Source organism: Klebsiella sp. Q11 (genome assembly GCF_964241505.1).
GTDB lineage: Bacteria > Pseudomonadota > Gammaproteobacteria > Enterobacterales > Enterobacteriaceae > Klebsiella > Klebsiella michiganensis.
Window position 1 is genome coordinate 57,672 of the sequence record NZ_CAXSXW010000007.1, and the last position, 55,766, is coordinate 113,437.

Here is a 55,766-nt window from a genome sequence, read left to right on the forward strand (position 1 = left end):
CTGGCCGAACGGGTGATCGCCTGCCGCCAGCCGGGGCAGAGCATGGAAATCGATCTGCAATGCAGCGGAGTCAACATCACCGGCTGGCTGCAGCAGGTACAATCCGACGGTTTGCTGCGCTGGCGGCCTTCGCTATTAAGCGTGGCGCAGGGGATGCAACTTTGGCTGGAGCATCTTGTCTATTGTGCTAGCGGCGGTACCGGCGAAAGTCGGCTGTTTGTGCGCAAAGAGGGCGAGTGGCGTTTTCCACCGCTGGCGCAGGAGCAGGCCCAGGGCTACCTCAACGATCTGGTTGACGGTTACCTGCAGGGAATGTCCAAACCGCTGCTGCTGCTGCCGGAAAGCGGCGGCGCATGGCTAAAAGTCTGTTATGACGCCGAAAAGGATGTCATGTTAATGGACGAAGAGACGCAGCAAAAAGCGCGCAGTAAATTTCTTCAGGCTTATGAAGGGAACATGGTGGTCAGCGGCGAAGGTGCCGATGTCTGGTATCAGCGCCTGTGGCGCACGCTGGAAGCGGAATACTATGAAGAGATCCTGACGCAAACGCAGCGTTATTTGCTACCGGTGTTTCGTTTCCATCAGTCCGAATAACATTGTAATAGTATAAAAATTGCGCACTGGATGGCAGTTCATTTATGATGCGCAACGAATCACGGACTGATGTTTATAAAGGCTGCCAATTATGCAGCGCCAGGTTTGTTAATGATGAGGTCCGTGAATGCCCCGCAGTTTATGGTTCAAGGTTATTGTTTTACTGGCCGCCCTCTGGGCGCCGTTAAGTCAGGCAGACACCGGATGGCAACCGATCCAGGAAACCATCCGTAAAAGCGAAAAAGATACCCGTCAATATCAGGCGATCCGCCTCGATAACGGCATGGTAGTGCTGCTGGTTTCCGATCCCCAGGCGGTAAAATCGCTGTCGGCGCTGGTCGTTCCCGTGGGATCGCTGCAGGATCCCGCCGAGCATCAGGGGCTGGCCCACTTCCTGGAGCATATGACGCTGATGGGCTCGAAAAAGTATCCCCAGCCTGACAGCCTCGCCGAGTATCTCAAAATGCACGGCGGCAGCCACAATGCCAGCACCGCCCCGTATCGCACCGCCTTCTATCTTGAAGTGGAAAACGATGCCCTGGACGGCGCGGTCGATCGCCTGGCCGACGCCATCGCCGCGCCGCTGCTGGATAAAAAATATGCCGACCGCGAGCGTAATGCGGTTAACGCCGAGCTCACGATGGCGCGTACCCGGGACGGGATGCGAATGGCACAGGTTAGCGCGGAAACCATTAACCCGGCGCACCCCGGCTCGCAGTTTTCCGGCGGTAACCTTGAAACGTTGAGCGACAAGCCCGGCAAACCGGTGCTTGATGCCCTGCACGCCTTTCGCGATAGCTGGTATTCCGCCAACCTGATGAAAGCGGTGATCTACAGCAACAAGCCTCTGCCGGAGCTGGCGAGCATCGCGGCGGCCACCTACGGTCGCGTGCCGAACCACGATATCAGCAAACCGGAGATTACCGTCCCGGTGGTGACCGATGCGCAAAAGGGCATCATCATTCACTACGTTCCGGCGATGCCGCGTAAAGTGCTGCGCGTAGAGTTCCGCATTGATAACAATAGCGACAAGTTCCGCAGCAAAACCGACGAGCTGGTGACCTATATGATCGGTAATCGCAGCCCCGGCACGCTCTCAGACTGGCTGCAAAAGCAGGGGCTGGTTGAAGGGATTCGCGCGGACTCCGACCCGGTGGTGAACGGCAACAGCGGGGTGCTGGCTATATCCGCGACCCTGACGGACAAAGGTCTGGCGCACCGCGATGAAGTTACCGCGGCCATCTTCAGCTACCTCAATCTGCTGCGCAGCCAGGGAATCGATAAGCGCTATTTTGATGAGCTGGCCCACGTGCTGGCGCTCGACTTCCGCTACCCGTCCATCAACCGCAATATGGATTACGTCGAATGGCTGGCGGACACCATGATCCGCGTGCCGGTCGAGCATACGCTGGACGTTGTCAACATTGCCGATCGCTACGATCCGCAGGCGATCGAAGACCGCCTGGCGATGATGACGCCGCAAAACGCCCGCATCTGGTACATCAGCCCGAAAGAGCCGCATAACAAGACCGCCTACTTCGTCAATGCGCCCTATCAGGTGGATAAGATCAGCGAGCAGACCTTTGCCGACTGGCAGCGGAAGTCCAGCGCCATCGACCTCAAGCTGCCGGTGCTGAACCCCTATATTCCGGATGATTTCAGCTTAATCAAAAGCGACAAGGCTTACCCGCATCCGCAGCTGATTGTAGATGAACCGACGCTGCGGGTGATTTACGCGCCGAGCCAGTACTTCGCCAGCGAACCGAAAGCGGATATTTCGCTGGTTCTGCGTAACCCGCAGGCAATGGACAGCGCCCGCCGGCAGGTGATGTTTGCACTCAATGATTATCTGGCGGGCATTGCGCTCGACCAGCTCAGCAACCAGGCGGCGGTCGGGGGGATAAGCTTCTCTACCGGCGCGAATAACGGCCTGATGGTTAACGCCAACGGCTATACGCAGCATCTACCTGAGCTGTTTAACGCCCTGCTCGACGGTTACTTCAGCTATACGCCAACCGAAGAGCAGCTGGAGCAGGCTAAATCCTGGTACGCCCAGATGATGGATTCGGCGGATAAAGGCAAAGCCTACGATCAGGCGATCATGCCGATTCAGATGGTTTCTCAGGTGCCGTACTTCCAGCGCGAAGAGCGTCGGGCGCTGCTGCCATCGATCACCCTGAAAGAGGTGCTGGAATACCGCGATAATCTCAAGGCGAAAGGGCGACCGGAGCTGATGGTCATCGGTAATCTTACCGCCGATCAATCCACCGCCATGGCGCGGCAGATTCAAAAACAGCTGGGCGCCGACGGCAACGAGTGGTGCCGTAACAAAGACGTTCTGGTCGATCGTAAACAGCTGGCGATTTTTGAAAAAGCGGGCAACAGTACCGATTCCGCGCTGGCCGCCGTCTTCGCGCCGCCGAACGTGGACGAATACGCCAGCTCTGCCGCCAGCTCGCTCCTCGGGCAAATCATACAGCCGTGGTTCTATAACCAGCTACGTACGGAAGAGCAGCTGGGCTACGCGGTCTTCGCCTTCTCGATGAACGTTGGCCGCCAGTGGGGAATGGGCTTCCTGCTGCAAAGCAGCGATAAGCAGCCGGCTTACCTCTGGCAGCGTTTCCAGGCCTTCTTCCCCACGGCGGAAGCCAAACTGCGGGCAATGAAGCCGGAAGAGTTTGCGCAGATTCAGCAGGCGGTGATCGGTCAGATGCTGGAAGCGCCGCAAACGCTGGGCGATGAAGCGTCGAAGCTGAGCAAAGATTTCGATCGCGGTAATATGCGCTTCGATTCACGTGATAAAGTAGTGGCTCAGATTAAACTGCTGACGCCGCAAAAGCTTGCCGACTTCTTCCATCAGACGGTGGTGGATCCGCAGGGCATGGCAATTCTCTCCCAGGTTTCCGGTAGCCAGAACGGCAAGGCGGAATATGCGCATCCGCAGGATGGCAAAGTCTGGGAGAACGTCAGCGCATTGCAGAAATCCTTACCCCTGATGCGAGAGAATGAATGACCGACACCGCCGAGTCTCTTGACCCCCTGCGCTTGCCCCTGACGGGCGAGCGCCTGATCGAAGCCTCTGCGGGCACAGGAAAAACCTTTACCATTGCCGCCCTCTATCTGCGGCTGCTGCTGGGGCTGGGCGGGGAATCCGCCTTTCCCCGCCAGGTCAGCGTGGAAGAGCTGCTGGTAGTGACCTTTACCGAAGCGGCGACCGAAGAGCTGCGCGGGCGTATTCGCAGCAATATCCACGAGCTGCGTATCGCCTGCCTGCGCGAAAGTACCGACAATCCTCTCTACGCCGGGCTGCTGGCGGAAATCGCCGATAAAACCCAGGCGGCGCAAACGCTGCTGCTGGCCGAACGGCAGATGGACGAAGCGGCGGTATTTACCATTCACGGCTTCTGCCAGCGGATGCTGAGCCTTAACGCCTTTGAATCCGGCATGCTGTTCGAACAGCAGCTGATTGAAGATGAATCCCGCCTGCGCTATCAGGCCTGCGCCGACTTCTGGCGTCGCCACTGTTATCCGCTGCCGCGTGACATCGCGGCGGTTATCCACGAAGCGTGGAAAGGGCCGCGCGATCTGCTGAAATCCATCGACCGCTGGCTACAGGGAGAGGCGCCGCAGCTCAAATCGCCGCCGCCGGCTGACGAAACGCTGGCCGAACGCCATCAGCAAATTATCGAACGCATCAACGCGCTGAAGCAGCAGTGGCTGGCACAGGTGGGCGAGGTTGAGGCGGTGCTGGAAAACTCGGGCCTCGACCGGCGCAAGTTTAATCGCGGCAATCAGGGGAAATGGCTGGAGAAAGTGACCGCCTGGGCCCAGGAAGAGACCCTCAGCTACCAGCTTCCGGATGCGCTGGAGAAGTTCTCCCAGGCCTTCTTGCTTGAGCGCACCAAAGCGGACGGCGCGCCGCCGGTACACCCGCTGTTCAGCGCGGTAGAAGCGCTGCTGGCGACACCGTTAACCTTGACCGACCTGGTGATTGCCAGGGCGATGGTTGAAATCCGTGAAGCGGTCGCGCGGGAGAAACGCCGCCGCGGCGAGCTGGGCTTTGACGATATGCTCAGTCGCCTGGATGACGCCCTGCGCGGGGAGAGCGGCGAAGCGCTGGCCAGCGCGATTCGCCAGCGCTTTCCGGTGGCGATGATCGACGAATTTCAGGATACCGACCCGCAGCAGTACCGAATCTTTCGCCGCATCTGGCGGCGCCAGGCAGACACCGCGCTGCTGCTGATTGGTGACCCCAAACAGGCCATTTACGCCTTTCGCGGCGCGGATATCTTTACCTACATGAAAGCGCGTGGGGACGTCACCGCCCACTATACGCTCGACACCAACTGGCGCTCCGCGCCGGGGATGGTTGATAGCGTCAATCGCCTGTTTAGCCTCAGCGATAACCCCTTTATGTTCCGCGAAATCCCGTTTATGCCGGTGAAGTCAGCGGAAAAAAACCAGGGGCTGCGCTTTACCGTCGATGATGCTGCGGTACCGGCGATGAATATCTGGCTGATGTCGGGCGAGGCCGTCGGGGCGGGGGATTACCAGGCGTTTATGGCCCAGCTGTGCGCGGCGCAAATTCGCGACTGGCTCAGCGCGGGCCAGCAGGGCAAGGCGCTGCTGTGGCGCGGTGAAAAAGCTGAACCCGTGCGGGCTTCGGACATCACGGTGCTGGTGCGCAATCGTCAGGAGGCGTCGTTAATTCGCGATGCCCTTCAGCTGCTGTCGATTCCCTCCGTCTATCTCTCCAACCGCGATAGCGTGTTTGAAACCCCCGAGGCGCAGGAGCTGCTGTGGGTGCTGCAGGCGGTGCTGGCCCCCGAGCGGGAAAATACCCTGCGCAGCGCGCTGGCAACCGCAATGTTCGGCCTCAACGCGCAGGACATCGAAAACCTCAACCAGAGCGAACGGGCGTGGGATGAGCTGGTAGAAGAGTTTAGCGGCTACCGGCAAGTCTGGCGGCAGCGCGGCGTGATGCCGATGCTGCGGGCGCTGATGACCGCGCGGCGTATTGCCGAAAACCTGCTGGCGACCAGCGGCGGCGAGCGGCGCCTGACCGATATCCTGCATATCAGCGAGCTGCTACAGGAGGCGGCGAATCAGCTGGAGAGCGAACATGCGCTGGTGCGCTGGCTGGCGCAGCATATCGCCGAGCCGGATAGCAACGCCTCCAGCCAGCAGATGCGCCTGGAGAGCGATAAGCACCTGGTGCAGATCGTCACCATCCATAAATCGAAAGGGCTGGAGTATCCGCTGGTCTGGCTGCCGTTTATTTCGCGTTTCCGTAAACAGGATCAGGCGTTTTATCACGACAGAACCTCCTTTGCCGCCGTTCTCGACCTGGGGCAGGCGGAGGGCAGCATGGAGCTGGCGGAGGCCGAACGCCTGGCCGAAGATCTGCGCCTGCTTTACGTCGCGCTGACCCGTGCGGTCTGGCACTGCAGCCTTGGCGTTGCGCCGCTCAGCACCCGGCGCAGCGACAAGCCCGGCGCCAGCGATTTTCACCACAGCGCGCTGGGCCGCCTGCTGCAGGGCGGGGAAGCGATGGATGCCGCAGGGCTGATGGCGCGCCTGCAGGCGTTCTGCAGCGGGGAGATCGCCCTGCGGCTCCCGGATACGGCTGCGCCAACTCCGTGGCAGGCTCCGCAGGCGGCGCTACCGCCGCTTTCAGCCCGTTTGCTCGCGCGTTCGGTGACCGATGACTGGCGGGTCACCAGCTACTCCGGCCTGCAGCCGAATGGACACAGCGCGGCGCAGGATCTTCTGCCGCGTCTGGATATCGATGCCGCCGGCGTCGGTGAGGTCGCGGAAGAGCCGCAGCTTACGCCGCACCAGTTCCCCCGCGGCGCGTCGCCGGGGACGTTTCTGCACAGTTTGTTCGAAGATCTCGATTTTACCCAGCCGGTTCCCGCCGACTGGATGGCGGCCAGGCTCCAGCTGAACGGCTTCGAGGAAAAGTGGACCCCGGTGCTGACCGCATGGCTCGATGGCGTGCTGCGTACCCCTCTGCCCGGCGCGGGCATCGCCCTTAATCAGCTGGGCGAAGGCGATAAACAGGTGGAGATGGCGTTTTATCTGCCCATCGAACAGCCGCTGGATCCCCTGCGTCTGGATGCGCTGATTCGTCAGTACGATCCGCTCTCCGTGGATACCCCAACGCTCGATTTCCGCCAGGTGCGGGGGATGCTGAAAGGCTTTATCGACCTGGTGTTTCGCCACAACGGTCGCTATTACCTGCTGGATTACAAATCCAACTGGCTGGGGGAAAATCGCGAGGCCTATACCCAGGACGCGATGCGGCAGGCAATGCGTTCGCACCGTTACGATTTGCAGTACCAGCTCTATAGCCTGGCGCTGCACCGATATTTACGCCACCGCATTGCCGATTATGATTACGAACGCCACTTCGGCGGCGTTATTTATCTCTTTTTACGCGGCATGGACGGGCAGGACGGCGGGCAGGGTATCTTCACCACCCGGCCGGCGCTGCCGCTGATTAACGGCCTCGATGCGCTGTTTGCCGGGGAAACCCAGGAGGTTGTGCTATGACCATGGATGAACTGTTACTGCAGGCGGTTGAACAGCACCTGCTGCGCCCGCTGGACGTCCAGTTTGCGCTCATGGTGGCGCAGGAGGCGCATCCGGCGGTGAAGCTCACCGCCGCCATTCTCAGCCGCGATGCCGGTGAAGGCCACGTCTGCCTGCCGATTTCGCGTCTCGCCGAGGATGAGCTGCTGAGCGCAAAAGCGGCAGGCCTGAGTGAGCAGATCCTTGAGCTGACCGGCGCCCCGGACGGCTGGCTGCCGCTGCTTAACGATGCTGAGGCGGTCAGCGGCGGTGAGCGCCCGACGCCGATGATCCTCTGCGGCGAACGGCTTTACCTCAACCGCATGTGGCGCAACGAATTAACCGTCGCGCGCTTTTTCAATGAGGCCAATCAGGTGCTGGAGGTGGATGAAGCCCGGCTGGCTTCGACGCTCGACGCGCTGTTTCCGCCCGCTGAGGAAACGGACTGGCAAAAAGTGGCGGCTGCGGTCGCCCTGACCCGACGGATTTCGGTGATTTCCGGCGGTCCGGGCACCGGTAAAACCACGACCGTCGCTAAACTGCTGGCCGCGCTGATCCAGACGTTCTCCAGCCCGCGCTGCCGTATTCGCCTGGCGGCGCCGACCGGTAAAGCCGCGGCGCGCCTGACCGAGTCCCTCGGCGCGGCGCTGCGCCGCCTCCCTCTCAGCGACCAACAAAAGGCGCTGGTGCCCACCGAAGCCAGCACCCTCCATCGCCTGCTGGGCGCGCAGCCCGGCAGCCAGCGGATGCGCTATCACGCCGGCAACCCGCTGCATCTTGACGTGCTGGTGGTGGATGAAGCCTCAATGATTGACCTGCCGATGATGTCGCGCCTGATCGACGCGCTGCCTGAGCACGGAAGGGTGATTTTCCTTGGCGACCGCGATCAGCTGGCGTCGGTAGAGGCCGGAGCGGTGCTGGGGGATATTTGCGCCTGGGTTAATGCAGGCTATACCCCGGCGCGGGCGGCACAGCTCGCCCGGTTGACCGGCCAGCCGGTGCCGGCGGGCGAGGGCAACGTTGCCGGTGCGCTGCGCGACAGCCTGTGCCTGTTGCAAAAAAGCTACCGTTTTGGTCGCCATTCCGGGATCGGCCATCTGGCGTGGGCGGTGAACAGCGGCGAGCGCAGCGCGGTACGCGCAACGCTGCGTCAGTCGTTCGACGATATCGCCCTGTATCCGCTGAGCGCCACCGAAGAGTATGAAGCGATGCTGAATCAGGCGCAGGCGGGCTATGGCCGCTTCCTGCAGCTGCTGCGCGAGCGGGCTGAGCCCGAAGAGATGATCGCCGCCTTTGGCGAATTCCAGCTGCTGTGCGCGCTGCGCGAGGGGCCGTATGGGGTCAGCGGCGTGAACGAACAGCTGGAGCAGATGCTGAACCGCAAGCGGGCGATCGCGTTACCGCGGCATTCGCGCTGGTATGAAGGACGTCCGGTGATGATCTCCCGCAACGACAGCGCGCTGGGGCTGTTTAACGGCGATATCGGCATCGCGCTGGAAAGAGGCGATGGCCTGCGCGTCTGGTTCCCGATGCCCGATGGCAGCATCAAGTCGGTACAGCCAAGTCGTCTGCCGGAGCACGATACCGCTTGGGCGATGACGGTGCATAAATCGCAGGGGTCGGAGTTCGATCACGCGGCGCTGATCCTGCCTTCGCGCAGCGTGCCGCTGGTAACCCGCGAGCTGGTTTATACCGCCATTACGCGTGCGAAACGGCAGTTGTCGATCTATGCCGATGAGCAGGTGCTGACTCAGGCGGTGGCTGCGCGTACCGAACGACGCAGCGGCCTGACGGATATCTTTTCCGCCCAGTAAGGTTTTCCCCGGTCGGCCGCGCGCTTTCCGGGGAGAAGGGATCAGGCCAGGTCTGCCATCAGCACCTTGGAGCGGCGCTGATAGTTGTACATCTCTTTTTTGCTCTCCGGCAGCAGGTCGACGTCGACCGGCGTAAATCCGCGCTCCTGGAACCAGTGAATGCTGCGGGTCGTAAGAACAAACAGCTTGCTGAGGCCCATTTGCTTCGCCTGCGCGGCAATGCGTTCGAGCAGCACTTCACCGCGCGATGAGCTGCGGTAATCCGGATGCACCGCCACGCAGGCAATTTCGCCGATCTTCTCTTCCGGGAAAGGATAGAGCGCGGCGCAGGCGATGGTGGTGTTGTCGCGCTGAATAATGGTGAATTTATCGATTTCCATCTCCAGCTGTTCGCGCGAACGCCTGACCAGAATGCCCTGCTGCTCCAGCGGGCTAATCAGCTCGAGGATGCCGCCGATATCGTTAATGGTGGCGCGGCGGATCTGCTCGGCGCTCTCCATCACTATCTGGGTACCGATACCGTCGCGTGAGAACAGCTCCTGCAGCAGGGTGCCGTTTTCCTGATAGCTGATCAGGTGGCAGCGGCGCACGCCGCTGCGGCAGGCTTTTACCGCGCCGCGCAGAAAGCGCACGGTGCCGGAGCTGTAGTCTTCGTCCGCTTCCATCTCTTCCACCCGCGCCTGGGCTTCGTTGGGGAACAGCTCGGGGACGATCTCGCCATCCTGATTGTGAACCCCCTGCGATGAGCAGAAGCCGATCATCTTTTCGGCCTTCAGCTTAATCGCCAGCTGGGTCGCAATCTCTTCGGAGGTCAGGTTAAAACTTTCGCCGGTGACCGACACCGCAACCGGGCCCATCAGCACAATCGCGCCGTTATCCAGCTGGCGGTGAATGGCTTCTTCATCGATGCGCCGGATGCGCCCGCTGTGACAGTAATCCACGCCGTCGTCCACGCCTAACGGCTGCGCGATAATGAAGTTGCCGCTGACCACGTTGATATGGGCGCCCTGCAGCGGCGTGTTGTTGAGGCTCATCGACAGGCGAGCGGTAATTTCCAGCTGCAGCATGCCCGCCGCCTGCTTAACCAGCTCGAGCGTTTTGGCGTCAGTCACTCGGGTTTGTTTATGATAAACCGGCTCGTGACGATGCTCCGCCAGGTTGGCATCGATCTGCGGGCGGGCGCCATAGACCACCACCAGACGAATCCCCAGGCTGTGAAGCAGGCCAATGTCATTGACTATACTAGAGAAATTATCATGCTCGATGGCTTCCCCGCCCAGCATGATGACAAACGTTTTACCCCGATGGGCATTAATATAGGGGACAGAATGGCGGAATCCCTCTACCAGTTCGGTGCGACGTTCCTTCACCATGACACAACCTCAATGCATGATTATTCGTAATTACTGTATTTTTATTCTGTTTCGCCGGCAAACGCAAGCCCCAATTTTTGGCTGAGCCGGGAAAACAGTGTGAGCCAAATCAGGGTGTCAAAGATTGTTTACCCTTTTATAGATGACAGGTTATGCGCCTTTCGTTAAAGTTTCCGGTCAATCTGTTTGTTTTAAATACGAATGATTTCTTACTGCTTGGGAGTGGCATGTCGGGATACAAGTCAGGATTAAGCCGCCGCCGATTTTTACAGGGGGCGGGCGCCATGTGGTTAATGAGTGTGAGTCCGGTTGGGTTGGCTGCCGCGGCGCAGGTGGTTGCCGTACGCGTCTGGCCATCATCGACCTACACGCGCGTCACCGTGGAGTCCAACCATATCCTGAAATATCGGCAGTTTGCGCTCAGCAATCCTGAACGTGTGGTGGTGGATCTGGAAGGGGTTAATCTCAACTCCGTACTGAAAGGTATGGGGAGTCAGATTCGCGGTGACGATCCCTATATTCAATCCGCTCGCGTGGGGCAGTTCGATCCGCAAACCGTGCGCATGGTGTTTGAGCTGAAACAGAACGTGAAACCGCAGCTGTTTGCGCTGGCTCCGGTCGCCGGGTTTAAAGAGCGTCTGGTCATGGACCTCTATCCCGCTAACGCCACCGACGTGCAGGATCCGCTGCTGGCGCTGCTCGAAGATTACAATAAAGGCGATCTTCAGCGGCAGGTTCCGCCTGCGGAGAGCGGGCCTAAACCGGGTAAAGCCGGGCGCGATCGGCCCATTGTTATCATGCTCGATCCCGGTCACGGCGGCGAAGACTCCGGCGCGGTGGGAAAATACCGCACCCGCGAGAAAGACGTGGTGCTGCAGATTGCCCGGCGGCTGCGCGCGCTGATCGAGAAAGAGGGCAATATGAAGGTCTATATGACCCGCAACGAGGATGTCTTTATCCCGCTGAAGGTCCGCGTCGCCAAAGCGCAGAAGCAGCGCGCCGACCTGTTTGTCTCTATTCACGCCGACGCGTTTACCAGCCGCCAGCCCAGCGGATCGTCGGTGTTTGCCCTGTCAACCAAAGGGGCTACCAGTACCGCGGCTAAATATCTGGCGCAGACCCAGAACGCCTCGGACCTGATCGGCGGCGTCAGCAAAAGCGGCGATCGCTACGTCGACCACACGATGTTCGACATGGTGCAGTCGCTGACCATCGCCGACAGCCTGAAGTTCGGCAAGGCGGTGCTGGAAAAGATGGGCAACATTAATAACCTGCACAAGAACCGGGTTGAGCAGGCGGGCTTCGCGGTGCTGAAGGCGCCGGATATTCCATCGATTCTGGTGGAAACCGCGTTTATCAGTAACGTCGAAGAAGAGCGTAAATTGAAAACGGCGAAATTCCAGCAGGAAGTTGCAGAGTCGATTCTGGCAGGGATTAAAGCCTACTTCGCCGACGGCGCGACGCTGGCAAGGCGAGGGTAACGCAACAGGAAAGGTAAATGGCTCTACTTAAGAGCGCGCACGGCGGCAATATTCGCGAGGCCGCCGCGCTGTTGGGCATCTCTGCGGCGCAGCTGCTGGATTTTAGCGCCAATATTAATCCGCTGGGGATGCCGGAAAGTTTAAAGCGCGCCATCCTCGACAATATGGCCTGCGCCGAACGCTACCCTGACGTTGAGTATCAGCAGCTGCACCTTGCGCTGGCGGAACACCATCAGATCCCCGCCTCGTGGATCCTCGCCGGAAACGGCGAAACCGAAGCGATCTTTACGCTGGTTCAGGGGCTGAAGCCGCGCCAGGCGATGATCGTCACCCCGGGCTTTGCCGAATACCGCCGGGCGCTGCAGTCGGTGGACTGCGCGGTGCGGGAATTTCTGCTGCGCGAGGAGGATGGCTGGCAGCTCACCGGGGCGATTCTTGATGCTCTGACGCCGGATCTGGACTGCTTATTTCTCTGCACGCCGAACAATCCTACCGGCCTGCTGCCCGAGCGCCGTCTGCTGGAGATGATTGCTGAACGCTGTCGGTCGCTGGGCATTGCCCTGATTCTCGATGAAGCGTTTATCGATTTTATCCCCGACGAGCCGGGATTTATTCCGCTGCTGGGCCACAACCCGCACGTGTGGGTGCTGCGTTCGCTGACCAAGTTTTATGCCATTCCCGGCCTGCGTCTGGGGTATCTGGTCAATGGCGATGCGCGGGCGGTGGCGAGAATGCGCGAGCGCCAGATGCCGTGGTCGATAAACGCGTTTGCCGCTCTGGCGGGGGAGATCATTCTCCAGGATAGCGCCTACCAGCAGCAAACCTGGCAGTGGCTGGCGGAGGAGGGGCAGCGCTTTTACCATCAGCTGCGCCATATTCCCGGCCTGACGGTCTATCTCGGGCGGGCAAACTATCTGTTTCTGCGCTGCGACGTGGCGGATCTGGATCTGCAATACGCGATGCTGCAACAGCACATCCTGATCCGCAGCTGCGCCAACTACCCGGGGCTCGACGGGCGCTACTTCCGCGTCGCGATCCGCAGCCAGCAGGAAAATACCCGGCTGCTGGCGGCCTTCAGGCGGGTATTTAACGAGTAGATGTCTGCCGCCATTGTTTGTCTGCGGTTCTTCCCGGTGGCGCTGCGCTGACCGGGCTACGGGTTTACAGCCGTCTGTGGGTCGGTAGCCCGTCTCCGGGGAAGGTGCACAGTATGAGGTTTTGTTGCGGTCTTCTCCCCGGCTCGCGCTGCGCTTAGCCGGGCTACGGATTTACAGCCGTCTGCGGACCGGTAGCCCGCCTCCGGGGAAGGAGCACAGCATGAGGTTTTGTTGCGGTCTTCTTCCCGGCTCGCGCTGCGCTTAGCCGGGCTACGGATTTACAGCCGTCTGCGGGCCGGTAGCCCGGGTAAGGCGCGCAGCGCCGCAACCCGGGGAATGCGCCGGGATTAATGCATCGGTGCGGATTATCCCCGGCTCGCGCTGCGCTTAGCCGGGCTACGGGTTCATAGCCGCCTGCGGGCCGGTAGCCCGGACAGGCGCGCAGCGCCGCCTCCGGGGAAGGTGCTCAGCATGAGGTTTTGTTGCGGTCTTCTCCCCCGGCTCGCGCTGCGCTTAGCCGGGCTACAGGTTCATAGCCGTCTGCGGGTCGGTAGCCCGGGTAAGGCGCGCAGCGCCGCAACCCGGGGCATGGCTGCGGAAGCGTTAGCGCAGCTCGACGCCGCCCTGCACCATGCGCAGCAGGTGCTGCCGGGGCCAGAGCTCGCTAAGCCGCGTCTCTCCCAGCCGTCGCTGCAAATACTCAATATCGTGACGCTGGCGGTCGAGCATCAGGCCGACCACGCTGCCGCTGTGCGCCACGTTAATACCGTATAAATCGCACTCTTCCACCAGCCCCCGCAGCGTATCAAACCCCGGCTTAGGCAGCAGATGCTGGCTGGCGACGGCGCTGAGCGTCGCGGCCTCTCCCATCCGCCGCGGATTATCCGTCTCGCAGGCCAGTTGAACTTTCTCCCAGGCTAGCTGCAGGGCGGCGGAGTGGGCGTGCAGCTTTTCAAGCCGGGGAAGTCGGTGGTAATCGGTGGTCAGCAGCGTGGCGGGGCTTTCCAGCACCAGCAGATCGAGCTGCGGCTGGCTGCCGCAGGCAATCTGCGTGGCGGCGGTGTTGTGGTCGAACAGGGTCAGCTGGCGGAACAGGGTGCTGTCGGTGGGCTCCAGGGAGACGCAGAGCCGGGCGAGGGTGGTTTCATCCAGCGGATGGCCGAGATGATGCGCGGTGGCCACCGCTGTCGCGGCGATATCCGCGGTGCTGCTGGCCATCCCCTTGGCGACCGGAATCGTGGAGCAAATATCGATCCGAATCTCTTTGCCGAGCTCCGCCGGATAGCGCCAGTAGCTCAGCAGCCGGTCGACCATCGCCCGCGCCAGCGGACGTTCATCCGCGCGAGGCGAACCGTAGTCCACCTCGACGGTGCTGTACCAGTCAACGGGGCAGGAGACCAGCTTCTCGCTGCCGAGGATCCAGCCCTGGATGAGTTCACCGCAGGAGGCGGGGCATTGTGCTACGGCCACGTATTCACCTATTGCTCAGGTTTCCAGGGCGCATAGTGTCATGCCGATCCCGCTATTACCATGATTCACCGCAACTTGCCGGGCGGCGAGCTCAGGCTGAAACGGTTAACGTCTGCGCTTCGGGAAGCGCCAGGCGCATCACATCGCGGGCAATCATCAGCTCTTCATTGGTATTGATGACCGCCACTTTAACCATCGCATTCTCGGCCTGGATAAAGGTGGCGTTGTGCTGGTTTTTCTCTTCATCGACCGACAGCCCGAGGAAATTCAGGTTATGGCAGATGGCGCTCCTGGCGCGGGCGGAGTTTTCGCCGATGCCGCCGGTAAAGATCAGCGCGTCCAGGCCGCCCATCTGCATAATATAGCTGCCGATGGTGGCGCGGATGCGCTCGGCAAACAGCGAGAGCGCCAGGGCCGCCCGACGATTGCCGCTGTCCGCCGCCTGCTCGACATCGCGATAATCGTGCGACACGCCGGAAACCCCCAGCAGGCCGGATTCGTTATTCAGCAACTGATTAAGCTGCTCCGGCGTTTGCCCCTTATGCAGCGCCAGCCACGGTAGAATCGACGGATCGATATCGCCGCTGCGGGTGCCCATCATCACGCCGGACTGCGGCGTAAAGCCCATTGAGGTGTTAACCGAGCGCCCGCCTTTGATTGCGCATACGCTGCTGCCGTTGCCGAGATGGCAGCTCACCACGCGCAGGGCGCTCAGCGGCACGCCCAGCTTTTCCGCCAGCGTCGCGCTGACGTACTTATGGCTAGTGCCGTGGAAGCCGTAGCGGCGAATGCCCAGCTCGCTGTAGTAGCGCCACGGCAGCGGATAGATAAAGGCGCGCTCGTCCAGCGTCTGGTGAAAAGCGGTATCAAATACCGCCACCGACGGCGTTTCGGGCAGCAGCTGGCGGAAAACGTTAATGCCCAGCGCGTTGACCGGGTTGTGCAGCGGGGCCAGCTCCGCCAGGCGCTCGATTTCCGCTAAGGTATCATCGGTGACCGGCGTCGAATCTTTAAAGCGCTCTCCGCCGTGCGCCACGCGGTGGCCGACGCCGTCAATATCCTGCAAACTCTGGATAATCCGGTGGTCGAGGAGCTTTTCCAGCAGCAGGGTGACGGCTTCGCGGTGATCGGCAATCGGCGCCGTCTCCTGCCATTTTTGCGCCGGCGTTTTGAGGGTCACCTGGGCGTTTGCCATGCCGATACGTTCAATCAATCCCTGGCAGATCATATCGCCCTGAGGCATCTCCAGCAGCTGGAATTTTAACGATGAGCTGCCGGCATTAATGGCCATTATTTTGTAAGACATAGAGGTTCCTTCGAATTCAGAAAATCCAGCACGGCATCAAGACCCAGATTATTCAGCGCGCTGGTGACAAAAATCTGCTGCGCCCCTGCCTGCCTGAGCCACTCCTCGATGAGCGATAACCGCTGCGGGTCGGCCAGGTCGGCTTTGGTGATCAGGCCAATCGTCAGGCGGTTCATCGGGGCGGTAAAACCCGGAGAAAACGGCGACCACTGGGCGTCGGCGTTCAGCACCAGAGCGATAACGTCGGCCTCGCAGGCGCTGGTCAGCAGAGCGCTATAAAGACAGCGGTTCTCCAGATATTCGCCCGGCGTATCGATGGCCATCGGCGACCATTCAATCGCCTGGGTTTTCTTGTAATGGAGCGCTTCGCCGCGCAGGCCCTGGATCAGCGAGGTTTTGCCGCACTGGCTGGGGCCGATAAACATCAGACGTTTCATCGCGCTACGTCCGGGTTATTGAGCAGGTAGTAAACTGCATCATCTCGCCCAGGGTGCGCGTCACCTGCTTGAGGGCGTACTCGACGGCGGAAACGTCGCCGGTTAGCACCACGGCGCCGGTAAAGCGGTCAAGAAAACCGATCTCCACCGCGCCGGATTTGGTGGCGATATCGCAGGCGATAATCGACGCCTCGCTGGGCGTAATGGTGAGGATGCCGATGGCGGAAACCGCATCCTGCAGGCCGAGCTTCTTAAAGAGATCTTTCCCGGGGTTGGCAATCAGGTGCGCGAGGGTCACCTGTTTCCCGGGAACGTATTCCTGAATCATGCGATCCGTGGTCGGCTGTCTTTCCATTATCCCTCCACCATCTGTCGCCACATGGCTTCATGCGGGCGCGGGATCACCGAACGGTAAACCAGCAGCCCTTTTTCGCCCGCGCTTTCGCTGGCTACCGTGACCGCGTTGTTGACGTCGGAAACGTCGCCCGCCACCACCATGTAGCATTTACCGCCGATGCCGAAGGCCATATGCACCCGCACCAGCGTGACGTTTGAGCCTTTTACCGCCCGATCGGCGGCGCTGATGCAGGCCGCAACGCTCCAGGTTTCAACGATGCCGACCGCCTGGCGCTTGTCCACGCTGTTCAGGCCGCTGATGGCCGGAAGGACGCTGGGGTGAATATTCGCCAGCACCAGGCTGTCGACGAGCATTTCGCCGGCCTGCGAGGCACCGGTTTCAATAGCCTGCTGGATAGCGCCGATATCCCCGCCGAGCATCAGTAAAAACTTACCCGGGCAGATAGTCTTGCTGATCAGCAGATTGACGTTGGCGCTTTTCAGCATCGCATCGCCGAGTTCCATTCCTTTGGCAATGCTGGTGAGTTCTAAAATTCCTATAGCCTGAGACATGGTTAACCTCTTACCACCGTGATGGCCTGTTCGCTGATGGCCGCAACCACGCCGTCGATGCTGGCGTGAATCGGCGCGCCTAATGCGCCCGCCGGGATATCGGCAACGCATTGCCCGCACGTAACGCGCGCTCCCACCGCAACGTTCGCTACCGCGCTGGCGCCGATATGCTGGCGCAGCGGCAACGTCACGGTTTCTACTGCCGGTTCGTCCTCCACCAGCGGCGCCTCCTGATACCAGGGGCTCAGCCCCAGTTTGGCGATCAGCCGCTTCACCGGCACCAGGCGATATTTCGCCATTTCATCGGCCGGATAGAGCGGCCCTTCGTAGCGCTGGTTTTGTGCCCGCAGCTCGCGTTTGAGCATGCGGTTGATGCGCATCGGCGAGATCCCCACCGGGCAGGCCACGCTTTCGCAGACGTTGCACTCCGAGCAGGTGAGGGCGCTCAGCAGCAGCTGCGGCGTGGCGGCCTGATGAAAGTTCACCGCCCGCACCAGCAGGTGCGGAGAGAGTTCGTGGCCGATCAGATGCCGCGGGCAGAGATCGGTACACAGTCGGCACTGCTCGCAGACGGTACGGGCCACGGAAAGCACCGTGCGCTCGTCCTGCATCCGCCGCTGGATAAGCGGATGGCTTTTCGGCAGCACCAGCAGGCCGCCGGTGGTTTTGGTTACCGGGCTATCGAGGGAGGTAATCAGGCCGCCCATCATCGGGCCGCCGTTAATAAAACCGGGGTCGTCGACCGTCGCGCCGCCCGCCAGCGCCAGCACTTCGCGCAGCGACATGCCGATGGGGACGGTGACGGTCAGCGGCCGGGCGACCGCGCCGTTAACGGTCAGCGTACGGCGGGTCACCGCAAACTGCTGCTCAACCGCGCGGGCAATATTGAGCACCGTTTGCACGTTATTCACCACGACCCCGACGCTGGCCGGCAGCGCGGCGGGCGCGACCCGGCGACCGGTAGCCAGCCAGATAGTCAGCACCTCATCGCCTGCGGGATAGACATCGGGCAGAATATGCAGGCGAATACCGGCAGGCAGCAGCGGGGTGAGCGCATCGATAGCCCGGCGGTACTTCTCTTTCAGGGCAATCACCCCTTCGCGCGCGCCGGTTGCCGTCATCGCGTACTGCACGCCGCGGACAAGACGCGCAGCCTGCTGCCACATCAGCTGCTGGTCGACCTTGAGCATCGGTTCGCACTCGGCGGCGTTCACCAGAAAAATCTCTACCTGCGCCTGCAGCTTCACGTGGGCGGGAAACCCCGCGCCCCCCGCGCCGACCACGCCCGCCGCGCGCACGCGCTCGCGGATCTCCTCGGCGCTCCAGGCCATTTCAGCAGCGTTGACGGCGGTACTCATAGCAGCTCCTCCAGCAGTTCCTGAATCTCCCCGGCGCTGGCCGGGCGAGGATTGGTGCGTAGCGTCACGTCAGCCAGCGCGGCCTGCACCATCGCCGGAATACGCGCTGAGTACTGGGATCGTCCCTCTTTCAGCGCGACCGCCATTGACGGCAGCGCGCAGCGCTGCTTGAGCCGTTCGATTTGCTGGATCAGCGCATTGATCGCCGTCATATCGCTGGCGTCTGCCGGACAAAAGCCGCAGGCTTTGGCCAGCCGCGTGTAGCGTTTTCCGGCGCGCGGATGACCGGCGTTAAAGCGGATAACCGCGGTTAACAGCAGCGCGTTGGCCAGCCCGTGCGGCAGATGGAACTGCCCGCCAAGCTGGTGGGCGATGGCGTGGTTAAGCCCCAGCCCCGCCTGGCTGAACGCCATCCCGGCAAGCGTTGAGGCATTGTGCATTTTCCCGCGCGTCGCCACGCAGTCGCCTTTTTCCACCGCCGTGGGCAGATATTGAAACACCAGCCTGGCGGCTTTTTCCGCCAGCGCGTCGGTAAAGTCGCTGGCGTGCGGAGAGACCCACGCCTCCAGCGCGTGGGTCAGCACGTCCATGCCGGTGTTGGCCGTAATCTGCGGCGGCACGCTGACCACCAGATCCGGGTCAAGGATCGCCATATCGGGATAGAGCGCATTGTCGAACAGCGGATACTTGATGCCTTTATCCGGGTCGCTAATCACGCAGGCGCTGGTCACTTCCGAACCGGTACCGCTGGTGGTTGGTATCGCCACGCAGGTTTCGATATTGATGCCGCTCTGCTGGCTAAACCAGACGATGGCTTTCGCCGCGTCCATCGCCGAGCCGCCGCCGAAGCCGATGACCACCTGCGGCTGCAGGGCCTGCATTTGCGCAATGCCCTGCACCACGGTATGGATAGTGGGGTCCGGGGTTATCTCGCTAAAGACGCTGATGCGGTTATCTGCGGGCAACGCCTGGCGCAGGGTTTCCAGCAGCGGCGAGCGCGCAAGAAAGCCATCGCAGATGATCCAGATGTGCTTGTGGGTAAAGCGCCTGAGCACCGCCAGGCTACCCTGACCGCTGTACAACCGCGTTTGTAGTGAGAAAGTCTTCATCGCGACCTCGGTTAGCGAATGGAAAAGCCGTTGGTCAGCACGCAGCGACGGGAACGGGCAAACGTGCGCGCCGAGGTTGTCCCTTCACCGGTCGGCGTGGCGATAGTAAAGGTGGTAAAGCCTTCGCCGCCGACGCCAATCCCGGCATAAGAGGGGCCGTTCTTGACGAATATCGAGGTTTGCAGAGTGCGGGCCGCGAGGTTCAGGCGCGAGACATTTTGCGAGTGCATAATGGCGGTATGATGCAGCCCCTCTTCAACCTTCAGCGCCAGCGCCAGCGCGCTATCGAAATCGCTGACTTTCACCACCGGCAGCATCGGCATCAGCTGCTCGCTGGTGACCCACGGATCGTCGGCGTTAACCAGCGCTATCAGCAGACGCGGCGCTTTCGCCGGAACGGCGATGCCGGCCGCTTCCAGCATGGCCGATGGGCTTTTGCCGACCAGTTTCTTATTCGCCTGGCCCTCTGGCAGGCAGGCGGCGCGGAGTTTGTCGGTATCGGCAGGGCTCAGCAGCAGCGCGCCGAAGGTTTGCATTTGCTGCACCAGACGTTCGGCGACGCTCTCCACCACAATCAGGCTCTTCTCGGCAATGCAGGGCAGGTTGTAATCGAACGAGGCGCCGTTGATGATATCTTCCGCCGCTTTGACCAGATCCGCCGTTTCATCGACGATGCAGGGCGGGTTGCCCGCGCCGGCGCCGATCACTTTCTTACCGCTCTTCATGCCCATCGCCACAATGCCGGGGCCGCCGGTAATAGCGAGGACCGCAATGCGCGGATGGGCCATCATCTGCTGGGTGGCTTCAAACGTCGGTTCCGCCACGGTGACCACCAGATTGCGGATGCCGCAGCAGCGGAAGGCAATCTCTTCAATCATGCTAATCAGCTTCAGAGAGACCTTTTTTGCTCCCGGGTGCGGGCTGAAATAGACGCTGTTGCCCGCCGCCAGCATGCTGATGCTGTTGTTGATGATGGTCTCCGTCGGGTTGGTGCTCGGCGCGACCGACCCGATAACGCCAAACGGCGAATACTCAAACAGCACCATGCCGCCGTCGCCGGTCAGCGCGGTGGTGGTGAGATCTTCCACGCCCGGCGTGTTGTCCAGCGCAGCCTTGTTTTTCAGTAGCTTATCTTCTTTGTTGCCCATCCCCGTTTCATTGGCGCTCTCTTCCGCCAGCGCGGCCAGGTGCGGCGTCAGCTCCTGACGCATTGCGCTGATGATGGCGCTGCGGGTTTTCAGCGGGCACTGCTGATAACGTAAGAACGCCTGGTGCGCGGCGTCGATAGCCTCGCTGACGGACTGAAAAATCCCTTTGCCCTGCGGCTGCTCCGGCGTTTGCCCCGGGGTTAACTGTTCGCTAAGAATGGTGCGAATAAGGGTTTCGAGTTCGGAAGTATTCATTGATGAGTTCCCACGTTAATGGCCGCGATGGCGGCCAGTGCTATGTCCATGTCCTGCTCAACGCTGCCGCCGCTGATGCCAAGACCCCCGATTAATAAGCCGTCGCGCCACAGGGCGTAACCGCCGCCAAAGGTGACCACTTTTCCCTGTAAATGCGTTTCGAGGCCATAAAGCGCGGCGCCCGGCTGAACGGCGTCGCTCAGCTCATGGGTCGCCGTTTTCATCGCCACCGCGGTCCAGGCCTTTTTCGGCGCCAGCTCGCTGCTGACCAGCAGAGCGTCCGGCATCCGCCAGGTCACGGTTTCGGTGCCGTGCGCGTCAACGATGCTGATCACCACCGGCACCTGTAGCTGCTGCGCGCGCTCAACGGCGGCGCGGGTGAGCTGGTGCAGATCGTGGAAGGAGAGGGCCACGGGCGTCGTCTTCTTGCTGCGGCTCGGCTGGCTGGCGGCCAGATAGCGCCGGCTCACTTCGCGGATGATGTTGTTCTGGTGCGCATCGCTATCTTCCGCGCGCGCCAGGGCGTACAGGCAGTCTGATAAGCGATTGATGTAGCGCATCAGCACCTGGCGCACGGTGACTTCCGCCGCCAGCTCAACCAGCCGGCGTTCGGCCCGGCGGGCCAGCGTGCGGGCAAAATGCAGGCGGCTCGCGGCTTCGCAGCGGCCGGGTAAAATAAAGCTGTGCAGCGGTTCGACGCGGGCCATGGCCCGATCGATAGCGGCTTCCAGAGCGGAAATCTCTTCGCTGCTGATGTAGCGCTGTTTCGGCGACGGCCGTTCGCTGTCGCTGGCCAGTTCTGCGCTAAACCAGAAAATTTGCTGCTGGATAGCTTCGAGCAGGGCGCGGTGGTGTTCATCCGCGGCGGCGCAGGCGCACAGGCTCAGCGCGGCGTTGAGCTCATCCAGCGTGCCGTAGGCTTCAACCCGCGGGTGGGTTTTGCTCACCCGCTGGCCGGTAAAGAGTGAGGTGGTGCCAGCGTCGCCCGTTCGGGTATAAATCGCCATAGTCGCTCCTTAACGTGAAAGCGTATCGACAATGCCGACAACGGCGAGGTCGATGGCCTCGTTTGGCCCGGAAAAAACGTGCCTGGCGCTGGAGCCGCCGCTGAGCAGCACCAGCTCGCCAACCCCCGCGCCGACGGAATCCACGGCGACTTCATCGCCGGAGGTCGGCGAGGCGGGGAGCTCGCCATCGGCGCTGACCCGCCGCACCAGCAGCAGCTTTTTGCCGACCAGGGAAGGCGATTTTTGCGTGGAGACAACCGCGCCCGTGACTCGTGCCAGATGCATGATTTACTCCTGCTTAATGAGTTCAATATTCCGCGCCTGCGCCGCGTCGCGCGCCAGCGCGGTTACGAGGCATTTGCGGTGGATAACCAGGCGCCCCTGGCCCAGCGGCGCGACGTCGCGATAGCTCAGCACCGGACCCGCGTGCAGGGTCAGCGGCACTCCGCGCTCGTCGGTGAAGTTCACCGGCAGGCGGGCCAGTTTTTTAACCGGGATAACCGGCAGCAGCTGGCGGTGCAGGGTGAGCTGTACGCGGAGGCCAAAAGCCAGCGCGTCGTGAATGTTGCGGGCCGCGGGATCGTCGGTTTCCGCTTCCGTCAGCTGGCCCAGCAGCGGCAGGTCGACGAGCAGAATGCGCAGCGACGCGTGCTGGCAGAACAGGCTCCGGCAGTCGGCATCGCGCAATTGCGCCACGCTCAGCGTCGCCGTGCTATGGGCGCGACGCTGCAGCCGGGAGACAATCTCCTCCACGATGCGCTGCAGAACTTCGCCGTTCATCGCGGGCCTACCAGCCGGGCAAAGACCTGCGGGTTATCGGCGCCGGCGGCGTTGGCTTCATCGGTATCAATGTGCATTTCGAGGCGCATATCCGGCGAAACGCGAACCGCCACGTTGTTGAAGAGCAGCCCGCGCGCGTCGCCTTCAATAGCCACCGAAACTCTGTCGCCGTGGGCGACCCGCAGGATCAGCGCATCGAGCGGCGACATATGAATATGCCGCTGCGCGACGATAACCCCTGACGCCAGCTCCAGCTCGCCAAAAGGGCTGACCAGGCGGATGCCCGGCGTCCCTTTCAGATCGCCGGACATCCTCAGCGGCGCCGCAACCCCCAGGGTTCGGGCATCGGTACGCGAGATTTCCACCTGGCTTACCGAGCGCAGCGGACCGAGCAGGCGCACATTTTTAAGCTGCCCCTTCGGCCCCACCAGGGTGACGGTTTGCTCCGCGGCGTACTGTCCCGGCTGCAGCAGCGCCTTTTTCTCGCTGATGGGATGGCCGGGGAACAGGCGTTCGTAATCCGCCGCCGACAGGTGGATATGACAATTTGAAACCCCCAGCGGGATGGGCCGTAGCCGCATCTCGTCGAGAACTTTGCTGACCGTTGATTCCAGAAGCTGTTTATCCATTACGCTTCACCTCGCTTGCCGGGATGAATGCAAAGCGAGCGCGGCTCACCCTTCTGGCGTGGACATTTTGGATCGAGGCACAGGTTGCAGCTGACCACGCCGTGTTGCTGGGGAAGCTCTTCTGCTGGCGCTGGCGAAACGACATCAGCCGTCCCTGACGCTTCAGGTTCAGGTTGCATGACGGAGGGCGGGGGCGCCTCCGCGCGCAGGATCCCTTCTCCGGGCCTGGCGATGACTTTGTGGGCCACCAGGCCGTTTCGCTGCCCGGCAAACTGTGCGCCGGTGGTGATGGCCGCCTGCACGGAGGCCACATCACCGGTAATTTTAATCACCGTCCAGCCTGAACCATTGGTCTTTTCGAGGGCGACCAGCGTGATAGAAGCGGATTTCGCCATGATATCGGCGCAGCTGATAGCCAGTGCCAGACCACAAACTTCAAGTAATCCCAGTGATTGCTTCACGCGGTGCTCCTTATTCGCCATCAATCAGGCTGATTTCGGTAAAATGGCCTCAACGTCGCTGTGCGGACGCGGGATCACGTGGCAGGATTTCACTTCGCCCACCGCGCTCGCCGCCGCGCTGCCCGCGTCTACCGCCGCTTTGACCGCGCCGACGTCGCCGCGCACCATTACGGTGACGAGGCCCGAGCCAATTTTTTCGTAGCCGACCAGCTGCACGTTGGCGGATTTCACCATCGCATCGGCGGCCTCAATGGCGCCCACTAACCCTTTTGTTTCAACCAGTCCCAGTGCGTTATTCATCCTGCTGTTCTCCTGTTGCTTCGCTATTCAGATCCCGGAAAGGGATCCCTTTGACCAGCCGTGCCGCGTTATTACCGGTGTTGCGTTGGGCCTGACTGTCCTGATGATGCATCAGCGTAAAAAGCGGCGCCGATGCGGGTAAATTCTTGTAGTGCACGACCAGCGTATGGCGGTCGCAGGCGATGCCCACCAGCAGCGGCGAGCTGCGCGCCGCCTGCCAGGCGCTGTCCACGACCTCTCCGGCCGGGTGATGCTGGAGCCGGAAAGGGATACCTTCCTCTTCGATACCCAGCAGCACTTCGCGCCACATGCCGTCGCAGCCGTCGATGACGGCGATCGCGATGGCCGGGGCGCTGTGATTACCGTTCATGCGCAAACTCCTTATGCCAGGAGAGAATCAGGCCGGTGGCCACCGCGTTTCGGGGGCCCTCGCTGCCGCGAATATTTCCCCGTCCGGCAACCAGGCGGTAGTGCGCCAGCGCATCGGTGACCAGCTGCGGGACTTCGAAATCCAGCGACGAACCGCCGACCAGCACCACGAACGGAATATCGCGAATGTTGCCGGTGGGGCTGACCTGACGCAGCGCGCGCAGGGCGTTGGTGACAAAGACCCGCTCTTTGGCGCTGCGGCGAATGGCGCGCACTTTTTCCAGCGCTAAATCGCCGGGCAGCGGCACCAGTTCGTCCGCTTTCACCACGCAGACGCGGGCGAACACGGCGGGCGGCAGCGGCGTGGAGAAGAACTGCACGCTGCCGTCCTCGTGGCGTAAATGGAACAGGCTTTCCACCTTGGCCAGCGGGTACTTCTTGATCTCTTCCGCCAGATAGCGGTCTTCCAGCCCCAGCTCGCGGGCAATAATCATCGTCACCATGTCGCCTGCGCCGGCGAGGTGGGTGGCGATGATGTCGCCTTTGGGGTTGATGATGGAGGCATCGGTGGAGCCCGCGCCGAGGTCGAGGATCGCCAGCGGTCGGGTGGTGCCCGGCGTGGTCAGCGCCCCCAGGATGGCGGCTTCGGCCTCTGCGCCGCCGATCTGCACGTCGATATTGAGCTTCTGCTCGATTTCGCGGGCGATCATTGCCATCTGCAGGCGATCCGATTTCACCATCGAGGCGATGCCCACGGCCTGCTCCAGCGAGAACTCCCCGGCCAGACCGCCGGTGACACTCACCGGTACCGAGGTATCAACGGCCAGCAGGTCCTGAATAAATATTTCGCTGCTCGGCTTGTTGGTCAGCTCGGCCATGGTCTGGCGCACGTGTTCCAGCATGCCGCCGATATTGGTGCCGGACTCGCCGGTGACGTTATCGAGCCTGCCGCAGCCGTCGACCGCTTTCATGATGGCTTCGGCGCCGGCGGCCACATCCACGCGCACGCTACGGCCCTGGGCCAGCAGCTCAAGATTACCGGCGGGTATCGCCCGCGCTTTGACGTCGCCGGATGGCGTTTTGACCACCACGGCGGAACGGTTGCCAATCAGCGCCCGGGCCATCGGGACGATGTTTTTCGTCTCCTCGGGGCTGAGGTTAAAGACGGTGGCGATGCCGTAAGGGTTAGAGAGGGTTTCGATGACCTTCCCCGGCACGGCGACCTCAATCGCCGCCAGCATCCCCAGCGGAATGCGGTCGATGTACAGCACTTCGTCAACGATCGGCAGCGGTTTTTCCAGCCGGTTGCTGACCAGTACGCCATCGTCGCGCTGCAAAATGACGCCGGTAATCTGATACCCGGCGCGCAGGGAAGCGTTAATCACGCTGGCGATATCGGCAAAATCGAACGCCGACGACACCACCAGGATATAGGGCGCGTCCGCCGGGCGGGTTAGCAGCTCCTGCGGCGTAATGGTGATGCCTGTGCCAAGCCCCGCGCCGCCGGGCGTTTTCGGGTTATGGCCGATCATGGTCGATTCGGTGATGATGGTTTCGGTAATGGTTTCCATCGCCACATCGCCAATCACCGGCGTCGCTTCGTTGATGCGGATGAGCGAAATATCGCTGACGGCGATCCCGGCGCCTCTGGCGACGAGGGCGAGCGCCTCCTGAATCCCGAACACGTTACGCAACGTGCCTTTGATTCCGGTGGTTTCCGCCAGCGCGCTGTGGGTTATCGTCAGCGCGCCAGCCTCATCCAGGGTCGCCAGGGCGACTTCCGTCGATGAGTTGCCGATATCAATGCCAGCTATATATCGCATCACATACCCCTTTTCTCGTCGTACTTCAAACTGCCTTTTTGTTGGCTGCGTTCTTTCACCCGAATCACTTACTACAGTAAGCTCATCGGGGTTATGAGGGACATCCCTGTCCCTCACTAAAGCCAGCCTATGGCTGTTCAAATTCGTTCCAGACGAATTTGTCACTCACTTGCCGCCTCAATGCATCTCGAATTACTTAGAGAAGTTAATCGTCGCCTTTGAGTTTTTTACGCTCGACGTACAGCGTGGCCGCTTCGCGAACGAAAGCGGCGCAAATCTTCGCCTGATAGCGGCTTTCGAGATCGTCGGCGATCGCCAGCAGCTCCTCTTTCGTCGAGCGATAGGGGCGGAGGGCGTTGTAGATTTCAAGAATGCGATCGTCCGGTACCGCGGTCAGCTCGGCGGCGCGCTCGAAGTTCATCGCCAGCCGGTCGCGGCCCGCGTCTTTGGCAATAGAGGCCTGTAAGCGCAGGGTTTCCGGGGTAATACGCATATCCTGGGCGGTGACTTTATTGCTCAGCACGTTTTCCAGCGTAAAGTCGTCCAGCGTTTTATTGGTGGCGGTTTTCACCCATTCCGGGTGCTTGTTCGCCAGCGGGTAGTCGCTGACCCTGGCGCTACGGGACGCGCCGCCAGCCGCGGGAGCCGCCGCAGGCGCCTCGCCCTGCAGGCTGTTCATGCGGCTCAATACGTCGCGTACCATCGATTCAATTGCGTCGGTATTCATGGAGTTATCCTTTATCAAAGCGCCACGCGCAGTTCCTGCGGGTTTTTGCCCGTCACCACGTACTTGGTCTCTTTAATGTGCAAAATGGCCGATTTCGCCTGGTACTTCGGCCGCGCCATCTGGTCATTCAGCGTCGGGACCGGCTGCGGCGATTCGCGTTTCGCATAGCGGGCGGCGTTTTTGCCGATCTGGCGATAGGTTTCCAGGGTCAGCAGCGGCGCCTGCGGGAACAGCTCCAGGTTAGAGAGCGGCGGCAGCCCCTGCTGGTGGATCACCGTGGTGCCTTTCGACTGGATGCCGATAGAGATGCCGGAGCCGCTCAGGCGATTGCCTTCAACGGCGACGAAGGCCACGTCGGAGGATTTAAAGCAGCGAATCACGCGCGCCTTAATGCCCTCTTCTTCAATACCGGCAATGACTTCGCGCAAAATGCTCTTATGCGGGATGCCGACGATATTGACGGTCTGCGCCAGGCCGAAAGCCGGGCCGACGGCGATAATCACTTCGTCCTGCTGGGTGCCCTGACGCGCTTCGCCCACTTCCGTCAGGAAGCCGTCGCCGGCGGGCGGCGTGGCCTGGGGCGCCGCGGAGGCCGCCGGCGCATTAAACGAGACCGGTTTATCGCTGCCCTTCATCTCGCTGAGCACGTCTTCTATTATCTGGCGCAGCAATTTTTCATTAATTTCCATTTCTCACCCCTTAATCAATCTCGTTGGGATCAAGAGCGCCAGGGATGTTTTTAATCTCTTCCCAGCGTTCGCCCTGCAGGCGATAGCCCGTTGCCGGACCGGCATAGTCGTTGACATCGTTGACGGCCGACAGTACCTGCCCGTCGCCGACGATAATCGCGGAGGTATGCAGGTAGTCCCCGGTCAGCTTGGCTTTCTGGATGTTGAGCATGTCCTGGGCCACGTCGGTGAATCCGCCCTGCGCCAGCGCTTTCACCACTTCCAGACCGTTGCGGTTTTTATTGATGATTTCCTGGGCGAACTTGATGTCTTCGACGATGTTGCGCTCCGGCATATCTTTCGAACCGTGGGCGTAGGTCGCGGCTTCAACTTCTTCATCGGTAATCGGCGGCAGCCCCATTCCGGCAAACACGGCCTGCAGCGCGCGGGCGGCTTTGTTACGGATGGCGATGACGTCCTCTTCGCGAACCGGACGCAAACCGCCGTCCACCTTCAGGTCGCGCTGGATGACGTTGTAGTCGTCAAAGTCTTCGGCATCTTCGTTGGAGCCGGCGAACATGTTGTCGTAGTTCGGCACCGCGGAATAACCGGAGGAGATAAAGTCGGTGCCCGGCAGGAACTGCATCAGCAGGCGCGCGGTACGACGCATATCGGAGTGGGTGAAGGTCTGGTCGTTGCTGGAGGCGCACTCCAGATCCAGCGACGAACAGATCAGGTTTTCCGCCAGCACCGCGCGAATGCCGGAAGGCACCGCAGACGGCACGCCGATGCAGCTGACGGAACCGTTTTGCAGACCCTGTACGCCCGCGGCTTTGGTGATGTAGATGCAGCGCGCTTCCAGATAAAGCATGGATTTGCCTTCGGCGTAGCCCATCTGCACTTCCGAGCCGGAGCCGGAGGTAAAGCGCATTTTCAGCCCGCGAGAGGCGTAGGACGAGGCGAGGAAGCCCTTCGACCACGGCGTGTCGTCGCCGTCGGTAAAGACCGGCTCGGTGCCGTAGACGGAGATGGTTTCGGCGTAGCAGGTGTGGCCCAGCATGCCGAGCTTCAGCTCGGTGGCTTCTTCCAGCGAGCACTGCGTCAGCACGCCCGGACGGCCTACCTGCGAGCCCACCAGCAGCGCGATGGCGTTGAACGGCGCATAGCGCGCTACCGCAACGGTGGTTTCCTGTTCGTCAAATCCGCGCCATGCCCCTTCGGCGGCGTCGGCGGCAATCTGTACCGGGTTATCTTTGACGTTGGTGACGTGCGCCTGCTGGGACGGGGTGCGGCGGGCGCGCATTTTCTGCATCGCCATCATCATCTCGACGACGTTCATATGCGAAACCACTTCGACAATTTTCGCCGGCGTCATCGCGGTGGTCAGCGGGACGATTTCGCTGCGTTTAACGTTCGGATCGCACAGCATGTTGGCCAGCTTGACCGAATCCATCGCCATCACTTCTTCGGCGCGGTTCAGGTTGATACCGTAGCGGGCGATAAAGTGGTCGATCAGGTCAAAATCGCTTACCGGTTTCCCGTCCAGCTCGGTCACCGCGCCGTTAACGATTTTAATCGACGGTTTCGGGTCGTTCGGGCTTTCCATCGCGATAAAGCCTTCTTCGATCCACTCCTTAACGAAGCCGTCCTGATTCACAGGGCGTTTCGCCAGTGCTTCAAATCTTTTCGATCTCATGAATCAGCCTCGTGGGTATCAGATGTAGGACGGGCGATCGTTTTTCGGTTCAGCACCGAGGGTCGCAAGGACGGTTTTGCCGATTTCGCGCGCGGAGGTGACCGCCTGGCGGACCGCGCCGGAGTCGCCGGAAATCACCAGAATGGCTTCGTTACTGAAGCTGGTGCCGTGCGCCGGAGAGCTATAGGCCACGACTTCCACGTTGGCTGACTTCAGGGCGGTATCGGCCATCAGCACGCCCACGGAGGCCGGTGCGCCGACGATGATGCCGCAGGCCCGGCCAATCGGCGCGCCGAAGGCTTTTTCCAGCGCGTAGCTGGCGCGAGCGGTGTACTGTAGCTCGATATGCCCGGCTTCGTTGCCGTAAACATCGCCAAAGGTGCGGTCGAGCTCTTTCAGCGCGACTTCGATACCGCGCTTAACGTCGGAAACGTCGTTACCGCCCAAAATAATCAGCGAACCGTGGCCCGCTCCGCCTTTGGTATCGCGCGGCAGCTCAATGCTGACCACTTCGGTATTGGTGGCTTTCACCGCTTCGTCCGCCGCCATAATGTGCGGGCCTGCGCCGGTGCGGGCGCCGAGAATGCCGATGGAGCGATAGCGCTTTTCAAGCTTCATCGCATCCAGCAGGGCGGTATCGACGTTGGCGATAACCAGACCCAGGGTGTCGCCAATGGCGGTCCCGACAAATTCCGTTAAACTGCAGCTTTTTTCTGCCATAGCCGTCTCTCGTATTGGATGGTTTTCAGTAGGGATGGCCTGCTGTTCCGGCGTTGCCACGCGGGCAATCACCTGAGCCATGATCTGTTCCACCAGCTCATTGCTGCTCATTGGCTAATTCCCTTCGGTAAGATTTTTTCTACATCGGTGTGGGGGCGTGGGATGACGTGTACGGCTTTCACTTCACCCACGTTACGTGCGGCGGCGGCCCCCGCATCGGTGGCCGCTTTTACCGCGCCAACGTCGCCGCGTACGATGACGGTCACCAGTCCGGAGCCAATCTTTTCATAGCCCACTAACATCACATTGGCTGACTTAACCATTGCATCAGCGGCCTCTATGGCTGCGGTTAAGCCTTTGGTTTCTACCATTCCTAGTGCTTCTTGTTGCATAAAGACCTCGCATGGAGTGTTCCGATAGTTGGGACTATAAGAAGATGCGAGGAAAAAGAATGGCTGACTTGAATTTGATGGTGAAAAAATAGTGGGTATTGAATAATATAAAATTGCTACATGTAAATTTAATCTATTGATTTTAATTGTTATTTTTATTTATTGTTATGTGATTATCTTGTTTTGTATATTCCATATTTACAAATTTGTTCATGACGAATTTAATTTTATCTGCTATGCGAGAAAAACTGATTTGTGATGTTTGTTGGAAAACGATGAGTTGGTTTTAGCAATATTTTTGCATGTCATGGCGATGGCGTAATTGCGAAATCCGCGCGTGAGCAATGCTATTTTGAGTTATTCAATGACAATAATTTGTTATTGATGCCCGAATTTTCCGGGGCCGCCGTCAGCAGGTTGCCAACAATTTGCGGAGCGGAGTTCATATAGTGGTGCCCGTTGTACTCTACTGCCAGCAGGAGGTTGGCTGGTCAGGACACGAACTCTGCTAAGAAGGTGTCACCATGAATGATTCGTTAAAAGCGCAATGTACCGCCGAGTTTCTGGGCACCGGGCTGTTTTTGTTTTTCGGCATCGGCTGCCTGAGCGCGTTAAAGGTGGCGGGAGCCAGCCTCGGACTGTGGGAGATATGCATTATCTGGGGTCTGGGGATCTCGCTTGCCGTCTATCTGACGTCGGGAATATCCGGCGGCCATCTCAACCCGGCGGTGACCGTTGCGTTATGGCTATTTGCCTGTTTTCCCGGGCGCAAAGTCTTCCCCTATATTGTCTCCCAGGTCGCGGGCGCCTTCGGCGGCGCGGTGCTGGCCTATGTGCTGTACAGCACTATGTTTACCGAGTTTGAATCCGCCCACCATATCGCTCGCGGCAGCGTTGAGAGCCTGCAGCTGGCGAGTATTTTCAGCACCTACCCGGCGGCCTCGCTGAGCATCTGGCATGCGGCGCTGGTCGAAGTGGTGATCACCTCCATGCTGATGGGGATGATTATGGCGCTGACCGACGACGGCAACGGGGTGCCGAAAGGGCCGCTGGCCCCGCTGCTGATTGGCCTGCTGGTGGCGGTGATTGGCGCGTCAACCGGGCCGCTGACCGGCTTTGCGATGAATCCGGCGCGTGATTTTGGGCCGAAGCTGTTTACGTGGATGGCGGGCTGGGACGATATCGCGATGACCGGCGGAAGGGATATTCCGTACTTTATTGTGCCGATTATTGCGCCGCTGATCGGCGCCTGCCTCGGCGCGGCCATCTATCGTTATCTGATAGGAAATAACTTACCGTGTAATACCTGTAAATTAGAGGATTAATGCATCCGCTGAAATAGCGAAAAATTTTCATGAACCGGTATCACGAACTGGCCAAAAACGTCTCCCACGGATGGGAGACTTTTGCTATCGTAATATTCTTTTATCGTTGGCGGTAAATGATGATGAAAGGAAGTGAATATTAAAGAAATGTTTTATTTATAACAAAAAATTAACTGAGAGGTTTTATCATGATTTCTGCGAGCACACTGAACTCAGAACTCATTAATAAAATCGCACAGGATTTTGCGCAGGCCACCAGTCTGGCGGTTGTGGTTGTCAATATTCACGGTGATGAAATATCTGAACTGTTTAACTTCACTCCTTTCTGCCAGCTGATGCGCCAGCACCCTCAGCACAGCACCCGCTGCCGGATGAGCGACCGCTGCGGCGGCCTCGAGGCGTCAAAAACCGATCAGCTCTGTATCTACCGCTGCCACGCCGGGTTAACCGATTTTTCCATTCCTCTGGTTATCGCAGGGCACCTTGTGGGCTTCGTGCTATGCGGGCAGGTGCGCTTAAGCAACGATGTAGAACTGGTGGATATCCTCAACGTGGACGACGGCTGGCAGGCGGACCCCGAGCTGCTCAACGCGTTCCGCGACGTGCCGGAGATGGACTACTCCAGAGTGATTGCCTCCGCGGATTTACTGAAGCTGATCGTCGAGAACTGCCTGAAAAAGCAGCTCAACTTTGTGGTGATTAAAGATAATCCCCAGCAGCCGGAACCCGCGCGCGCCAGCCGGGTCGCCAGCCCTCACGACAGCAAAATGAAGAAAGCGCTGCGCTACATTGACGCCCATTTATCCGACGAGCTTCGCCTGGAAGACGTCGCCGCCCACGTTTATCTCAGCCCCTATTACTTCAGTAAGTTATTTAAAAAATATCAGGGTATCGGTTTTAACGCGTGGGTGAACCATCAGCGGATGGTGAGCGCCAAAGAGCTGCTTTGCCACAGCGACTGGAGCATCGCCAGCATTGCGCGGAATTTAGGATTTTCGCAAACCAGCTATTTTTGCAAAGTTTTTCGCCAGGCTTATCAGGTCACTCCGCAGGCCTATCGCCAGCAAATTAACGCCAGATCACAAACTGAGTCATTTTAAATGACAATATTTTGTTATTGCCGATTTTTGATATGCCCTTGTATCTGGCTCATTCTAAAATGAAAATATCTCATTCAGAGCAATAAATTGTCATAGCGCAACAAAATAATAATGAGAGAACGATAAGCTGCACCAGTTTTTATTTATTTGATGGGATAGAGTGATATCCGAAATGGCTTTCAGCGCGCCATCGGCGTAATGAAACGGCCTTGGTAATTAAAAATTAAACACGACGGGAGCCATCCAGCTTCCGTAAGATATTCCGGAAATCATGCGAGCCGGGCAGTCCCGCTCGAATCATGACGGACTAAACCGACAGGCGCCAGGGAAGGGGGTGTGAATCCCCCGCAGCCCCCGCTGCTGTGATGCTGACGAACCCATATTTAGCCACTGATCTGCTTAGCGGATTGGGAAGGATGGGAGAGGACGACGCTAAGCCAGAAGACCTGCCTGTCGGTAACAATCAACAACTTCGGTGGGAAGTGGGTTGCTCAGATGCGTACAGTCGAAAGACTGGGAATGCACGCAGCCCTACCACCCGGCACAGGATCGGGGTATGGCAGCCAGGCAGCACGCATTTATTCTCGCAGGTACCGGCAGCGGTTGTGGTAAAACCACCGTTACGCTTGGTCTGCTCAGCCTGTTGAAGCAGCGCGGTATGCGGGTTCAGCCCTGCAAAGTCGGCCCGGACTACCTCGATACCGGCTGGCACACCGCCGTCAGCGGCGTCGCTTCCCGCAACCTCGACAGCTTTATGCTCCCGGAACCGGTGCTCAATGCGCTGTTTTGCGAACGGATGCAGCGGGCGGATATCGCGGTCATTGAGGGCGTGATGGGACTGTATGACGGCTTCGGTACCGACCCTGGCTACTGCAGCACCGCCGCGATGGCTAAACAGCTCGGCTGTCCGGTCATTTTGCTGGTAGATGGCAAAGCGGTTTCCACCTCCATCGCCGCCACGGTGATGGGATTTCAACACTTCGACCCCAGCCTGAATATCGCCGGCGTTATCGTTAATCGCGTCAACAGCGAATCCCATTATCAGCTTCTCAAAGGCGCCATTGAACGCTATTGCGGGCTGCCGGTGCTCGGCTACGTACCGCGCGTGGAAGGGGTGGCGTTACCCGAACGCCATCTGGGGCTGGTCACCGCCCGCGAGTCGCTGGTCAATCAGCAGCCGTGGCGCGATTTTGCCCAAACGCTGACGCAAACGCTGGATATTGAACGGCTCCTGGCTCTTAGCCAGCTCACCGCCCTACCCGCCGGGGAGTGGCCCCCGCTGCCGTCGCCCGACGCCGGCGCGGGCCTGACGCTGGCGCTGGCCGACGACGAAGCCTTCAACTTTTACTACCCGGATAACCTTACGCTGCTTGAGCGCTGCGGGGTGAATATCGTGCGCTTCAGCCCGCTGCGCGATAGCGAGCTTCCGCCGTGCCAGATGATTTGGCTCGGCGGCGGCTATCCGGAAATTCATGCCGCCGGGCTGGCGGCCAATACGTCGATGCTGGCGCAGCTGCGGGAGGCGCACCGGCGCGGGGTGGCGATTTACGCCGAGTGCGGCGGTTTGATGTATCTCGGCAGCACCCTTGAAGACGCCAGCGGCGACATCTATCCGATGGCCAATCTGATTCCCGGCCACAGCAAGATGGGCAAACGGCTTACCCGCTTTGGCTACTGCGAGGCGCGGGCGATGCGGCAAACGCTGCTGGCGGCGCCCGGCGAAACCCTGCGCGGGCATGAGTTTCACTACTCGGATTTTACCCCTGAGATCCCGGCGGTCCTGGCCTGCCGTAAAGTCCGCGACGGTATGACCCTTCAGCAGTGGTCGGGCGGCTGGCAGGTGGGCAACACGTTCGCCAGCTATCTGCACCTGCACTTTGCGCAGCGTCCCATCATGCTCAACCACTGGCTGGCTGCGGCAAGGAGCGCGCTATGACGCTGCTGGCATGGGGCGTTGCCTGGCTCCTCGATTTTATCATCGGCGATCCGCAGAGCTGGCCGCATCCGGTGCGCTGGATAGGCAACCTGATCGCCGCCGTTCAGCGCGGCGTGCGCCGCTATTGCCGCAGCGATGTCGCCCTGCGCGTCGGCGGCGCCGTGATGTGGCTGGTGGTGGTCGGGCTAACGTGGAGCGTCTGCTGGGGCGTGCTGGCGCTGGCGCGGACGATTCATCCGTGGCTTGGCTGGCTGGTTGAGGTATGGATGATTTTCACCGTGCTGGCCGGACGCTGCCTGGCGCAGTCGGCGCGGGACGTCGAGCGCCCGCTGCGCGCGGGGGATCTGGCGGAGAGCCGTATCAAGCTGTCGTGGATCGTCGGGCGCGACACGTCGCAGCTTGCGCCGCAGCAGATTAATCGCGCGGTGGTGGAAACCGTCGCGGAGAACACCGTCGACGGCATTATCGCGCCGCTCTTCTTTCTGCTGCTGGGCGGCGCGCCGCTGGCGATGGCCTATAAAGCGGTCAACACCCTGGATTCGATGGTCGGCTATAAGCACGAAAAATATCGGGCCATCGGCATGGTCAGCGCCCGCCTCGATGATGTCGCCAACTTTATCCCCGCCCGCCTGAGCTGGCTGCTTATCAGCCTCGCCGCTCTCCTCTGCGGTGAAGCGGGCGGCCGCGCGCTGCGCATCGGCTGGCGCGACCGCTACAACCACAGCAGCCCGAACTGCGGCTGGTCGGAAGCGGCGGTCGCCGGGTCGCTCGGCATCCGGCTTGGCGGCCCTAACGATTACTTTGGACAGCGCGTGGAGAAACCGTGGATCGGCGACGCGACGCGCGATATTTCCGTAGACGATATTTCCCGAACGATTCGACTGATGTGGGTGTCTTCGACCCTGGCGCTGGCGCTGTTTATGGCGGTCCGGTACTGGCTGGTCGGCGCTGCCTGAGGACAAATGAATGCACTATATCCAGCAACCGCAGGCGATTGAGGCGAAAAGCTTCGACATTATTGGCGACATTATTGCGCAGACCCGCCCGGACTACCGCTTTGCCAGCCCGCTGCACGAAGCCATTATCAAGCGGGTAATCCACACCACCGCTGATTTTGACTGGCTGGATATCCTGTGGTTTTCGCCCGACGTGCTTCCGCGCTTGAGCGCCGCCCTGAGCCAGCCCTGCACGCTTTATACCGATACCACCATGGCCCTGTCCGGGATCAATAAAACCCTGCTGGCGAAATTCGGCGGCGAGTGCCGCTGCTATATCAGCGATCCGCGGGTGGTGGCGGAGGCCAAAGCGCAGGGGATGACCCGCTCGATGGCGGCGGTTGATATCGCGGTCGCCGAAGAGGGCGAGAAGGTGTTTGTTTTCGGCAATGCGCCCACCGCGCTGTTTCGTCTGCTGGAGCATGACGTCGCGGCCAACGGCGTGATTGGCGTGCCGGTCGGTTTCGTCGGCGCGGCGGAGTCGAAAGAGGCCCTGACGCAGAGCGGCCTGCCGGGCATCGCCGCGCTGGGTCGTAAAGGCGGCAGCAACGTCGCCGCCGCCATCGTCAACGCCATTTTGTACCACTTACAGGGGGCGCGATGAGCGAGCAATCCTTTGACGCCCCGGTATGGCACAACGGCAAGGCGCTGCGCAAAGGCTATACCACCGGATCCTGCGCCACCGCGGCAGCAAAGGTCGCGGCGCTGATGGTGATGCGTCAGCATCTGATTCATCAGGTCTCCATTGTCACCCCTTCCGGCGTCACCCTGTGCCTTAACGTCGAGTCGCCGCACGTTGAAGGGCAGCAGGCGATCGCCGCCATCCGTAAAGACGGCGGCGATGACGTTGACGCCACCCACGGGATGCTGATTTTCGCCCGCGTGACGCTCGACGATTCCGGCGAGATTACCCTGCGCGGCGGCGAAGGCGTCGGCACGGTCACTCGTAAAGGGATCGGCCTGCCCATCGGCAGCCCGGCGATTAACCGCACCCCGCGCCACACCATCGAGTCGGCGGTGCGCGAGGCGATTGGCCCGTCGCGCGGGGCGACGGTAGAGATTTTCGCCCCGGAAGGCGAGGCGCGGGCGCAGAAAACCTATAACTCGCGGCTGGGGATCCTGGGCGGCATCTCGATTATCGGCACCACCGGTATCGTGACGCCGATGTCGGAGGAGAGCTGGAAGCGTTCGCTGTCGCTGGAGCTGGAAATTAAGCGCGCGGCGGGGCTGGAGCGGGTGGTGCTGGTGCCGGGCAACCACGGCGAGCGCTTCGTACGCGAGCAGATGGGCATCGACTCGCAGGTGGTGGTCACCATGAGCAACTTCGTCGGCTACATGATTGAAGAGGCCGTGCGCCTCGGGTTCCGCCAGATCGTGCTGATTGGCCATCCCGGCAAGCTGATTAAAGTCGCCGCCGGGATCTTCCACACCCACAGCCATATCGCCGATGCGCGGATGGAAACCCTGGTCGCGCATCTGGCGCTGCTGGGCGCGCCGCTGGCGCTGCTGCAGCTGGTGAGCGAATGCGATACCACCGAAGCGGCGATGGAGCACATCGACGCGTACGGTTTTCAGCATATCTATCGCCATCTTGCCGAACGCATCTGCCTGCGGGTGATGCAGATGCTGCGCTTTACCAAAACGCCGCCCGTCTGCGACGCCATCATGTTCTCCTTTGATAACAAGGTCCTCGGCAGCAATCGGCCGATCGCCGACATTGCGCGGGAGATGTCATGTTAACGGTGGTCGGCATGGGTCCGTCAGGCCTGCATCTGATGACGCCGGCGGCGCGGGACGCGGTCGCCAGCGCGGACGCGCTGGTGGGCGGCAAGCGCCATTTACAGCAGTTCCCTGAGTTTGACGGCGAACGGTTTGCGCTGGGCGCCAATATTGCCGAACTGCTGGTATGGCTCGGCGAACGCGAAGCGCAGAAGGTGGTGGTGCTGGCCTCCGGCGACCCGCTGTTTTACGGCATCGGTACGCGGCTGATAGCCCACTTTGGCATCGAGCGCGTGCGCATTATCCCCGGCATCAGCGCGGTGCAGTATCTCTGCGCGAAGGCCGGTATCGATATGAACGATATCTGGCTGACCAGCAGCCACGGGCGGGACGTCTGTTTTGATGAGCTGGCTCGCCAGCGCAAGGTGGCGATGGTGACCGACGGGCGCTGCGGGCCGCGGGAAATCGCCGCCCAGCTGGCGGCGCGGGGTAAAGGGTATCGCTGGATGGTGATTGGCGAAAATCTGGCGATGGATAACGAGCGGATCCGCTGGCTACCGGTCAGTGAGGTCGACGGCGAATATGAGATGAACGCGGTGGTGATCCTCGATGAAAGATGAGCTTTTTCTGCGCGGCGAGAAGGTGCCGATGACCAAAGAGGCGGTTCGCGCGCTGGCGCTGGCCAAACTTGAGCTACACCGGGCAAGCCACCTGATTGATATCGGCGCCGGTACCGGCAGCGTGTCGATTGAGGCGGCGCTGCAGTACCCCTCGCTGCAGGTAACGGCGGTCGAACGCAATCCCGCGGCCCTGCAGCTACTGGACGAAAACCGCCAGCATTTCGCCTGCGGCAACATTGAGATCCTGCCCGGCGAAGCGCCGATGGTGATCACCGAGCGGGCCGACGCCATTTTTATGGGCGGCAGCGGCGGCCGCCTCGACGAGCTCATTGACTGGTCGTGGCAGCAGCTCTACCCCGGCGGTCGCCTGGTGATGACCTTTATCCTCCAGGAGAACCTGAACGCCGCTCTCGACTATCTGCGGCTGAAGGGAATCGAACAGGTTGATTGCCTGCAGCTGAACGTTTCATCGCTGACCGCGCTGGGCAGCGGCCACTATTTCAAACCGAATAATCCCGTTTTTGTTATCGCCTGTCAGAAGGAAGAAAACCATGGCTGAGACATTTGACCCCCGTTGTGTGTGGTTCGTTGGAGCAGGGCCGGGCGACCGTGAGCTGATTACCCTCAAAGGCTACCGCTTGCTCCAGCAGGCCCAGGTGGTGATCTACGCCGGGTCGCTGATAAACACCGCGCTGCTGGAGTACTGTCCGCCCGGCGCCGAGTGTCACGACAGCGCCGAACTGCATCTAGCGCAAATTCTCGACCTGATGGAAGCCGGCGTTAAAGCCGGGAAAACGGTGGTGCGTTTACAGACCGGGGACGTGTCGCTGTACGGCTCGGTCCGCGAGCAGGGCGAAGAGCTGACCAAACGCGGCATCGACTGGCAGGTGGTGCCGGGCGTCAGCGCGTTTCTGGGCGCCGCGGCGGAGCTGGGCGTCGAATACACCGTCCCGGAAGTCTCCCAGAGCCTGATTATTACCCGCCTCGAAGGGCGCACGCCGGTGCCGGAGCGCGAGCAGCTTGAGTCGTTTGCCAGCCACCAGACCTCGATGGCGATTTACCTTTCCGTACAGCGCATTCACCGGGTGGCGGAGCGCCTGATGGAAGGCGGCTACCCGGCAACCACGCCGGTGGCGGTGATCTACAAAGCGACCTGGCCGGAAAGCCAGACCGTACGCGGTACCCTGGCGGATATTGGCGACAAGGTACGCGAGGCGGGGATCCGCAAAACGGCGCTCATTCTGGTCGGGAATTTCCTGGGCTCTGAGTATCACTACTCAAAACTCTACGCGGCGGACTTTAGCCATGAATACCGTAAAGCCTGAATCAATCGCGCTTTTCTGCCTGACCCCTGGCGGCGTGCGGCTGGCGAAACGGCTGGCGGCGATGCTGCCGTTAACCTGCTTTACCAGCGAGAAGCTGCTGGAAGAGGGGTTTCTCCCCTTTGAAAACGGTTTTGCCAGCGCCGCGCGCGAGGCCTTCAGCAGCTATTCGGCGCTGATTTTCATCGGCGCCACCGGGATCGCGGTACGCGTGCTGGCCCCGCTGGTGAATGACAAGTTCAGCGACCCGGCGGTAGTGGTGATTGACGAGCGCGGCCAGCACGTTATTAGCCTGCTTTCCGGCCACGCGGGGGGCGCGAATGCCCTCAGCCGCTATCTGGCCGGGATGCTCGGCGCCGACCCGGTGATCACCACCGCCACCGACGTCAACGAGATGGCGGCGCTGGATACCCTGGCATTCCAGCTTAATGCCCGGATGAGCGACTTCCGCGCGGCGGTGAAAACCGTCAACCAGATGCTGGTCAGCCAGCAGCGCGTCGGTCTGTGGTGGGACGACGAGCTGGATGAAGACGTCAGCCGCTGCGACCGGCGGGGATTTATCACCGTGACCGATCTGCACCAGCTTCCCGAGCTGGACGCGCTGGTCTGCGTCACGCTGCGCAACGAGCTGCCGGCCATCGCCGTGCCGCACTGGAAGCTGGTGCCGCAGCGGGTGGTCGCCGGAATTGGCTGCCGTCGCGATACGCCATTCCCGCTGTTAGCAGCGCTGCTGGCGCGCCAGCTTGAGGCGCAGCGTCTGGATCCGCTGGCGCTGAAAGCCATCGGCAGCGTCACGCTGAAGAAGCACGAGCAGGGGCTGATTCAGCTGGCCTCCTGCTGTCGCGTACCGTTCGAAACCTTTCCCGCTGATGCGCTACGCGAGCATGAGCACCATTTTCCCGCCTCATCGTTCGTCAGAAAAACCGTCGGCGTGGGGAGCGTATCCGGCCCGGCGGCCTGGCTGCTGAGCCATGGGCAACTGTTGGGCGAAACCCTGCGCGAACAGGGCGTCACTATCACTTTGGGAGTTTCACACTGATGTTAAGCGTAATCGGAATCGGCCCTGGCTCGCAGTCCATGATGACCATGGAGGCCATTGAAGCGCTGCAGGCGGCGGAAATCGTCGTTGGCTATAAAACCTACACGCACCTGGTGAAAGCCTTTACCGGCGATAAGCAGGTGATCAAAACCGGGATGTGCAAAGAGATTGAGCGCTGCCAGGCGGCGATTGAGCTGGCGCAGGCCGGGCATAACGTGGCGCTGATCAGCAGCGGCGACGCCGGTATTTACGGCATGGCCGGACTGGTGCTTGAGCTGGTCAGCAAGCAGAAGCTGGATGTGGAAGTCCGCCTGATCCCGGGGATGACCGCCAGCATCGCCGCCGCTTCGCTGCTGGGCGCGCCGCTGATGCACGACTTCTGCCATATCAGCCTCAGCGACCTGCTGACACCTTGGCCGGTGATTGAAAAACGTATTGTCGCCGCCGGGGAAGCCGACTTCGTGATCTGTTTTTACAACCCGCGCAGCCGCGGCCGCGAGGGCCATCTGGCGCGCGCCTTTGAGCTGCTGTCGGCCAGCAAAAGCGCGCAGACTCCGGTGGGGGTCGTGAAGTCCGCCGGACGTAAAAAACAGGAGAAATGGCTGACCACCCTGGGGGAGATGGATTTTGCACCGGTCGATATGACCAGCCTGGTGATCGTTGGCAACAAAGCGACGTATATCCAGGATGGCCTGATGATCACCCCGCGAGGCTACGTGCTGTGAGCCACGGCGAGGTGCTGGTGATGGGCGGAACCAGCGACGCGCGGGCGCTGTGCCAGCAGCTTGACGCGGCGCAGGTTAAATACACCCTGTCGGTGGCGACGCCCACCGGCCAGCAGCTGGCGGGAGACATTCGCGGCCAGGTGCGCTGCGGGCGTCTCGAGCTGGAGGAGATGATCGCCTGGCTGAAGGCTAACCGGACCCGCTGGGTGATCGATGCTTCCCACCCCTACGCCGAAGCGGTGAGCCGCAATATCGTCCGGGCCTGCGAAACCGCCGGCGTACTGCTGAGCCGCTATCAGCGCCCTGAACAGCTGAGCGGCCTGACGCATCCGCTGCTCTATACCGTGGAGAGCATTGAACAGGCCTGCGAGGTCGCGCGGCGCTTCGGTCCTCGCGTGCTGCTCACTACCGGAAGCAAAGATCTGGCGCGCTGGCGGGCGGGATTAGGCGAAAAAACGCTGCTGGCCCGGGTGTTGCCGGTCGCCGATGTCATCGCCCAGTGCGCCGGGCTGGGGTTCGGCGTTGGCGAGATTTTCGCCCTGTGCGGGCCGTTCAGCGCCGAGTTCAACGCCGCTTTCTACCGCCAGTGCCGGGCCGATGTGGTGATCACCAAGGCCTCCGGCGCCGAAGGCGGCTATCAGGAAAAAGTACAACCCTGTCTGGATGCCGGTATCCCCTGCATCGTGATTACGCGCCCGGCACCGCTGGTGACCGGTGAAGAATTACTGGAAAGTCAGGCTGCCTTTGCCCGGCGCTTAGCGCGCTGGCTGGCCGCTGCTTAAGGAGTCCGAAATGAAAAAAGCGCTTCTGGTGGTCAGTTTTGGCACCAGCTATCCCGACACCTGTGAAAAGAATATCGTCGCCTGCGAGCGCGAGCTGGCGGCCAGCTGCCCGGACCGCGACACCTTTCGCGCCTTCACCTCCGGGATGATTATCCGCAAGCTCAAGCAGCGCGACGGTATCGAGATTGATACGCCGCTGCAGGCGTTGCAGAAGCTGGCCGAGCAGGGCTACCAGGATGTGGCGATTCAGTCGCTGCACATTATCAACGGCGATGAATATGAAAAGATCGTCCGTGAAGTGCAAAGCCTGCGCCCGCTGTTCCTCCGCCTGACGCTGGGGGCGCCGCTGCTGAGCAGCCATAATGATTATGTCCAGCTGATGCAGGCGCTGCGCCAGCAGATGCCGCCGCTTGCCGCCGATGAAACGGTGGTCTTTATGGGCCACGGCGCCAGCCATCACGCTTTCGCCGCCTACGCCTGTCTGGACCATATGATGACGGCGAAGGGGTTTCCGGCGCGGGTCGGCGCGGTCGAGAGCTATCCGGAAGTCGATATTCTTATCGACAGCCTGCGCCGGCAGGGGGTGAAGGGCGTGCACCTGATGCCGCTGATGCTGGTGGCCGGCGATCACGCCATTAACGATATGGCCTCGGACGAAGAGGACTCCTGGAAAACGCTGTTCAACGCCGCCGGTATCACGGCGACGCCGTGGCTGAACGGGCTGGGAGAGAATCCGGCGGTGCGCGCAATGTTCGTCGCTCACCTGCAGCAGGCGCTGAGCCTGGCAATGGAGGAGGCGGCATGAGCGGCAAACTGTATGCCCTGAGTACCGGCCCTGGCGCCGCCGACCTGATCACCGTGCGCGCGGCGCGGGTACTGGGCAAGCTGGACATTCTCTACGCCCCCGCCGGACGTAAAGGCGGCGACAGCCTCGCGCTCTCCATCGTGCGGGAGTATATCGGCGAACGGACCGAAGTGCGCTGCTGCCATTTCCCGATGAGCGCCGACAGCGCGGAAAAAGAGGCGGTATGGGATGAGGTCGCCGCGGCGCTGGTGCAGGAAGTGGAGGCGGGCAAGCAGGTCGGGTTTATTACCCTCGGTGACGCCATGCTGTTCAGCACCTGGGTGTTCTTACTCCAGCGTATCGGCAGCCCGGAGTGGCTGGAGATTGTTCCCGGCGTCACCTCTTTCGCCGCCATTGCCGCGCGTTCAAAAACGCCGCTGGCCATGGAGCAGCAGTCGCTGGCGGTGATCTCCTGCACCGCGCCGGAAACGGAAATCGAGCAGGCGCTGCGCCAGCATGAAAGCCTGGTGCTGATGAAAGTGTACGGGCGGTTTCCCCGCATCAAAGCGCTGCTGGCGAAAAACGGTCTGCTGGATGCCGCGCTGATGATGTCCGAAGCCACGCTGCCGGGCGAGCAGTGCTGGCGCCATCTCCGTGACGTCAGCGACGACCAGCCGCTGCCCTATTTCTCGACCATTCTGGTCAATAAACAGTGGGAGTATGCAGAATGAAACTTGAACAACAGCTAAAACAGCTGTCTTTCAGCGGGTTAGCTGCGGCGCTATTGCTGATAGTGGTACCCGAAAAGGCTTTCGCGATGCACATTATGGAGGGATTTTTACCGCCGATGTGGGCCCTGGCATGGTGGCTGCTGTTTTTACCCTGCCTGTGGTACGGGCTGGTGCGCCTGCGCCGCATCGTGCAGGAAGATAACAACCAGAAGGTGCTGCTGGCGCTGTGCGGGGCGTTTATTTTTGTCCTCTCGGCGCTGAAAATTCCTTCCGTGACCGGTAGCTGTTCGCACCCGACCGGCGTCGGCCTGGCGGTGATTCTCTTCGGGCCTGGCGTGGTGGCGATCCTTGGCGCCATCGTGCTGCTGTTCCAGGCGCTGCTGCTGGCGCACGGCGGGCTGACGACGCTCGGCGCGAACGGGATGTCGATGGCGGTAATCGGGCCGGTGGTCGGCTATATGGTGTGGAAAATGGCCTGCCGCGCAGGCCTTCGCCGCGATGTCGGGGTGTTTCTCTGCGCGATGCTGGCGGATCTGGTGACCTACTTTGTCACCTCCGTACAGCTCGGCGTGGCCTTCCCGGATCCGACCGCCGGCGCGACCGGATCGATCGTCAAGTTTATGGGGATCTTCTGCCTGACCCAGATCCCGATCGCCATTGCTGAAGGACTGTTAACCGTCATGATCTACGACCAGTTGACCAAACGTCAGCTGATTACCGCACAGGGGCATTAACATGAAAAAGACGCTGATATTGTTAGCCATGGTGGTGGCGCTGGTGATCCTGCCGTTCTTTGTCGATCACGGCGGCGAGTTTGGCGGTTCGGATGGCGAGGCGGAGAGCCAGATTCAGGTGGTCGCGCCGCACTATGAGCCGTGGTTCCAGCCGCTGTACGAACCGGCGAGTGGAGAAATTGAGAGCCTGCTGTTTACGCTCCAGGGCTCCCTCGGCGCGGCGGTGATTTTCTATATTCTGGGCTACAGCAAAGGCAGACAGCGCCGTGATGACCGGGTTTGACCGACTCAGCTATCAGAGCCGCTGGTTTCACGTCGCGCCGGAGCGCAAGTTCCTGTTCTGGCTGCTGCTGATGGTGCTGGCCTTTACCCTGCCTCCGCTGGGGCAGGGTATCGAAATGGCGCTGATTGCCGCCTTAACCTGCTGGCTGCTGCGGGTCTCGCCGTGGCGCTGGTGCCGCTGGATGGCGCTGCCGTTTGGCTTCCTGCTGATCGGCGTGCTGACCATTCTGTTTAGCGTCAGCCGCAATCCGCAGGATCTGCTGCTGAGCCTGCCGCTGGGCAGCGTCTGGCTGGGCATCACGTCGGAGGGGCTGACGACCGCCAATCAGACCTTCTGGCGCAGCCTGGCGGCGCTGGCGTCCACCTTCTGGCTGGTGCTGAATCTGCCGTTCCCGCAGCTTATTGTGCTGCTCAAGCGCGGGCGGGTGCCGCGGCTGCTGACCGAGCAAATCCTGCTAACCTGGCGCTTTATTTTTATTCTGTTAGACGAAGCGCTGGCGATTCATCGTGCGCAAACATTACGTTTTGGCTACCGTAGCGTGCCGAAGGGCTATCGTTCGCTGGCGATGCTGGTAGGGCTGCTGTTTACCCGGGTGATGATCCGCTACCAGCAGATGAGCACCACGCTGGATATCAAACTGTATCAGGGTGACTTTCACCTCTAAGGATAAGTATGCTTGCCACGACCGATCTCTGGTTTCGCTATCAGGACGAGCCGGTGCTGAAGGGGCTGACGCTGGATTTTTCCCGTCACGCGGTGACCGGACTGGTGGGGGCGAACGGCTGCGGAAAATCCACGCTGTTTATGAACCTGAGCGGTCTGCTGCGCCCGCAGAGCGGGGCGGTGCTGTGGCAGGGAAAACCGCTGGACTACAGCAAGCGCGGCCTGCTGGCGCTGCGTCAGCAGGTGGCGACCGTTTTCCAGGACCCGGACCAGCAGATTTTCTATACCGATATCGACAGCGATATCGCCTTTAGCCTGCGTAACCTGGGGGTTGCGGAAGAGGAAATTGCCCGCCGGGTGGACGATGCCCTGACTCTCGTCGATGCCCAGGGGTTTCGTCACCAGCCGATTCAGTGCCTGAGCCACGGGCAGAAAAAGCGCGTGGCGATAGCCGGCGCGCTGGTGCTGCAGGCGCGCTATTTACTGCTCGACGAGCCGACGGCGGGGCTCGATCCCTCGGGGCGCGCGCAGATGATCGACATCATTAAGCGCATTGCCGATCGGGGCAACCACGTGGCGATCTCCAGCCACGACATCGATCTGATCTATGAAATCAGCGATGCGGTTTACGTGTTACGCCGCGGCGAAGTGCTGGCGCACGGCGAACCCGGCGAGGTGTTTGCCCGCAGCGAACTGATGGCCCAGGCCGGGCTAACCCAGCCGTGGCTGGTGAAACTGCACGCGCAGCTCGGGCTGCCGCTGTGTAAAACCGAAGAAGAATTTTTTACGCGGATGCGAAGCAACGCGATGAAGGAGGCGTCATGACGCTGGCAATTATGTTACAGGGCACCGCTTCCGACGTCGGCAAAAGCGTGCTGGTCGCGGGGCTGTGCCGCATCTTTTATCAGGACGGGCAGCGCACCGCGCCGTTTAAATCGCAGAATATGGCGCTTAATTCCGGTATCACGCCGGATGGCAAAGAGATGGGCCGCGCGCAGATTTTCCAGGCCGAAGCGGCGGGCATTACCCCGGATGTGCGCATGAACCCGGTGCTGCTTAAGCCAACCAGCGACCGTAAAGCGCAGGTGGTGCTGATGGGCAAAGTGGCGACCGATATGGACGCGGTGAGCTATCACGAATACAAGCCGCGCCTGCGGGAACAGATCCTCGCGGTTTATAACAGCCTGGCCGCCGAACATGATGTACTGGTGCTGGAAGGGGCGGGCAGTCCGGCGGAGATCAACCTGCGCGATCGCGACATCGTCAATATGGGCATGGCCGAGATGGCCCAGTGCCCGGTGATCCTCGTGGCGGATATCGATCGCGGCGGCGTATTCGCCTCCATCTACGGCACGCTCGCGCTGCTGCACGATCGCGAGCGCGCGCGGGTCAAAGGGGTGATTATCAATAAATTTCGCGGCGACGTGGCGCTGCTGTATTCCGGGATCGAGCAGATAGAAGCGCTCACCGGCGTCCCGGTGCTCGGCGTCATGCCGTGGCTGGAGGTCGATCTTGAAGATGAGGACGGCGTCGCGCTGCAAAAAGGGAAATATCTGCGTACCGACAGGCGCGATATTGAGATTGCCGTGATTCAGGTGCCGCACATTTCTAATTTTACCGATTTCAACGCGCTGGCGGCGCAGCCGGACGTCCGCGTTCGCTATGTTCGCCAGCCCCAGGAGCTGGCGGGCGTGGATATGATTATCCTGCCGGGCAGTAAAAATACGCTCGGCGACTTGGGCTGGCTGCGCGAGAGCGGCATGGCGCACGCGGTACTGCAGGCCCGGCGTCAGGGCGTACCGGTGCTGGGGATCTGCGGCGGCTACCAGATGCTCGGCGAAACCATCATCGATGAGGTGGAGTCGGGGCTTGGCACCCAGCCGGGGCTGGGGTTGCTCAATACCGTCACCCACTTTGCGCACAGCAAAACGACCACCCAGGTAACGGCGACTCTGGCTCCGGCGCTGCCGGCGTGGCTGGCGGCAACGGCGGGGCTGGCGGTAAGCGGCTACGAAATTCATATGGGCGAAACCGAGCTGCGCGACGGCTGCCGTTCTCTGATGCAATTACATAAAGGCGGCCTGAGCGTGGCGGACGGCGCGGTCAGCGATGACGGCCTTGCGTTTGGCACCTATCTGCACGGCCTGTTCGATAGCGATGCATTTACCCGCGCGCTGGTTAACGGCCTGCGCCAGCGTAAAGGGCTGGCGGCGCTGGATAGCGATTTCGAGTATGCGCAGTATAAATCTCGCCAGTTCGATCTGCTGGCGGACGCGATGCGTCAGCATATTGATATCGAAAAAATCTACGCCATCATGCGCCAACATCAGGAGCCCGTATGCTGACTTTAGTGACCGGCGGGGCGCGCAGCGGTAAAAGCCGCCATGCCGAAGCGCTGATCGCCCATGCGCCGCAGGTACTCTATATCGCCACCTCGCAGATCTTTGATGACGAGATGGCTGCGAGGATCCAGCACCACCGCGACGGCAGGCTCGCGCACTGGCGCACCGCCGAGCGCTGGCAGCAGCTTGATGAACTGATCACCGCGGATATCGCCCCGGAGGAGGCGATTTTGCTGGAATGCATCACCACCATGGTAACCAACCTGCTGTTTGCGCTGGGGGGCGACAGCGCGCCGGACGACTGGGATTATGCGGCGATGGAGCAGGCGATCGACGCCGAAATCGCGGTACTGATTGCCGCCTGCCAGCGCTGCCCGGCCCGCGTGGTGCTGGTGACCAACGAGGTGGGGATGGGGATTGTGCCGGAAAACCGTCTGGCCCGCCATTTCCGCGATATCGCCGGACGCGTTAACCAGCGCCTGGCTGCGGCGGCGGACGAGGTGTGGCTGGTGGTGTCGGGCATTGGCGTAAAAATCAAATAGGCCAGACGCGCCGTACCGGGCGTTATTCTTCCTGCTGGCTCTGCCATGAGCCAGCCAACAAGACGAGAACCTCTATGCAAAGCTTAACCTCTCTACTGGGCGCGATCCCGGCGCCTGATGAAAGCGCGATGGCGCGCGCCCGGCTTCATATCGACGGCCTGCTGAAGCCGCCCGGAAGCCTTGGACGCCTTGAAGATCTTGCCGTACAGCTGGCGGGCATGCCCGGTCTTGACGGCGTGCCGCAGGTGAAAAAGAAGGCGCTGCTGGTGATGTGCGCCGACCACGGCGTGTGGGACGAAGGGGTCGCCATCTCGCCGAAAGCGGTGACCGCCATCCAGGCGGCGAATATGACGCTGGGGAAAACCGGCGTTTGCGTGCTGGCGGCGCAGGCGGGCGCGAAAATGCACGTGATTGATGTCGGGATCGATGCTGAACTGATTCCGGGCGTTATCAATATGCGCGTGGCGCGCGGCTGCGGCAATATCGCCGTCGGTCCGGCAATGCGCCGCGGCCAGGCGGAAGAGCTGCTGCTGGAGGTGATGCGCTATACCCGAGGGCTGGCGCAGGATGGCGTCACGCTGTTTGGCGTCGGGGAGCTCGGAATGGCCAATACCACCCCGGCGGCGGCGATTGTCAGCGTTCTGACCGGCAGCGATGCCCAGGAGGTGGTCGGGATTGGCGCTAATCTGCCGTTGGCGAAGGTCGCTAATAAAGTGGAAGTGGTGCGCCGGGCTATCGCCGTCAACCGGCCTGACCCGAACGATGGTCTCGACGTGCTGGCGAAAGTGGGCGGTTTTGATTTATTGGGGATGACGGGCGTGATGCTGGGCGCGGCCTCCTGCGGCCTGCCGGTGCTGCTCGATGGCTTCCTCTCCTACGCGGCGGCGCTGGCGGCGTGCCGAATTGCGCCGGAAGTGAAACCCTATCTGATCCCGTCCCACTATTCGGCGGAGAAGGGCGCGCGTACGGCGCTGATGCATCTCGAACTGGAGCCCTACCTGAATATGGGGATGCGTCTGGGCGAAGGCAGCGGCGCGGCGCTGGCGATGCCGATCGTGGAAGCGGCCTGCGCGATGTATCACGAGATGGGCATGCTGGCGGCGAGCAATATTGTGTTGCCAAAGGGCTGAGAAAGGGCCGGGGAGCGGCGCTGCGCCGTTCCCTGAATCAGGCATAAGATTTTGCGCAGCGCAGAAACAAAAAAACACCCTTGAGGGTGTTTATGATGTTGGTTGCGGGGGCCGGATTTGAACCGACGACCTTCGGGTTATGAGCCCGACGAGCTACCAGGCTGCTCCACCCCGCGTCCGTCTTTACTCTTCATCGAGTAAACTTGCATCAGATTTTAATTGGTTGCGGGGGCCGGATTTGAACCGACGACCTTCGGGTTATGAGCCCGACGAGCTACCAGGCTGCTCCACCCCGCGTCCGTCTTTACTCTTCATCGAGTAAACTTGCATCAGATTTTAATTGGTTGCGGGGGCCGGATTTGAACCGACGACCTTCGGGTTATGAGCCCGACGAGCTACCAGGCTGCTCCACCCCGCGTCCGTCATTACTCTTCCATCGAGTAACGTTACTTCTCTGATTTTAATTGGTTGCGGGGGCCAGATTTGAACTGACGACCTTCGGGTTATGAGCCCGACGAGCTACCAGGCTGCTCCACCCCGCGTCCGTGGAAGCGCACTATACTCCGCTAACGTTTTGATGCAACCCTTTTTGGCAGAAATCATCAATTTTGTAAAAAATGGTGCATATAGAATCACTTCCAGCCTATTTTTTGCGCAAAACTGCCTTTGCGGTGCCTAAGCGCATTTCATTAGCCCTGGGGGTTTGTTATCTTCATCACGCACCCGGGCTTAGCAGCATAAAGAAGAGATACCATGAAAGGACGTTGGGCAAAATACGCAGTAACAGGCGCGATGCTGGCAATGCTGGCCGCCTGTTCCTCAAAACCGACCGATCGCGGTCAGCAGTATAATGAAGGTAAACTCACCCAGCCGTTTTCATTGGTTAACCAACCTGATGCGGTCGGCTCGCCGATCAACGCCGGCGATTTCTCCGAGCAGGTGAGACAGATTCGTAGCGCCTCTCCGCGCCTCTACACCAGCCAGAGCAACGTCTACAATGCGATTCAGGAGTGGCTGCGTTCCGGCGGCGACACCCGCACGCTGAGCCAGTTTGGTATCGACGCCTGGCAGATGCAGGGGACGGATAACTACGGTAACGTCCAGTTTACCGGCTACTACACGCCGGTGGTGCAGGCGCGCCATACTCGCCAGGGCGAGTTCCAGTACCCGATTTACCGGATGCCGCCGAAGCGCGGCAAGCTGCCGTCCCGCGCCAGCATCTACGCCGGGGCCCTGAGCGACAACTACATTCTGGCCTACAGCAACTCGCTGATGGATAACTTTATCATGGACGTGCAGGGCAGCGGCTACATTGATTTTGGCGACGGCTCGCCGCTGAACTTCTTCAGCTATGCCGGGAAAAACGGCTGGCCGTACTACAGCATCGGTAAAGTGCTGATCGACCGCGGCGAAGTGAAGCGCGAAGATATGTCGATGCAGGCGATCCGCGAATGGGGCGAAAAGCACAGCGAGGCGGAAGTGCGCGAGCTGCTGGAGCAGAACTCGTCGTTCGTCTTCTTTAAACCGCAGTCTTTTGCGCCGGTGAAAGGCGCCAGCGCGGTGCCGCTGATTGGCCGCGCATCGGTGGCTTCCGACCGTTCCATTGTTCCTGCCGGTACCACGCTGCTGGCGGAGGTGCCGCTGCTGGATAATAACGGCAAGTTTAACGGCCAGTACGAGCTGCGTTTAATGGTGGCTCTCGATGTTGGCGGGGCGATTAAAGGCCAGCACTTCGATATTTACCAGGGCATTGGCCCGGATGCCGGGCATCGTGCCGGTTGGTATAACCACTACGGCCGCGTATGGGTGCTGAAAAACGCTCCGGGTGCGGGCAACGTCTTTAGCGGCTAGTACGCCGGTTCTTTTCCCCGGTCGCGCTGCGCTTACCGGGGCTACGGCTGATTTTGTCGCCCGGGTAAGGCGCTTGCGCTGCGACCCGGGAATGTCCACTAATTCTGAGGTTTTATGTCTGTTGTAATCAGCGATGCCTGGCGCCAGCGTTTTGGCGGCACGGCGCGTTTATATGGTGAAAAGGCGCTGCAATGTTTTGCCGACGCGCACGTCTGCGTAGTCGGCATCGGCGGCGTAGGCTCATGGGCGGCGGAAGCGCTGGCGAGAACCGGAATTGGCGCGATTACCCTGATCGATATGGATGATGTCTGCGTGACCAACACCAATCGCCAGATCCACGCCCTTGGCGGCAACGTTGGCCTGGCGAAAGCCGAGGTGATGGCGGAGCGTATTCGCCTGATCAACCCCGAGTGCCGGGTCACGGTGGTGGACGATTTTGTTACCCCGGAAAACGTCGCCGAGTATCTTGGCGTTGGCTTTAGCTACGTGATTGACGCCATCGACAGCGTGCGCCCGAAAGCGGCGCTAATCGCTTACTGTCGTCGCCATAAGGTTCCGCTGGTGACCACCGGCGGCGCGGGCGGGCAAATTGATCCGACGCAAATTCAGGTCGCCGATCTGGCGAAAACCATCCAGGATCCGCTGGCGGCAAAGCTGCGTGAGCGTTTGAAGAGCCAGTTTGGGGTGGTGAAGAACAGCAAAGGTAAGCTCGGCGTGGATTGCGTGTTTTCCACCGAAGCGCTGGTTTATCCGCAGGCGGACGGCAGCGTTTGTGCGATGAAAAGCACCGCTGAGGGGCCGAAGCGAATGGACTGCGCATCCGGCTTTGGCGCCGCGACGATGGTGACCGCGACCTTTGGTTTTGTCGCCGTCTCCCACGCGCTGAAGAAAATGCTGGCGAAGGCGGAGCGGCAGACGGCGTAAATTCCCGGGTCGCGGCGCAGGCGCCTTACCCGGGCTACAAAACTGCGCACCTGTCCGGGCGACAAAACCGCACGAACCCGTAGCCCGGGCAAGGCGCGTCAAGCGCCGCCCCCGGGATGCGCTTAAACCTCGCGGGCGGCGGCGAGCACCGCTTCGCTCAGGGCGCTGAGCCCCTGACTGCGCGAGGCGCTCAGCTGGCCGCGCAGCCCCAGCGCATCAAATAGCGCCAGCGGATCCTGCGCCAGCAGCTCAGCGGCGCTTTTGCCTTCTATGGCGGTCAACAGCACCGCCAGCATGCCGCGCACGATGCGGCCTTCGCTATCGCCGAAGAAATGCAGCTTGCCCTCGGCGTCAACGACGTGCCCCAGCCAGACGCGGTTTTCACAACCGGCAATCTCTTTGGCTCGCGCTTTCAGGTCGTCCGGCAGCGCGGGAAGCTGCTTACCCAGTAAAATCAGCTGGCGGTATTTATCTTCCCACTGGCTGAGCGGGGTAAAGGTCTGCCGTAGAGATGCCTCGGTGATGCGGGTACCAAAAGGGTGAGAAGTCGTCATTAATCCACCAGTATTTCCAGAGCGCGGTCCACGGCGTGCACCAGCGCGTAGACATCGTCTTGCGTGTTATAAGGCGCGAAGGAGGCCCGTAGCGTGCCGCTGACGCCAAGCGCCGCCAGCAGCGGCTGGGCGCAGTGCTGACCGGCGCGCAGCGCGATCCCCGACTCCGCCAGCAGCGTCACCATATCGCTATGGTGAACGCCGTCAAAATCAAACGCCAGCAGGCTGGCGTCCTGGCAGCGGAAGGAGCGGAAGCCCGGACGTTTCGCCAGCTCGTCTTCCGCCAGCGTCGACAGGCCGCGGCTCCAGTTTTCCGCCTGCGCGATGTCCGTCTCCTCCAGCCACTCCAGCGCCGCGCTCAGGCCGATCACCCCGGCGATATTGGGCGTTCCCGCCTCGAAGCGCCAGGGGGCGGGCTGGGTTTTGAAGCCATCGAAGGTGACTTCGGTAATCATTTTTCCGCCGCCGAGCCACGGCGACATCTCCGCCAGCCGTTCGCTTTTGCCATACAGCGCGCCGATGCCGGTCGGCCCGTAGAGCTTATGGCCTGAAAAAGCATAAAAGTCGATATCCAGCGCCTGGACGTCCGCCGGGAAATGCACCGCCCCCTGCGCGCCGTCGACCATCACCACCATCCCGGCAGCGCGGGCCTGGCGTATTGCCAGCGCCAGATCCGGGCAGCCGCCGGTGACGTTGGACATCTGGCCAATCGCCAGCACCCGGCTGCGCGGCGTGATAAGCGCGCCAAGCGCCGCCACGTCCGGCAGGCGGTTGCCCGCCAGCGGCAGCTTCACCACCCGCGCGCCGGTTTGCCCGGCAACCATTAACCACGGCACCAGGTTGGCGTGATGCTCTGCTTCGCTGACGATAATCTCATCGCCGGGTTTCAGGCGCGGGCGCACGTAGCTCTGCGCCACCATATTAATGGCTTCGGTGGTGCCGCGCGTCCAGACGATATCCTGGCCGGAAGGGGCGTTGAGCAGCGTTGCCACCCGTTCGCGCGCGTTTTCATAGCGTTCGGTTAGCTGACGGGCGGTGGCGAACTGGCTGCGGTGGACGTTACCGGCGCTAAGGCGATAGAACTGGTCGCTGGCCTCAATGACCGCCAGCGGTTTGAGGGTTGTCGCGGCGCTATCAAGATAGACGCCGGCGTCGGCCAGCGCCGGGAACTGGGCGCGAAATTGGACGGGGTTGAATGCGTTCATGAGATTCCTCGTATCGATATCAGGATCGTCGCGCAAATCGGCGGGTGATACAAGGTTTCTGCTAACGACTGGAATTTTCTGAATATGACTTCGGGTGGGTAAAAGATAGTTATGCTGAATAGTGTTGGGTTTGCGTTTTAACCTGGTACAGAACGAATCATAAACAGTATAAATAGTCGAAAGGAGAGAAAGATGAAAATGAATAAGACTGCCGCAATTATTTCTGCCTGTGTGCTGACCTTTGGCCTGAGCGCCTGCTCCTCCAACTACGTGATGCATACCAACGATGGGCGCACCATCGTGACCGACGGCAAACCGCAAACGGATAATGATACTGGCATGATTTCGTACAAAGATGCCTGGGGTAACAAGCAGCAGATCAACCGTTCTGACGTAAAACAGCTGGGCGAGCTGGATAAGTGATTTCGGTATAGCAGGCAAAAAAAAGCACCGCGCAGTGCGGTGCTACATTAAATCACTATGGACAGACAGGGTAAATGTACAGGAAGTGAAAAGGGGTAGCTGAGCTACCATGGTCCGCAAACCCGGACCAATTGCAAACACAACAACACAACATCACAACCGTAAGCCAAAAGCTTGTTGGAACACGCATTCCAAAAAAAGCTCTTCGTTCCGGCTCAGGAAGTGCCGCCACTATAGGTATTTGCTGGTAGAAGCTCAACGGACAAATTATAATAGCTCAGATAAAAAAAACTAATAGGTTAACTATTGTTTCCTATTTGTTAAATTGCCTTAACATCTAAGCCAGAATAACTATGTCCAAGCGTTTGCCACCTCTGAATGCATTACGTGTTTTTGATGCAGCCGCCCGCCATCTTAGCTTCACTCGCGCCGCCGATGAGCTTTTTGTGACGCAGGCCGCAGTCAGCCACCAAATCAAGTCCCTGGAGGATTTCCTCGGCCTCAAGCTGTTCCGTCGACGCAATCGTTCTCTTCTTTTGACGGAGGAGGGGCAGAGCTATTTTCAGGATATCAAAGAGATTTTTTCGCAGCTCACCGAAGCGACCCGCAAGCTTCAGGCCCGAAGCGCAAAAGGGGCCTTAACCGTCAGTATGCTCCCCAGTTTTGCCATTCAGTGGCTGGTGCCAAGGCTCACAAGCTTTAACTCAGCTTATCCGGGAATCGACGTCAGGATCCAGGCCGTGGACCGTCAGGAGGATAAGCTGGCCGACGATGTCGACGTGGCGATTTTTTACGGCCGCGGCAACTGGCCGGGGCTGCGGGTGGAAAAGCTGTACGCCGAATATCTGCTCCCGGTGTGCTCACCGCTGTTGCTCACCGGCGATAAAGCGTTGAAAACGCCTGCCGATCTGGCGCAACATACCCTGTTGCACGATGCTTCCCGCCGCGACTGGCAAACTTATACCCGCCAGTTAGGTCTAAACCATATTAATGTTCAACAGGGACCTATATTTAGCCACAGCGCAATGGTGCTGCAGGCGGCAATCCATGGACAGGGGGTCGCGCTGGCCAACAATGTAATGGCGCAGTCCGAGATTGAGGCGGGCCGTTTGGTCTGCCCGTTTAATGATGTTCTGGTCAGTAAGAATGCGTTTTATCTCGTTTGTCATGACAGTCAGGCAGAACTGGGTAAAATAGCCGCCTTCCGCCAGTGGATTCTGGCAAAAGCGGCTAATGAACAAGAAAAATTTCGCTTTCGTTATGAACAATAAATCATCGTAGGGTAAACACATGACCAGCCGTTTTATGCTGATTTTCGCCGCGATAAGCGGTTTTATCTTTGTGGCTTTGGGCGCTTTTGGCGCGCACGTTTTGAGTAAAACCATGGGCGTTGCGGAAATGGGCTGGATCCACACCGGCCTGCAGTATCAGGCATTCCATACGCTGGCTATTTTTGGCCTGGCGGTGGCGATGCAGCGCCGCATCAGCATCTGGTTTTACTGGAGCAGCGTCTTTATGGCGCTCGGTACCGTTCTTTTTAG

56 protein-coding genes, 4 tRNA genes and 1 riboswitch (2 of these 61 cut by a window edge) are annotated in these 55,766 nt (G+C 60.6%); of the genes, 32 read left to right on the top strand and 28 right to left on the bottom strand.

Going from position 1 to position 55,766, the window contains the following annotated elements; translation table 11 throughout:
- From recC to recD, 4 genes are all read left to right on the top strand, one after another.
- Positions 1-594: the 3' end of an exodeoxyribonuclease V subunit gamma gene (gene recC / locus ACESQ2_RS12855; RefSeq protein WP_373170617.1), read on the top strand. 2,781 nt of this gene lie to the left of the window's left edge; the window shows 594 of its 3,375 coding nt (coding positions 2,782-3,375); the start codon falls outside the window, past its left edge; it ends in the stop codon at positions 592-594.
- A 127-nt stretch (positions 595-721) separates the two neighbouring features.
- Positions 722-3,607 (top strand): pitrilysin, encoded by a 2,886-nt coding sequence (gene ptrA, locus ACESQ2_RS12860; protein ID WP_134897588.1) that lies wholly within the window; start codon positions 722-724, stop codon positions 3,605-3,607.
- A complete protein-coding gene (gene recB / locus ACESQ2_RS12865; RefSeq protein ID WP_373170619.1) occupies positions 3,604-7,149 on the top strand; it encodes an exodeoxyribonuclease V subunit beta in 3,546 nt (1,181 codons plus the stop codon). The genes ptrA and recB overlap by 4 nt, the downstream gene beginning before the upstream one ends.
- Complete coding sequence (recD, locus tag ACESQ2_RS12870; RefSeq protein ID WP_286115540.1) at positions 7,146-8,981, top strand: exodeoxyribonuclease V subunit alpha; 1,836 nt, start codon at positions 7,146-7,148, stop codon at positions 8,979-8,981. The genes recB and recD overlap by 4 nt, the downstream gene beginning before the upstream one ends.
- A 41-nt stretch (positions 8,982-9,022) precedes the next feature.
- On the opposite strand, the gene argA is transcribed toward recD, so the two are convergent.
- Positions 9,023-10,354 carry an amino-acid N-acetyltransferase gene (gene argA / locus ACESQ2_RS12875; protein WP_373170620.1) on the bottom strand — a complete coding sequence of 444 codons (1,332 nt, stop codon included), beginning with the start codon at positions 10,352-10,354 and terminating at the stop codon, positions 9,023-9,025.
- 227 nt (positions 10,355-10,581) lie between these two features.
- Between argA and amiC the strand changes: the two genes are divergently transcribed.
- Both amiC and cobD read left to right on the top strand, forming a co-directional pair.
- Positions 10,582-11,835 carry an N-acetylmuramoyl-L-alanine amidase AmiC gene (amiC, locus tag ACESQ2_RS12880; RefSeq protein ID WP_014226651.1) on the top strand — a complete coding sequence of 418 codons (1,254 nt, stop codon included), beginning with the start codon at positions 10,582-10,584 and terminating at the stop codon, positions 11,833-11,835.
- A gap of 17 nt (positions 11,836-11,852) precedes the next feature.
- Entirely contained in the window at positions 11,853-12,932 is a 1,080-nt protein-coding gene (gene cobD / locus ACESQ2_RS12885; RefSeq protein WP_345911577.1) for a threonine-phosphate decarboxylase CobD, read from the top strand.
- 603 nt (positions 12,933-13,535) lie between these two features.
- Here the strand turns inward: cobD and ACESQ2_RS12890 are convergent.
- The 21 genes from ACESQ2_RS12890 to pduA form a co-directional block, all read right to left on the bottom strand.
- On the bottom strand, positions 13,536-14,402 hold the full coding sequence (locus ACESQ2_RS12890; protein ID WP_049072022.1) for an L-threonine kinase: 867 nt from the start codon (positions 14,400-14,402) through the stop codon (positions 13,536-13,538).
- A gap of 91 nt (positions 14,403-14,493) precedes the next feature.
- Positions 14,494-15,708 (bottom strand): acetate/propionate family kinase, encoded by a 1,215-nt coding sequence (locus tag ACESQ2_RS12895; protein WP_046876750.1) that lies wholly within the window; start codon positions 15,706-15,708, stop codon positions 14,494-14,496.
- Positions 15,693-16,145 (bottom strand): propanediol utilization protein PduV, encoded by a 453-nt coding sequence (pduV, locus tag ACESQ2_RS12900; RefSeq protein ID WP_046876751.1) that lies wholly within the window; start codon positions 16,143-16,145, stop codon positions 15,693-15,695. Before pduV ends, ACESQ2_RS12895 begins: the two co-directional genes overlap by 16 nt.
- 4 nt (positions 16,146-16,149) lie before the next feature.
- Positions 16,150-16,500 carry a propanediol utilization microcompartment protein PduU gene (gene pduU / locus ACESQ2_RS12905; RefSeq protein ID WP_000441103.1) on the bottom strand — a complete coding sequence of 117 codons (351 nt, stop codon included), beginning with the start codon at positions 16,498-16,500 and terminating at the stop codon, positions 16,150-16,152.
- Positions 16,500-17,054 carry a propanediol utilization microcompartment protein PduT gene (gene pduT, locus ACESQ2_RS12910; protein ID WP_345911578.1) on the bottom strand — a complete coding sequence of 185 codons (555 nt, stop codon included), beginning with the start codon at positions 17,052-17,054 and terminating at the stop codon, positions 16,500-16,502. The genes pduU and pduT overlap by 1 nt, the downstream gene beginning before the upstream one ends.
- A gap of 2 nt (positions 17,055-17,056) precedes the next feature.
- A complete protein-coding gene (gene pduS / locus ACESQ2_RS12915; RefSeq protein ID WP_373170629.1) occupies positions 17,057-18,412 on the bottom strand; it encodes a cobalamin reductase PduS in 1,356 nt (451 codons plus the stop codon).
- The gene (gene pduQ, locus ACESQ2_RS12920; protein WP_049072015.1) at positions 18,409-19,521 is read right to left on the bottom strand and encodes a 1-propanol dehydrogenase PduQ; all 1,113 of its coding nucleotides are present in this window, start codon (positions 19,519-19,521) and stop codon (positions 18,409-18,411) included. The genes pduS and pduQ overlap by 4 nt, the downstream gene beginning before the upstream one ends.
- Positions 19,522-19,532: 11 nt before the next feature.
- Entirely contained in the window at positions 19,533-20,924 is a 1,392-nt protein-coding gene (gene pduP, locus ACESQ2_RS12925; RefSeq protein ID WP_373170632.1) for a CoA-acylating propionaldehyde dehydrogenase PduP, read from the bottom strand.
- On the bottom strand, positions 20,921-21,931 hold the full coding sequence (pduO, locus tag ACESQ2_RS12930) for a two-domain cob(I)yrinic acid a,c-diamide adenosyltransferase PduO (RefSeq protein WP_373170634.1): 1,011 nt from the start codon (positions 21,929-21,931) through the stop codon (positions 20,921-20,923). The genes pduP and pduO overlap by 4 nt, the downstream gene beginning before the upstream one ends.
- Positions 21,932-21,940: 9 nt before the next feature.
- Complete coding sequence (pduN, locus tag ACESQ2_RS12935) at positions 21,941-22,216, bottom strand: propanediol utilization microcompartment protein PduN (RefSeq protein ID WP_004133641.1); 276 nt, start codon at positions 22,214-22,216, stop codon at positions 21,941-21,943.
- A 3-nt stretch (positions 22,217-22,219) separates the two neighbouring features.
- Entirely contained in the window at positions 22,220-22,711 is a 492-nt protein-coding gene (pduM, locus tag ACESQ2_RS12940; RefSeq protein WP_049072011.1) for a microcompartment protein PduM, read from the bottom strand.
- Positions 22,708-23,340 (bottom strand): phosphate propanoyltransferase, encoded by a 633-nt coding sequence (locus ACESQ2_RS12945; protein ID WP_373170636.1) that lies wholly within the window; start codon positions 23,338-23,340, stop codon positions 22,708-22,710. Before ACESQ2_RS12945 ends, pduM begins: the two co-directional genes overlap by 4 nt.
- The gene (locus tag ACESQ2_RS12950) at positions 23,340-23,822 is read right to left on the bottom strand and encodes a BMC domain-containing protein (RefSeq protein ID WP_088167888.1); all 483 of its coding nucleotides are present in this window, start codon (positions 23,820-23,822) and stop codon (positions 23,340-23,342) included. The genes ACESQ2_RS12945 and ACESQ2_RS12950 overlap by 1 nt, the downstream gene beginning before the upstream one ends.
- Before the next feature lie 3 nt (positions 23,823-23,825).
- Positions 23,826-24,101 (bottom strand): propanediol utilization microcompartment protein PduJ, encoded by a 276-nt coding sequence (pduJ, locus tag ACESQ2_RS12955; RefSeq protein ID WP_004853788.1) that lies wholly within the window; start codon positions 24,099-24,101, stop codon positions 23,826-23,828.
- Entirely contained in the window at positions 24,094-24,471 is a 378-nt protein-coding gene (gene pduH, locus ACESQ2_RS12960) for a propanediol dehydratase reactivase beta subunit PduH (RefSeq protein ID WP_049072005.1), read from the bottom strand. Before pduH ends, pduJ begins: the two co-directional genes overlap by 8 nt.
- Positions 24,461-26,293 carry a propanediol dehydratase reactivase alpha subunit PduG gene (gene pduG, locus ACESQ2_RS12965; protein WP_014226638.1) on the bottom strand — a complete coding sequence of 611 codons (1,833 nt, stop codon included), beginning with the start codon at positions 26,291-26,293 and terminating at the stop codon, positions 24,461-24,463. Before pduG ends, pduH begins: the two co-directional genes overlap by 11 nt.
- 205 nt (positions 26,294-26,498) lie before the next feature.
- Entirely contained in the window at positions 26,499-27,020 is a 522-nt protein-coding gene (gene pduE / locus ACESQ2_RS12970) for a propanediol dehydratase small subunit PduE (protein WP_004133648.1), read from the bottom strand.
- Between the two features lie 14 nt (positions 27,021-27,034).
- Positions 27,035-27,709 (bottom strand): propanediol dehydratase medium subunit PduD, encoded by a 675-nt coding sequence (pduD, locus tag ACESQ2_RS12975; protein WP_004853784.1) that lies wholly within the window; start codon positions 27,707-27,709, stop codon positions 27,035-27,037.
- A 10-nt stretch (positions 27,710-27,719) separates the two neighbouring features.
- Complete coding sequence (gene pduC / locus ACESQ2_RS12980; protein ID WP_004105132.1) at positions 27,720-29,384, bottom strand: propanediol dehydratase large subunit PduC; 1,665 nt, start codon at positions 29,382-29,384, stop codon at positions 27,720-27,722.
- Between the two features lie 18 nt (positions 29,385-29,402).
- Positions 29,403-30,215: a propanediol utilization microcompartment protein PduB gene (gene pduB / locus ACESQ2_RS12985; protein WP_004205485.1), complete on the bottom strand. Its 813-nt coding sequence runs from the start codon at positions 30,213-30,215 to the stop codon at positions 29,403-29,405.
- Entirely contained in the window at positions 30,212-30,496 is a 285-nt protein-coding gene (gene pduA / locus ACESQ2_RS12990; protein ID WP_001183618.1) for a propanediol utilization microcompartment protein PduA, read from the bottom strand. Before pduA ends, pduB begins: the two co-directional genes overlap by 4 nt.
- Before the next feature lie 524 nt (positions 30,497-31,020).
- Here pduA and pduF point away from each other — a divergent pair.
- The 21 genes from pduF to cobT all read left to right on the top strand — a co-directional run bounded on the left by pduF (position 31,021) and on the right by cobT (position 49,268).
- A complete protein-coding gene (gene pduF, locus ACESQ2_RS12995; protein ID WP_373170643.1) occupies positions 31,021-31,821 on the top strand; it encodes a propanediol diffusion facilitator PduF in 801 nt (266 codons plus the stop codon).
- A gap of 188 nt (positions 31,822-32,009) precedes the next feature.
- Positions 32,010-32,921 carry a regulatory protein PocR gene (gene pocR, locus ACESQ2_RS13000; RefSeq protein WP_014226637.1) on the top strand — a complete coding sequence of 304 codons (912 nt, stop codon included), beginning with the start codon at positions 32,010-32,012 and terminating at the stop codon, positions 32,919-32,921.
- A gap of 300 nt (positions 32,922-33,221) precedes the next feature.
- A riboswitch (cobalamin riboswitch) is annotated at positions 33,222-33,390 on the top strand.
- Between the two features lie 87 nt (positions 33,391-33,477).
- Entirely contained in the window at positions 33,478-34,857 is a 1,380-nt protein-coding gene (locus ACESQ2_RS13005; RefSeq protein ID WP_224384800.1) for a cobyrinate a,c-diamide synthase, read from the top strand.
- The gene (gene cbiB, locus ACESQ2_RS13010; protein WP_224384799.1) at positions 34,854-35,813 is read left to right on the top strand and encodes an adenosylcobinamide-phosphate synthase CbiB; all 960 of its coding nucleotides are present in this window, start codon (positions 34,854-34,856) and stop codon (positions 35,811-35,813) included. The genes ACESQ2_RS13005 and cbiB overlap by 4 nt, the downstream gene beginning before the upstream one ends.
- Before the next feature lie 10 nt (positions 35,814-35,823).
- Positions 35,824-36,456 carry a cobalt-precorrin-8 methylmutase gene (locus tag ACESQ2_RS13015; protein ID WP_046876761.1) on the top strand — a complete coding sequence of 211 codons (633 nt, stop codon included), beginning with the start codon at positions 35,824-35,826 and terminating at the stop codon, positions 36,454-36,456.
- Positions 36,453-37,592 (top strand): cobalt-precorrin-5B (C(1))-methyltransferase CbiD, encoded by a 1,140-nt coding sequence (gene cbiD / locus ACESQ2_RS13020; protein WP_224384798.1) that lies wholly within the window; start codon positions 36,453-36,455, stop codon positions 37,590-37,592. Before ACESQ2_RS13015 ends, cbiD begins: the two co-directional genes overlap by 4 nt.
- Positions 37,586-38,191 carry a cobalt-precorrin-7 (C(5))-methyltransferase gene (locus ACESQ2_RS13025; protein ID WP_025107434.1) on the top strand — a complete coding sequence of 202 codons (606 nt, stop codon included), beginning with the start codon at positions 37,586-37,588 and terminating at the stop codon, positions 38,189-38,191. The genes cbiD and ACESQ2_RS13025 overlap by 7 nt, the downstream gene beginning before the upstream one ends.
- Complete coding sequence (locus ACESQ2_RS13030; RefSeq protein WP_014839401.1) at positions 38,181-38,750, top strand: decarboxylating cobalt-precorrin-6B (C(15))-methyltransferase; 570 nt, start codon at positions 38,181-38,183, stop codon at positions 38,748-38,750. The genes ACESQ2_RS13025 and ACESQ2_RS13030 overlap by 11 nt, the downstream gene beginning before the upstream one ends.
- Positions 38,743-39,516: a cobalt-precorrin-4 methyltransferase gene (locus tag ACESQ2_RS13035; protein ID WP_014226631.1), complete on the top strand. Its 774-nt coding sequence runs from the start codon at positions 38,743-38,745 to the stop codon at positions 39,514-39,516. The genes ACESQ2_RS13030 and ACESQ2_RS13035 overlap by 8 nt, the downstream gene beginning before the upstream one ends.
- Complete coding sequence (gene cbiG / locus ACESQ2_RS13040) at positions 39,497-40,552, top strand: cobalt-precorrin 5A hydrolase (protein ID WP_014226630.1); 1,056 nt, start codon at positions 39,497-39,499, stop codon at positions 40,550-40,552. The genes ACESQ2_RS13035 and cbiG overlap by 20 nt, the downstream gene beginning before the upstream one ends.
- Positions 40,552-41,277, top strand: coding sequence for a precorrin-3B C(17)-methyltransferase (locus tag ACESQ2_RS13045; RefSeq protein ID WP_004105101.1), 726 nt, complete (start codon positions 40,552-40,554; stop codon positions 41,275-41,277). Before cbiG ends, ACESQ2_RS13045 begins: the two co-directional genes overlap by 1 nt.
- Entirely contained in the window at positions 41,274-42,059 is a 786-nt protein-coding gene (locus ACESQ2_RS13050) for a cobalt-precorrin-6A reductase (RefSeq protein ID WP_196546396.1), read from the top strand. The genes ACESQ2_RS13045 and ACESQ2_RS13050 overlap by 4 nt, the downstream gene beginning before the upstream one ends.
- Before the next feature lie 10 nt (positions 42,060-42,069).
- Positions 42,070-42,864, top strand: coding sequence for a sirohydrochlorin cobaltochelatase (locus ACESQ2_RS13055; RefSeq protein ID WP_032751063.1), 795 nt, complete (start codon positions 42,070-42,072; stop codon positions 42,862-42,864).
- Positions 42,861-43,574, top strand: coding sequence for a cobalt-factor II C(20)-methyltransferase (locus ACESQ2_RS13060; RefSeq protein WP_032751062.1), 714 nt, complete (start codon positions 42,861-42,863; stop codon positions 43,572-43,574). The genes ACESQ2_RS13055 and ACESQ2_RS13060 overlap by 4 nt, the downstream gene beginning before the upstream one ends.
- A complete protein-coding gene (gene cbiM, locus ACESQ2_RS13065) occupies positions 43,571-44,308 on the top strand; it encodes a cobalt ECF transporter S component CbiM (protein WP_046876765.1) in 738 nt (245 codons plus the stop codon). The genes ACESQ2_RS13060 and cbiM overlap by 4 nt, the downstream gene beginning before the upstream one ends.
- 1 nt (position 44,309) lies before the next feature.
- A complete protein-coding gene (locus tag ACESQ2_RS13070; RefSeq protein WP_004133685.1) occupies positions 44,310-44,591 on the top strand; it encodes an energy-coupling factor ABC transporter substrate-binding protein in 282 nt (93 codons plus the stop codon).
- Positions 44,578-45,255, top strand: coding sequence for an energy-coupling factor ABC transporter transmembrane protein (locus ACESQ2_RS13075; protein WP_014226626.1), 678 nt, complete (start codon positions 44,578-44,580; stop codon positions 45,253-45,255). Before ACESQ2_RS13070 ends, ACESQ2_RS13075 begins: the two co-directional genes overlap by 14 nt.
- An 8-nt stretch (positions 45,256-45,263) precedes the next feature.
- A complete protein-coding gene (locus ACESQ2_RS13080; protein ID WP_025107439.1) occupies positions 45,264-46,079 on the top strand; it encodes an energy-coupling factor ABC transporter ATP-binding protein in 816 nt (271 codons plus the stop codon).
- Positions 46,076-47,599 carry a cobyric acid synthase gene (locus ACESQ2_RS13085; RefSeq protein WP_046876766.1) on the top strand — a complete coding sequence of 508 codons (1,524 nt, stop codon included), beginning with the start codon at positions 46,076-46,078 and terminating at the stop codon, positions 47,597-47,599. The genes ACESQ2_RS13080 and ACESQ2_RS13085 overlap by 4 nt, the downstream gene beginning before the upstream one ends.
- Entirely contained in the window at positions 47,593-48,138 is a 546-nt protein-coding gene (cobU, locus tag ACESQ2_RS13090) for a bifunctional adenosylcobinamide kinase/adenosylcobinamide-phosphate guanylyltransferase (protein WP_224384797.1), read from the top strand. Before ACESQ2_RS13085 ends, cobU begins: the two co-directional genes overlap by 7 nt.
- 74 nt (positions 48,139-48,212) lie before the next feature.
- The gene (gene cobT / locus ACESQ2_RS13095) at positions 48,213-49,268 is read left to right on the top strand and encodes a nicotinate-nucleotide--dimethylbenzimidazole phosphoribosyltransferase (protein ID WP_004853701.1); all 1,056 of its coding nucleotides are present in this window, start codon (positions 48,213-48,215) and stop codon (positions 49,266-49,268) included.
- 99 nt (positions 49,269-49,367) lie between these two features.
- On the opposite strand, the gene ACESQ2_RS13100 is transcribed toward cobT, so the two are convergent.
- From ACESQ2_RS13100 to ACESQ2_RS13115, 4 genes are all read right to left on the bottom strand, one after another.
- Positions 49,368-49,444, bottom strand: a tRNA-Met gene (locus ACESQ2_RS13100).
- Between the two features lie 44 nt (positions 49,445-49,488).
- Positions 49,489-49,565: transfer RNA gene (locus tag ACESQ2_RS13105), tRNA-Met, on the bottom strand.
- Between the two features lie 44 nt (positions 49,566-49,609).
- A tRNA-Met gene (locus tag ACESQ2_RS13110) sits at positions 49,610-49,686 on the bottom strand.
- A gap of 47 nt (positions 49,687-49,733) precedes the next feature.
- Positions 49,734-49,810 (bottom strand) — tRNA-Met (locus tag ACESQ2_RS13115).
- A 211-nt stretch (positions 49,811-50,021) separates the two neighbouring features.
- Between ACESQ2_RS13115 and mltA the strand changes: the two genes are divergently transcribed.
- Positions 50,022-51,119 (top strand): murein transglycosylase A, encoded by a 1,098-nt coding sequence (mltA, locus tag ACESQ2_RS13120; protein WP_224384796.1) that lies wholly within the window; start codon positions 50,022-50,024, stop codon positions 51,117-51,119.
- A 114-nt stretch (positions 51,120-51,233) separates the two neighbouring features.
- Positions 51,234-52,043 (top strand): tRNA cyclic N6-threonylcarbamoyladenosine(37) synthase TcdA, encoded by an 810-nt coding sequence (tcdA, locus tag ACESQ2_RS13125; protein WP_009651598.1) that lies wholly within the window; start codon positions 51,234-51,236, stop codon positions 52,041-52,043.
- 122 nt (positions 52,044-52,165) lie between these two features.
- Here tcdA and csdE read toward each other — a convergent pair whose 3' ends face one another.
- Together csdE and csdA are read right to left on the bottom strand one after the other, a co-directional pair.
- A complete protein-coding gene (gene csdE, locus ACESQ2_RS13130) occupies positions 52,166-52,597 on the bottom strand; it encodes a cysteine desulfurase sulfur acceptor subunit CsdE (protein WP_025108020.1) in 432 nt (143 codons plus the stop codon).
- Complete coding sequence (csdA, locus tag ACESQ2_RS13135) at positions 52,597-53,802, bottom strand: cysteine desulfurase CsdA (protein ID WP_049071123.1); 1,206 nt, start codon at positions 53,800-53,802, stop codon at positions 52,597-52,599. The genes csdE and csdA overlap by 1 nt, the downstream gene beginning before the upstream one ends.
- Before the next feature lie 198 nt (positions 53,803-54,000).
- Here csdA and ACESQ2_RS13140 point away from each other — a divergent pair, with 198 nt between their 5' ends.
- The 3 genes from ACESQ2_RS13140 to ACESQ2_RS13150 all read left to right on the top strand — a co-directional run.
- Positions 54,001-54,225, top strand: coding sequence for a YgdI/YgdR family lipoprotein (locus ACESQ2_RS13140; protein ID WP_014226620.1), 225 nt, complete (start codon positions 54,001-54,003; stop codon positions 54,223-54,225).
- A gap of 353 nt (positions 54,226-54,578) precedes the next feature.
- A complete protein-coding gene (gene gcvA, locus ACESQ2_RS13145; RefSeq protein WP_004114967.1) occupies positions 54,579-55,496 on the top strand; it encodes a glycine cleavage system transcriptional regulator GcvA in 918 nt (305 codons plus the stop codon).
- 19 nt (positions 55,497-55,515) lie between these two features.
- Positions 55,516-55,766: the 5' portion of a DUF423 domain-containing protein gene (locus ACESQ2_RS13150; protein ID WP_004853688.1), read on the top strand. Its footprint extends 145 nt past the window's final position; the window shows 251 of its 396 coding nt (coding positions 1-251); its start codon is at positions 55,516-55,518; its stop codon lies beyond the right edge, outside the window.

Coding starts and splice junctions, on each gene's coding strand:
- pduT (WP_345911578.1), bottom strand. CDS start 17,054: ATGTCTCAGGCTATAGGAATTTTAGAACTCACCAGCATTGCCAAAGGA.
- csdE (WP_025108020.1), bottom strand. CDS start 52,597: ATGACGACTTCTCACCCTTTTGGTACCCGCATCACCGAGGCATCTCTA.
- cbiG (WP_014226630.1), top strand. CDS start 39,497: ATGAATACCGTAAAGCCTGAATCAATCGCGCTTTTCTGCCTGACCCCT.
- csdA (WP_049071123.1), bottom strand. CDS start 53,802: ATGAACGCATTCAACCCCGTCCAATTTCGCGCCCAGTTCCCGGCGCTG.
- cobT (WP_004853701.1), top strand. CDS start 48,213: ATGCAAAGCTTAACCTCTCTACTGGGCGCGATCCCGGCGCCTGATGAA.
- recD (WP_286115540.1), top strand. CDS start 7,146: ATGACCATGGATGAACTGTTACTGCAGGCGGTTGAACAGCACCTGCTG.
- cbiM (WP_046876765.1), top strand. CDS start 43,571: ATGAAACTTGAACAACAGCTAAAACAGCTGTCTTTCAGCGGGTTAGCT.
- ACESQ2_RS13055 (WP_032751063.1), top strand. CDS start 42,070: ATGAAAAAAGCGCTTCTGGTGGTCAGTTTTGGCACCAGCTATCCCGAC.
- pduS (WP_373170629.1), bottom strand. CDS start 18,412: ATGAGTACCGCCGTCAACGCTGCTGAAATGGCCTGGAGCGCCGAGGAG.
- pduE (WP_004133648.1), bottom strand. CDS start 27,020: ATGAATACCGACGCAATTGAATCGATGGTACGCGACGTATTGAGCCGC.
- ACESQ2_RS13060 (WP_032751062.1), top strand. CDS start 42,861: ATGAGCGGCAAACTGTATGCCCTGAGTACCGGCCCTGGCGCCGCCGAC.
- pduD (WP_004853784.1), bottom strand. CDS start 27,709: ATGGAAATTAATGAAAAATTGCTGCGCCAGATAATAGAAGACGTGCTC.
- pduQ (WP_049072015.1), bottom strand. CDS start 19,521: ATGAAGACTTTCTCACTACAAACGCGGTTGTACAGCGGTCAGGGTAGC.
- pduA (WP_001183618.1), bottom strand. CDS start 30,496: ATGCAACAAGAAGCACTAGGAATGGTAGAAACCAAAGGCTTAACCGCA.
- cobD (WP_345911577.1), top strand. CDS start 11,853: ATGGCTCTACTTAAGAGCGCGCACGGCGGCAATATTCGCGAGGCCGCC.
- amiC (WP_014226651.1), top strand. CDS start 10,582: ATGTCGGGATACAAGTCAGGATTAAGCCGCCGCCGATTTTTACAGGGG.
- pduB (WP_004205485.1), bottom strand. CDS start 30,215: ATGAGCAGCAATGAGCTGGTGGAACAGATCATGGCTCAGGTGATTGCC.
- ACESQ2_RS13015 (WP_046876761.1), top strand. CDS start 35,824: ATGCACTATATCCAGCAACCGCAGGCGATTGAGGCGAAAAGCTTCGAC.
- ACESQ2_RS13075 (WP_014226626.1), top strand. CDS start 44,578: ATGACCGGGTTTGACCGACTCAGCTATCAGAGCCGCTGGTTTCACGTC.
- pduU (WP_000441103.1), bottom strand. CDS start 16,500: ATGGAAAGACAGCCGACCACGGATCGCATGATTCAGGAATACGTTCCC.
- tcdA (WP_009651598.1), top strand. CDS start 51,234: ATGTCTGTTGTAATCAGCGATGCCTGGCGCCAGCGTTTTGGCGGCACG.
- recB (WP_373170619.1), top strand. CDS start 3,604: ATGACCGACACCGCCGAGTCTCTTGACCCCCTGCGCTTGCCCCTGACG.
- cbiB (WP_224384799.1), top strand. CDS start 34,854: ATGACGCTGCTGGCATGGGGCGTTGCCTGGCTCCTCGATTTTATCATC.
- pduN (WP_004133641.1), bottom strand. CDS start 22,216: ATGCATCTGGCACGAGTCACGGGCGCGGTTGTCTCCACGCAAAAATCG.
- gcvA (WP_004114967.1), top strand. CDS start 54,579: ATGTCCAAGCGTTTGCCACCTCTGAATGCATTACGTGTTTTTGATGCA.
- pocR (WP_014226637.1), top strand. CDS start 32,010: ATGATTTCTGCGAGCACACTGAACTCAGAACTCATTAATAAAATCGCA.
- ACESQ2_RS13085 (WP_046876766.1), top strand. CDS start 46,076: ATGACGCTGGCAATTATGTTACAGGGCACCGCTTCCGACGTCGGCAAA.
- cbiD (WP_224384798.1), top strand. CDS start 36,453: ATGAGCGAGCAATCCTTTGACGCCCCGGTATGGCACAACGGCAAGGCG.
- argA (WP_373170620.1), bottom strand. CDS start 10,354: ATGGTGAAGGAACGTCGCACCGAACTGGTAGAGGGATTCCGCCATTCT.
- ACESQ2_RS12950 (WP_088167888.1), bottom strand. CDS start 23,822: ATGGCGAATAAGGAGCACCGCGTGAAGCAATCACTGGGATTACTTGAA.
- ACESQ2_RS13080 (WP_025107439.1), top strand. CDS start 45,264: ATGCTTGCCACGACCGATCTCTGGTTTCGCTATCAGGACGAGCCGGTG.
- pduJ (WP_004853788.1), bottom strand. CDS start 24,101: ATGAATAACGCACTGGGACTGGTTGAAACAAAAGGGTTAGTGGGCGCC.
- ACESQ2_RS13025 (WP_025107434.1), top strand. CDS start 37,586: ATGTTAACGGTGGTCGGCATGGGTCCGTCAGGCCTGCATCTGATGACG.
- ACESQ2_RS13030 (WP_014839401.1), top strand. CDS start 38,181: ATGAAAGATGAGCTTTTTCTGCGCGGCGAGAAGGTGCCGATGACCAAA.
- ACESQ2_RS13035 (WP_014226631.1), top strand. CDS start 38,743: ATGGCTGAGACATTTGACCCCCGTTGTGTGTGGTTCGTTGGAGCAGGG.
- ACESQ2_RS12895 (WP_046876750.1), bottom strand. CDS start 15,708: ATGTCTTACAAAATAATGGCCATTAATGCCGGCAGCTCATCGTTAAAA.
- ACESQ2_RS13070 (WP_004133685.1), top strand. CDS start 44,310: ATGAAAAAGACGCTGATATTGTTAGCCATGGTGGTGGCGCTGGTGATC.
- pduG (WP_014226638.1), bottom strand. CDS start 26,293: ATGCGATATATAGCTGGCATTGATATCGGCAACTCATCGACGGAAGTC.
- ACESQ2_RS13140 (WP_014226620.1), top strand. CDS start 54,001: ATGAATAAGACTGCCGCAATTATTTCTGCCTGTGTGCTGACCTTTGGC.
- ACESQ2_RS13005 (WP_224384800.1), top strand. CDS start 33,478: ATGGCAGCCAGGCAGCACGCATTTATTCTCGCAGGTACCGGCAGCGGT.
- pduH (WP_049072005.1), bottom strand. CDS start 24,471: ATGAACGGTAATCACAGCGCCCCGGCCATCGCGATCGCCGTCATCGAC.
- ACESQ2_RS13045 (WP_004105101.1), top strand. CDS start 40,552: ATGTTAAGCGTAATCGGAATCGGCCCTGGCTCGCAGTCCATGATGACC.
- pduC (WP_004105132.1), bottom strand. CDS start 29,384: ATGAGATCGAAAAGATTTGAAGCACTGGCGAAACGCCCTGTGAATCAG.
- pduO (WP_373170634.1), bottom strand. CDS start 21,931: ATGGCGATTTATACCCGAACGGGCGACGCTGGCACCACCTCACTCTTT.
- pduF (WP_373170643.1), top strand. CDS start 31,021: ATGAATGATTCGTTAAAAGCGCAATGTACCGCCGAGTTTCTGGGCACC.
- pduM (WP_049072011.1), bottom strand. CDS start 22,711: ATGAACGGCGAAGTTCTGCAGCGCATCGTGGAGGAGATTGTCTCCCGG.
- mltA (WP_224384796.1), top strand. CDS start 50,022: ATGAAAGGACGTTGGGCAAAATACGCAGTAACAGGCGCGATGCTGGCA.
- cobU (WP_224384797.1), top strand. CDS start 47,593: ATGCTGACTTTAGTGACCGGCGGGGCGCGCAGCGGTAAAAGCCGCCAT.
- pduV (WP_046876751.1), bottom strand. CDS start 16,145: ATGAAACGTCTGATGTTTATCGGCCCCAGCCAGTGCGGCAAAACCTCG.
- ACESQ2_RS12945 (WP_373170636.1), bottom strand. CDS start 23,340: ATGGATAAACAGCTTCTGGAATCAACGGTCAGCAAAGTTCTCGACGAG.
- pduP (WP_373170632.1), bottom strand. CDS start 20,924: ATGAATACTTCCGAACTCGAAACCCTTATTCGCACCATTCTTAGCGAA.
- ptrA (WP_134897588.1), top strand. CDS start 722: ATGCCCCGCAGTTTATGGTTCAAGGTTATTGTTTTACTGGCCGCCCTC.